This window comes from Hominibacterium faecale (genome assembly GCF_020734085.1).
GTDB classification, from domain to species: domain Bacteria; phylum Bacillota; class Clostridia; order Peptostreptococcales; family Anaerovoracaceae; genus Hominibacterium; species Hominibacterium faecale.
In genome coordinates this window covers 1-57,671 of the sequence record NZ_JAJAGH010000012.1, presented here as the reverse complement: position 1 = coordinate 57,671, position 57,671 = coordinate 1, and the positions used below count along the sequence as shown (strand labels likewise).

The 57,671-nt window shown below is 49.1% G+C and carries 44 protein-coding genes, 1 tRNA gene and 1 riboswitch (1 of these 46 running past the window's edge); of the genes, 42 read left to right on the top strand and 3 right to left on the bottom strand.

Annotation, left to right across the window (positions count from 1 at the left end; all coding sequences use genetic code 11):
- From fabK to LG211_RS15915, 12 genes are all read left to right on the top strand, one after another.
- A protein-coding gene (fabK, locus tag LG211_RS15970) for an enoyl-[acyl-carrier-protein] reductase FabK (protein ID WP_148396807.1) crosses the window boundary here: on the top strand, positions 1–362 show its 3' end. 592 nt of this gene lie to the left of the window's left edge; only the last 362 of its 954 coding nucleotides appear in the window; the start codon falls outside the window, past its left edge; the stop codon is at positions 360–362.
- Complete coding sequence (locus tag LG211_RS15965; RefSeq protein WP_148396806.1) at positions 319–1,308, top strand: ACP S-malonyltransferase; 990 nt, start codon at positions 319–321, stop codon at positions 1,306–1,308. The genes fabK and LG211_RS15965 overlap by 44 nt, the downstream gene beginning before the upstream one ends.
- Positions 1,309–1,310: 2 nt before the next feature.
- Positions 1,311–2,051 carry a 3-oxoacyl-[acyl-carrier-protein] reductase gene (fabG, locus tag LG211_RS15960; RefSeq protein ID WP_269477987.1) on the top strand — a complete coding sequence of 247 codons (741 nt, stop codon included), beginning with the start codon at positions 1,311–1,313 and terminating at the stop codon, positions 2,049–2,051.
- A gap of 19 nt (positions 2,052–2,070) precedes the next feature.
- Complete coding sequence (gene fabF / locus LG211_RS15955; protein WP_269477986.1) at positions 2,071–3,303, top strand: beta-ketoacyl-ACP synthase II; 1,233 nt, start codon at positions 2,071–2,073, stop codon at positions 3,301–3,303.
- A 9-nt stretch (positions 3,304–3,312) separates the two neighbouring features.
- Positions 3,313–3,738, top strand: a complete 426-nt coding sequence (gene fabZ, locus LG211_RS15950) for a 3-hydroxyacyl-ACP dehydratase FabZ (protein WP_148396803.1) — start codon at positions 3,313–3,315, stop codon at positions 3,736–3,738.
- Positions 3,739–3,750: 12 nt separating this feature from the next.
- Entirely contained in the window at positions 3,751–5,205 is a 1,455-nt protein-coding gene (locus LG211_RS15945) for a nitronate monooxygenase (protein WP_148396802.1), read from the top strand.
- Between the two features lie 25 nt (positions 5,206–5,230).
- Complete coding sequence (locus tag LG211_RS15940) at positions 5,231–8,536, top strand: PD-(D/E)XK nuclease family protein (RefSeq protein ID WP_269477985.1); 3,306 nt, start codon at positions 5,231–5,233, stop codon at positions 8,534–8,536.
- Positions 8,537–8,547: 11 nt separating this feature from the next.
- Positions 8,548–9,336: a nitroreductase family protein gene (locus LG211_RS15935; RefSeq protein WP_148396800.1), complete on the top strand. Its 789-nt coding sequence runs from the start codon at positions 8,548–8,550 to the stop codon at positions 9,334–9,336.
- A 177-nt stretch (positions 9,337–9,513) separates the two neighbouring features.
- Positions 9,514–9,636: riboswitch (molybdenum cofactor riboswitch) on the top strand.
- Between the two features lie 209 nt (positions 9,637–9,845).
- Positions 9,846–12,785, top strand: coding sequence for a molybdopterin-dependent oxidoreductase (locus LG211_RS15930; protein WP_148396799.1), 2,940 nt, complete (start codon positions 9,846–9,848; stop codon positions 12,783–12,785).
- Positions 12,786–12,966: 181 nt separating this feature from the next.
- Positions 12,967–15,315 (top strand): pyridine nucleotide-disulfide oxidoreductase/dicluster-binding protein, encoded by a 2,349-nt coding sequence (locus tag LG211_RS15925; RefSeq protein ID WP_269477984.1) that lies wholly within the window; start codon positions 12,967–12,969, stop codon positions 15,313–15,315.
- Positions 15,287–15,481, top strand: coding sequence for a DVU_1557 family redox protein (locus tag LG211_RS15920; protein ID WP_148396797.1), 195 nt, complete (start codon positions 15,287–15,289; stop codon positions 15,479–15,481). Before LG211_RS15925 ends, LG211_RS15920 begins: the two co-directional genes overlap by 29 nt.
- Positions 15,481–15,726, top strand: a complete 246-nt coding sequence (locus LG211_RS15915; protein ID WP_269477983.1) for a DUF2321 domain-containing protein — start codon at positions 15,481–15,483, stop codon at positions 15,724–15,726. The genes LG211_RS15920 and LG211_RS15915 overlap by 1 nt, the downstream gene beginning before the upstream one ends.
- Before the next feature lie 143 nt (positions 15,727–15,869).
- On the opposite strand, the gene LG211_RS15910 is transcribed toward LG211_RS15915, so the two are convergent.
- Positions 15,870–15,945 (bottom strand) — tRNA-Ala (locus tag LG211_RS15910).
- 849 nt (positions 15,946–16,794) lie between these two features.
- Between LG211_RS15910 and LG211_RS15905 the strand changes: the two genes are divergently transcribed.
- Positions 16,795–17,463 (top strand): cyclase family protein, encoded by a 669-nt coding sequence (locus tag LG211_RS15905; RefSeq protein ID WP_269477982.1) that lies wholly within the window; start codon positions 16,795–16,797, stop codon positions 17,461–17,463.
- 438 nt (positions 17,464–17,901) lie between these two features.
- Here the strand turns inward: LG211_RS15905 and LG211_RS15900 are convergent, their stop codons facing one another.
- Positions 17,902–19,464, bottom strand: coding sequence for a C45 family autoproteolytic acyltransferase/hydolase (locus LG211_RS15900; RefSeq protein WP_269477981.1), 1,563 nt, complete (start codon positions 19,462–19,464; stop codon positions 17,902–17,904).
- Between the two features lie 314 nt (positions 19,465–19,778).
- Between LG211_RS15900 and LG211_RS15895 the strand changes: the two genes are divergently transcribed.
- From LG211_RS15895 to LG211_RS15820, 16 genes are all read left to right on the top strand, one after another.
- The gene (locus LG211_RS15895; RefSeq protein ID WP_269477980.1) at positions 19,779–21,086 is read left to right on the top strand and encodes an MFS transporter; all 1,308 of its coding nucleotides are present in this window, start codon (positions 19,779–19,781) and stop codon (positions 21,084–21,086) included.
- Between the two features lie 18 nt (positions 21,087–21,104).
- A complete protein-coding gene (locus LG211_RS15890; protein ID WP_269477979.1) occupies positions 21,105–22,601 on the top strand; it encodes a carboxylesterase/lipase family protein in 1,497 nt (498 codons plus the stop codon).
- Positions 22,602–22,629: 28 nt separating this feature from the next.
- Positions 22,630–23,766 carry a CapA family protein gene (locus LG211_RS15885; RefSeq protein WP_269477978.1) on the top strand — a complete coding sequence of 379 codons (1,137 nt, stop codon included), beginning with the start codon at positions 22,630–22,632 and terminating at the stop codon, positions 23,764–23,766.
- A 3-nt stretch (positions 23,767–23,769) separates the two neighbouring features.
- Positions 23,770–25,101, top strand: coding sequence for an MATE family efflux transporter (locus LG211_RS15880; protein WP_269477977.1), 1,332 nt, complete (start codon positions 23,770–23,772; stop codon positions 25,099–25,101).
- 368 nt (positions 25,102–25,469) lie between these two features.
- A complete protein-coding gene (locus LG211_RS15875) occupies positions 25,470–27,026 on the top strand; it encodes an acyl CoA:acetate/3-ketoacid CoA transferase (protein ID WP_269477976.1) in 1,557 nt (518 codons plus the stop codon).
- Positions 27,027–27,030: 4 nt separating this feature from the next.
- Complete coding sequence (locus LG211_RS15870) at positions 27,031–28,170, top strand: acyl-CoA dehydrogenase family protein (protein ID WP_269477975.1); 1,140 nt, start codon at positions 27,031–27,033, stop codon at positions 28,168–28,170.
- Positions 28,171–28,191: 21 nt separating this feature from the next.
- A complete protein-coding gene (locus LG211_RS15865) occupies positions 28,192–28,983 on the top strand; it encodes an electron transfer flavoprotein subunit beta/FixA family protein (protein WP_148398837.1) in 792 nt (263 codons plus the stop codon).
- Between the two features lie 13 nt (positions 28,984–28,996).
- Complete coding sequence (locus LG211_RS15860) at positions 28,997–30,187, top strand: electron transfer flavoprotein subunit alpha (RefSeq protein ID WP_269477974.1); 1,191 nt, start codon at positions 28,997–28,999, stop codon at positions 30,185–30,187.
- Positions 30,180–31,403, top strand: a complete 1,224-nt coding sequence (locus LG211_RS15855) for an MFS transporter (RefSeq protein WP_269477973.1) — start codon at positions 30,180–30,182, stop codon at positions 31,401–31,403. Before LG211_RS15860 ends, LG211_RS15855 begins: the two co-directional genes overlap by 8 nt.
- Positions 31,404–31,602: 199 nt before the next feature.
- Positions 31,603–32,619: a helix-turn-helix domain-containing protein gene (locus LG211_RS15850; RefSeq protein WP_253020260.1), complete on the top strand. Its 1,017-nt coding sequence runs from the start codon at positions 31,603–31,605 to the stop codon at positions 32,617–32,619.
- A 153-nt stretch (positions 32,620–32,772) separates the two neighbouring features.
- Complete coding sequence (locus LG211_RS15845; RefSeq protein ID WP_148398813.1) at positions 32,773–34,056, top strand: MFS transporter; 1,284 nt, start codon at positions 32,773–32,775, stop codon at positions 34,054–34,056.
- 9 nt (positions 34,057–34,065) lie between these two features.
- Positions 34,066–35,598, top strand: coding sequence for a carboxylesterase/lipase family protein (locus LG211_RS15840; RefSeq protein WP_269477972.1), 1,533 nt, complete (start codon positions 34,066–34,068; stop codon positions 35,596–35,598).
- Between the two features lie 760 nt (positions 35,599–36,358).
- Positions 36,359–38,113 carry a CocE/NonD family hydrolase gene (locus tag LG211_RS15835; RefSeq protein ID WP_269477971.1) on the top strand — a complete coding sequence of 585 codons (1,755 nt, stop codon included), beginning with the start codon at positions 36,359–36,361 and terminating at the stop codon, positions 38,111–38,113.
- Positions 38,110–39,267, top strand: coding sequence for a 2-hydroxyacyl-CoA dehydratase subunit D (locus LG211_RS15830; RefSeq protein WP_253020258.1), 1,158 nt, complete (start codon positions 38,110–38,112; stop codon positions 39,265–39,267). Before LG211_RS15835 ends, LG211_RS15830 begins: the two co-directional genes overlap by 4 nt.
- A 4-nt stretch (positions 39,268–39,271) precedes the next feature.
- Positions 39,272–40,585, top strand: a complete 1,314-nt coding sequence (locus LG211_RS15825) for a 2-hydroxyacyl-CoA dehydratase subunit D (RefSeq protein WP_269477970.1) — start codon at positions 39,272–39,274, stop codon at positions 40,583–40,585.
- Complete coding sequence (locus LG211_RS15820) at positions 40,582–41,799, top strand: CaiB/BaiF CoA transferase family protein (RefSeq protein ID WP_253020256.1); 1,218 nt, start codon at positions 40,582–40,584, stop codon at positions 41,797–41,799. The genes LG211_RS15825 and LG211_RS15820 overlap by 4 nt, the downstream gene beginning before the upstream one ends.
- Before the next feature lie 102 nt (positions 41,800–41,901).
- On the opposite strand, the gene LG211_RS15815 is transcribed toward LG211_RS15820, so the two are convergent.
- Positions 41,902–43,095 carry a PucR family transcriptional regulator gene (locus LG211_RS15815; protein WP_269477969.1) on the bottom strand — a complete coding sequence of 398 codons (1,194 nt, stop codon included), beginning with the start codon at positions 43,093–43,095 and terminating at the stop codon, positions 41,902–41,904.
- A gap of 194 nt (positions 43,096–43,289) precedes the next feature.
- On the opposite strand from LG211_RS15815, the gene LG211_RS15810 reads away from it, so the two are divergent.
- From LG211_RS15810 to LG211_RS15750, 13 genes are all read left to right on the top strand, one after another.
- Positions 43,290–44,537 (top strand): MFS transporter, encoded by a 1,248-nt coding sequence (locus LG211_RS15810; protein WP_269477968.1) that lies wholly within the window; start codon positions 43,290–43,292, stop codon positions 44,535–44,537.
- 96 nt (positions 44,538–44,633) lie between these two features.
- Positions 44,634–45,383 carry a helix-turn-helix transcriptional regulator gene (locus LG211_RS15805; protein WP_269477967.1) on the top strand — a complete coding sequence of 250 codons (750 nt, stop codon included), beginning with the start codon at positions 44,634–44,636 and terminating at the stop codon, positions 45,381–45,383.
- 186 nt (positions 45,384–45,569) lie between these two features.
- Positions 45,570–46,937, top strand: coding sequence for an MATE family efflux transporter (locus LG211_RS15800; protein ID WP_269477966.1), 1,368 nt, complete (start codon positions 45,570–45,572; stop codon positions 46,935–46,937).
- Positions 46,938–46,953: 16 nt separating this feature from the next.
- On the top strand, positions 46,954–48,438 hold the full coding sequence (locus tag LG211_RS15795; protein WP_269477965.1) for a M81 family metallopeptidase: 1,485 nt from the start codon (positions 46,954–46,956) through the stop codon (positions 48,436–48,438).
- Positions 48,439–48,536: 98 nt separating this feature from the next.
- Positions 48,537–49,205 carry a cyclase family protein gene (locus LG211_RS15790; protein ID WP_148398791.1) on the top strand — a complete coding sequence of 223 codons (669 nt, stop codon included), beginning with the start codon at positions 48,537–48,539 and terminating at the stop codon, positions 49,203–49,205.
- Positions 49,206–49,231: 26 nt separating this feature from the next.
- On the top strand, positions 49,232–49,525 hold the full coding sequence (locus tag LG211_RS15785; protein ID WP_253020251.1) for a cupin domain-containing protein: 294 nt from the start codon (positions 49,232–49,234) through the stop codon (positions 49,523–49,525).
- Between the two features lie 392 nt (positions 49,526–49,917).
- Complete coding sequence (locus tag LG211_RS15780) at positions 49,918–51,540, top strand: coiled-coil domain-containing protein (RefSeq protein ID WP_269477964.1); 1,623 nt, start codon at positions 49,918–49,920, stop codon at positions 51,538–51,540.
- The gene (lepB, locus tag LG211_RS15775) at positions 51,533–52,192 is read left to right on the top strand and encodes a signal peptidase I (protein ID WP_269477963.1); all 660 of its coding nucleotides are present in this window, start codon (positions 51,533–51,535) and stop codon (positions 52,190–52,192) included. The genes LG211_RS15780 and lepB overlap by 8 nt, the downstream gene beginning before the upstream one ends.
- A gap of 10 nt (positions 52,193–52,202) precedes the next feature.
- The gene (locus tag LG211_RS15770; RefSeq protein WP_148398783.1) at positions 52,203–52,775 is read left to right on the top strand and encodes a xanthine phosphoribosyltransferase; all 573 of its coding nucleotides are present in this window, start codon (positions 52,203–52,205) and stop codon (positions 52,773–52,775) included.
- 111 nt (positions 52,776–52,886) lie between these two features.
- A complete protein-coding gene (locus LG211_RS15765) occupies positions 52,887–53,999 on the top strand; it encodes a BMP family ABC transporter substrate-binding protein (RefSeq protein ID WP_148398781.1) in 1,113 nt (370 codons plus the stop codon).
- Positions 54,000–54,088: 89 nt separating this feature from the next.
- A complete protein-coding gene (locus LG211_RS15760; protein WP_336246079.1) occupies positions 54,089–55,609 on the top strand; it encodes an ABC transporter ATP-binding protein in 1,521 nt (506 codons plus the stop codon).
- Positions 55,609–56,682, top strand: coding sequence for an ABC transporter permease (locus LG211_RS15755; RefSeq protein WP_148398779.1), 1,074 nt, complete (start codon positions 55,609–55,611; stop codon positions 56,680–56,682). Before LG211_RS15760 ends, LG211_RS15755 begins: the two co-directional genes overlap by 1 nt.
- A 2-nt stretch (positions 56,683–56,684) precedes the next feature.
- Complete coding sequence (locus tag LG211_RS15750; protein WP_148398777.1) at positions 56,685–57,611, top strand: ABC transporter permease; 927 nt, start codon at positions 56,685–56,687, stop codon at positions 57,609–57,611.
- Positions 57,612–57,671 lie beyond the last annotated feature (60 nt).

Here is a 57,671-nt window from a genome sequence, read left to right as displayed (position 1 = left end):
AGTGCATCGTGGCCCAGGGGTATAAGGATGCCATTCTGAAAGCAAAGGACTCATCCACCGTCGCCACCGGCAGGAGCACGGGCCATCCGGTGAGAGTAATTAAAAATAAGCTGGCCAGAGAGATTCTGGCATTGGAAAAGAAAAATGAGGACTTGGAAAAGATCAATGAACTGTGTACAGGAACATTGGCAGCCGCTGTCCGCGATGGAGACGCGGACCACGGCAACATCATGTCCGGGCAGATCGCCGGAATGGTAAAAAAAGAACAGCCGGCGGCAGAGATTATCAAAGAACTATTTAAGGAGGCAGAGGAGATTTATGAAGATCGGAATCACATTTGCAGGGCAGGGCGCTCAATATAGCGGAATGGGAAAGGATCTGTACGATACCTACCCGGCAGCAAAAGCAATCTTTGACATGGCAGGTGAACAGGTGAAGGAATGGTGCTTTGAAGGCGATGAAGAGACCTTAAAGCAGACCCATGTGACCCAGCCGTGCATCTATACCGTAACCATGGCTGCTTATGAAGCATTTTTGCAGGCACTGGAGCAGGCGGGACTGAAGGATGATGTGGAAATCATAGGCTATGCAGGATTCAGCCTGGGCGAGTACGCTGCCCTCACCGCAGCCGGCGTTATCGATGAGATCAAAACAGGCATGGAAATCGTCACCAAGCGGGGAAAACTGATGAATGAAGCCGGAACGGGGGCCGACGGCAAACCCATGGGCGCGATGGCAGCAGCCATGGGAAAACGGGAACCGATCCTGGAGGTGGTGGAAGAAGCCAGAGAAGACGGGGTTCTGGAAGGGGTCAACTTCAACTCTCCGGCACAGACCGTTGTGGCAGGCGATAAAGCAGCGATCGAACGCTTTGTACAGGCGGCCAAGGCCAAGAAGATTCGGGCCATGGTGCTGCCGGTGGGAACAGCCTTCCACAGCCCGATGATGGTTCCGGCGGCAAAAGAATTGAAGAACGTGCTCCGGGAAGCAGGACTTGGTGCTCCTCAGGCAAAGATTTATGCCAACGTAACCGCAGAGGATATGATGAAGGACTTTGACGGCGGCGACGTATGTGAGTATCTGGCTGATATCATGTCCAGACAGGCCATGAGCCCGGTTTACTGGGAAGAGACCATCCGCAATTTTGTCCGCGACGGCGCAGAAGCGCTGATTGAAATCGGACCTGGAAAAACCTTATCCGGGCTGGCCAAAAAGACCGATTCGTCCATCGCCAGGTTTAATATCGAAAATGAGGAGAGCTTGCAGCAGACCATTGAAGGGCTGGCGGCTCTGAAAAAAGGAGAATAGCTATGTTACAGGGAAAATCAGCCATAATTACAGGAGGCGTGCGCGGGATCGGCAAGGCCATTGCCGCTGAATTCTGCAAAAACGGCTCCGATGTGCTCCTCTGCTATCGGAGCAACGATGAGCAGGCGCAGAAAACAGCAGCCGAGCTTTCACAGCACGGAACCAGGGTGGAACTGCTGAAAGGAGATGTGGCGGATCCTAAGACGGCAAAGGAAGCTGTCGCCAGGGCCAAAGACTTGTTCGGAAAAGTGGACATTTTGGTCAACAACGCCGGCATCACCAGAGACAAGCTGCTGATGCGCATGTCAGCCGAAGATTTTACCGATGTGATCAGCGCCAACCTGAACGGTTCCTTTTATTTCCTCAGCGAGGCTTCCAAGGTCATGATCAAACAGAGATCCGGCAGAATTATCAACCTGTCGTCGGTGGCCGGAGTGAAGGGCAATCCGGCCCAGGTCAACTACAGCGCATCAAAAGCCGGTGTCATCGGCATGACCATGTCGGCGGCCAAGGAGCTGGGCAGACGGGGCATTACCGTCAACGCCATCGCTCCTGGATTCATCGATACCGATATGACAGCCGTTATGACTGACGATCAGAAAGCCAAGATTGCAGAGGCCATCAGCCTGGGACGCACGGGAAAACCGGAGGACATTGCAAAGACTGCCCTGTTCCTGGCTTCCGACAGCGCTTCCTATATTACGGGACAGACCATCTGCGTTGACGGCGGATTAACCATGTAAAGAGAAAGGATTTGGATAAATGGAAAAAAGAGTTGTAATTACGGGAAGAGGAGCAGTTACTCCTGTTGGAACTAACGTCGCGGATTCCTGGGCCAGCATCAAAGCAGGCAAACACGGAATCGGAGAGATCACCCGATTTGATATCACCCCCCACAAAGTAAAGATGGGTGCGGAAGTCAAAGATTTTCAGTTCGGAGACAAGCGGGAAGCCAAGCGGCTGGACCTATCATCTCAGCTGGCCCTTACGGCAGCGGAAGAGGCAGTGCAGGATGCGGGGATTGTCAGCGGTGAAAACGTAAAACCCCAGCGGTTCGGCGTATTCGGCGGAACGGGAATCGGCGGAATCACCACTCTGGAAGCAGAAGTAACCAAATGTGTAAAAAAGGATAATGTGACCAGAGCTTCGGCCCTGCTGGTGCCCATGGTCATGCCCAACGCGGTAGCCGGAAACCTGGCCATTAAGTTCAACGCCAAAGCCTCCTGCTTCGGCGTAGTTTCCGCATGTGCCGCAGGAACCCACAGCGTGGGAGAAGCCTTCCGCAATGTCAAGCACGGCTATGCGGACGTTGTGCTGGCAGGCTCAGCCGAATCGGTGTTTACGCCCGTCTGCTTCGCGGGATTTGCCAATATGAAAGCCATGTCCACCAGAACCGACCCGGCAAGGTGCTCCACTCCTTTCGATGTGGAAAGAGACGGCTTTATTCTCGGAGAAGGAGCAGGATTCCTGATTCTGGAAGAGCTGGAGCACGCGCTGGCAAGAGGCGCCAAAATCTATGGTGAAATGGTAGGATACGGAGCAACCTGCGATGCTTACCACATCACAGCGCCATCTCCGGACGGCGAAGGCGCGGCCGACGCCATGGAGCTGGCCATTCAGGAAGCCGGCATCACACCGGACAAAATCGACTACATCAATGCCCATGGTACGGGAACTCCATATAACGACCTCTTTGAGACCAATGCCATTAAAAAGATCTTCGGAGACGATACCAAGGTACCCATCAGCTCCACCAAGAGCATGACCGGCCATCTGCTGGGAGCAGCGGGCGGAATCGAAACCGTATTCTGCGTAGAAGCCATCAACGATGGATTTATACCGGCCACCATCGGCCTTGAAAAGCCAGATCCGGAGCTGACGCTGGACTATGTTCCCAATGAAGGAAGAGACGCGGATTTGACGTATGTCCTCTCCAATTCCCTGGGATTTGGCGGCCATAACGGGTCCATTATTGTTAAGAAATTCGAGAAATAAGGTGATACCATGTTGATGAATCAGGAACAGATCAAAGAAATCATTCCCCATAGAGAACCTTTCCTTCTGGTTGACGAAGTGTTGGAAATGGAAGCGGGAAAATCCATCACAGCCGTCAAATACGTGCGGGAGGACGAATACTATTTTCAGGGACATTTCCCGGAAAGAAAAGTAATGCCCGGCGTGCTGGAAGTGGAAGCCCTGGCCCAGGCGGGAGCAATCGCGGTTTTATCCCTGCCGGAAAACAAGGGCAAGCTGGCTTTCTTCGGCTCCATCAAAGAGGCCAAATTCAAGCACCAGGTGGTTCCGGGGGACACGCTGACCCTCAAGGTTCACTTTGAAAAGCTGAGAAGCAGGGCCGGTACCGGTAAGGCGGAAGCCTATGTGGGCGACAAGCTGGCCTGCAAATGTGAGATCATGTTTATGTTTGAATAAGGAGCATCCAAGGTGGATAACGTTAAAAAAATCAATGATATTTTAGTGAACCTGTTTAATGTCGTCTTAAAGCTGGAAGAAAAGGCGATCCAGGGATCCACCCGCAGAGACCTCTCCATAACGGAGCTCCATACCCTGGCCGCTGTGGGCGAGGGTAAAACCAAAACCATGAGCCAGGTGGCCGCGTCGCTGAAGATCAATGTCAGCACACTTACCGCAGCCATCAACAAGCTGGTGAAAAAGGGTTATGTGGAACGCTTTCGCATTCCTGAGGACCGGCGGATCGTGAAAATCCGCCTGACCGATGAAGGGGCGGCGGCCGTGCGGGAGCACGAGGCCTTTCACACAGCCATGATCAGCGAAGCCATTTCCCAGATTCCGGAGGACCAGGTGGGAAAGTTCATTGAATCCATCGACAACATCAATGAATACCTGTTGATGCGCAAGCATCCTCCTGCAAGGGATCCGGGACCTTTTACCCTAAAGCCCATCAAGCTGGGAAAAATTCTGGTGCCGGTGCCCATTTTCCAGGGAGCCCTGAGCATCGGCCTTTCCATGAGCACGCTTGCCGCAGCCGTGGCAAAGGAAGGCGGAGTGGGGATCATCGCCGCATCCAAGATCGGATTTCGCGAGCCCGATTACAGCAGCGATCCCTTAACTGCCAATAAACGGATTTTAACGCGGGAAGTAAGGCGGGCCCGGGAGCTGGTGAAGGATTGTGAAAATCGGGGACCCATCGGCGTCAACGTTATGTGGTCGTCCCGCCATCTGCAGGACTACGTGGAGACTGCCGCGGCGGCCGGAGCAGAAGTGATCATCTGCGGAGCCGGGGTGCCCACCAACCTGCCCCGCTGCTGCAAGGACAAAAAAATAGCGTTGGTACCCATCGTCTCTTCAAAACGGGCGGCCAACATCATCATTCGCAACTGGGCAAAAAAATACAACCGGACACCGGACGGCTTTATTTTCCAAGGCCCCCTGGCCGGAGGCTATCTGGGTGTGAAAGAATTTCAGATGGAGGCGGCGGCAGAGGACTTTTACAAAAACATCGCCGATATCAAAGGCGAGCTTGAGGCGCTGGACAACTGTCCGCTCATCGTCTGCGGCGGCATCTACGGCCGGGAGGACGCAGAAAAAGCCTATGCCTACGGTGCGGACGGATTCCAGATGGGAACCCGGTTTGTCACCACCAGAGAATGTGATGCCTGCGAAGAATTCAAGAATGCCTATTTGAACTGCAGGGAAAAGGATGTTACAATCATTACAAGCCCTGAAGGATTCCCGGGAAGGGTGATCGAAAGTCCCTATGTAAAGCGGACGGGCGAGGACCCCAGGTGCATTACCAAGGGGCTGATCAACGCGGCCATGGGGGACCTGGAAAACGGCCTCGTATTCTGCGGAAGCAAAGTGTACAAAGCGGATAAAATCGAAAGCGTGGCCGATATCTTTCAAGAATTCACACGGTGACATCATCCAAGGAGGAGAACGGTTAATGCTGCATATCTATTACGGCCGCGAACAGATCAACAAAGACAAATTCATATTCGATTCCATAAAAGGCAAAACCCTGCTGCTTGTACCGGACCAGTTTACCCTGCAAGCGGAACGGGATGCCTTTTTTTATCTGGGAGCACGGGGCCTGATGGACCTGGAAGTGGTGAGCATTTCCAGGCTGGGACTGAAGGTGCTGGCAGAAACCGGCGGCGGACGCACGGCCCTCATCGATAAGTACGGGCGCCACATGCTGCTGACCAAAATCCTCACTGAACGCAGAGAAGAATTGGAGATCTACCGGGGCCTGGAAAAAAAGCAGTCCTTCATCGAAATGGTCAACAACTTTATTTCCGAATTAAAGCAGTACGGAACCACGCCCCAGGAGCTGGAAGCCATTGCCCAGGGACTGGGGGAGGATACCTTTCTGAGGAAAAAGCTCAAGGACATCGGACTGGTCTTTGAAAGCTACGAGGCCTATATAAAAGGAAAGTATCTGGATACGGAAGACTATGTGAGCCTCTATGGGCAGAAGATCACAGACTCCAAGAAGATCGGCCAATCCTCCGTATGGGTTTATGGTTTTGATTCTTTTACACCCAAAAACACGGAAGTGATCGGGCAGCTGATGAGGACGGCCAGGGATGTGAATCTGGTGCTCACCTACGGAGAAGGAGGGCGGGACAGCGAGATCTTCGGCCTTCCCGGGACCATCATCTACAAATTCTGCAAAATGGCGGAGGAAGCTGGAATCCCGTGGGAAAAATCCCCCATCCCAAAGACCTATGCCATTGAAGATAAGGCGCCGTCAATCCTCCATTTGGAGCACGAGCTGTATGCCATACCGTCCAAAGCAGCGGGGGAGCACGATGGGATCACCCTCCTGCGGGCGGCCAATCTCTACAGCGAGGCAGAGTCAGCCGCAGCGGAAGTGCTTTCTTTAGTCCGGGATCAGGGGATGGAATACAAAGATATCATTCTCATCTGCAATGACATGGAAACCAGAGGCGCCATTGTCAAGCGCATCTTTGCCCAGTACGGCATGGAGCTGTTTTTGGATAAAAAACAGAGCATCCTCCATAACCCGGCCTCGGTGTTCATTCTGTCCCTTTTGGACATCAGCAGCAAAGGGTACCGAAGCGAGGATGTGTTCCGGCTGCTGAAAACCGGACTGACGGATCTCGGCTGGGATGAAATCGAGGAGCTGGAAAACTACGCCAGGAAATTCCGCATCCGGGGAAGCAAGTGGAAAAAACCGTTTACCAGAGGCGCAGGAGAATACGGACAGGAAGCCCTTTCCCGGCTGGAGGATTCCCGCATCCGGTTCGTATCGCTGATCGAAACCTTTTCTGAGAAATTCAAACAAGGCTCTACGGTAAAGGAGCGGGTGAGCGCGCTGTATACCTATCTGGCTGAGGACTGCGGCCTGCCGGGAAAACTGGAAGGGATGATTGGAAAACAGGAAGAGCAGGGATTTCTCACAGCCGCGGAGGAAACCGCCCAAGTGTGGGGGCTGGTGATGGATGTATTGGACCAGTTCGTGGAAATCGTGGGCGAGGAAACCATTTTGGCCGGCAGCTTCGGTGATATTTTTAAGGCCGGGCTGGAATCCATCGAGGTGGGCCTGCTGCCGCCTTCGGCTGACGGTTTGATCATGGGAACCATGCAGCGGACTAGGAGCGGACATGTGAAGGCGATGCTGATTCTGGGAGCCAATGAAGGCTTGCTGCCTGCATCGGCGCCTGCGGACAGCATTCTAAGCGAGGACGAAAAACATTATCTGGCCCAGCAGGAAATCGAAATCTGCAAAGTGGATGAGATCCGCCTCCAGGAAGAAAAACTGGCCATCTATAAGAATCTGGCCAGGCCCAAGACACGGCTGTGGATCAGCTATTCGGCCTCGGACGGCGACGGCCGGGAACTGAAACCCTCTCCCATATTTAACAAGCTGCAGAGCATCTATCCGGGGCTTGAGGTGGAAACCGACCTGGTGAGCAGAGGAAAGCCCCTGGAGCTTTTGCAGGCGGAAAAGGCGGCTGTGGAGCATTTGACCGGGGCCCTGCGGCGGACCATGGACAGCGGCGAGCTGGATCCCCAGTGGCAGTCGGCCATCGCCTGGTACCGGGAAAACCGAAATCTGGCTCAGCTGGAAGAAGGACTCTTTTTCACCAATGAGCAGGAGCATATATCAGGAGATTTCGTGGAAGCCCTTTATAAAAAGGAGGTGCCCCAGGAAATGACGGTCAGCCCGTCCCGGCTGGAACAATACAGTCGCTGCCCCTTTGCTCATTTTGTGGGATATGGCCTGCGGCCCCAGGAGCAGCGAATCTATGAAATGGGCGGCCGGGAGATCGGCGATCTGTATCACACCTGCCTGATGGAGATCTCCAGGTGGCTGACCGATGACGGCATCCCGGTGAACGATCCCGCATCCCGCTGGATGACTGTGTCAAAAGAGGAATGCGATAAAAAGATCGGGAGCATCCTTTCGCGGGAGGCGCTTTTGTACCGGGAGGGCATGCTCTCCTCCGGCAGTGAAGAGGCCTATCGAACCAAGCGGCTCCATGAGATTTGCAGTGAAATCAGCTGGGTTCTCATCGACCATGTAAGGCGGGGCAGCATCCGAACCATTGCCTTTGAACAGGCATTCGGCAGAGGAAGGAGCATCCCGCCGGTGATAGTAGAAACCAGCCAGGGAGACGTCTTTATTGAAGGTAAGATCGACCGGGTAGATCTGTTGGATGACGGCCGGGTCAAGGTCATCGATTACAAGACGGGTAATGAAACCTTCCGTGTCCATGAAGCAGAAAAGGGATTTCGCCTCCAGCTGATGCTTTATTTAAAAGCCGCCCAGCAAAAAGAGCGGGAGCCTGCCGGCGTGTTCTACTTTCTCATCAGCGAACCATCTGTGAGCGCAGATGCGATCAAACCCGAGGAGCTTGGGGAGAAGGTGGAGCAGGAAGCAAAGAAAGCGTGCAAGATGGACGGGGTCATGGTGGATGATCCCCAGGTGATCCGGGACATTGCCGGAGATTTTTCCGGGTATTCGGACGTGGTTCCCATTCGCCAGACACAGAAGGGCTTTTCCGGGACCGGGGCCGGAAAACTGCTGGATGAGGAAACCTTTTTACAGCTGCAGGAAAAGGTGGATGAGACAGTGAGCGAGCTGTGCCAGGAGCTGCTTTCGGGGAACATCGCCGTAAAGCCGAAAAAATCCGGTCAGGTGAGCGCCTGCACCTATTGTAAGTACAAGGGCATCTGCCAGTTTGACCTGGCCTTTGAAGGATGCAGATATGAGATTATTTAAATGGAGGTTGAATGATGATAAAATTTGATATGGAAAAGTGTGTTGAATGCCTGAAATGTGTATCCGTATGCCCCTTTACCGTGCTGGGGGAAAAGGATGGAAGGCCCCAGCTGAGAGAGGGAAAGGCTTGTCTCAAATGTATGCACTGCGCGGCTGCATGTCCCCAAAACGCCATTTGCTGGGATGACAAACCGGCTGTACTTGACCGAACTTTGCCCGCACTTTCCCAGGGCTTTGCCGAAGACTTGGATAACCACATCCTGACCAGAAGATCCTATCGCCATTTCAAGCAGACGCCGCCCGACCGGGAGCTGGTGCGCCACGCATTGGAAATGGCAGCCTGGGCGCCCAGCGCCAAAAACCAGCATCCGGCCAAGTGGATGGTCATCGATTCCAAAGAGGTGATTGAAAAAATGATGGGGTACATATTGGACTATGTGAAAGAAACGGGAACATCTCCGGAAATCGCCAGCGAATATGAAGAGGGCAACAATGTGGTTATGGGAACAGCGCCCATACTGATTCTGTGCTATGGAAGAAATAACGCCATTAATTCGCCGGCCGATACGGCCATCGCCATGACCACTGCCGAACTGGTCCTTCAAGCTAGAGGCATCGGAACCTGCTGGGCCGGCTATTTGACAAGAATGTGCAACGCGATCCCCCAGATCCGGGAACTTCTGCCGCCGCTGCCGGACAACAACAGCTTTTACGGCGCTTTTATGGCTGGCTATCCCCAGCAGGAAGAATACTTCCATATCCCGGAACGGTTAAAACGGGAAGACATAAAATGGGTATAAAGTAGTAGAAAAAACTTTCTCAAAACAAATATCCAATTTACAATAAATGAGATTAATTCTCAAGGATTTTAAAATTAGCAACTTGATTTGCAGTAAAATCGCAAAATAGTACAAAAATAATGGTTTCTCCTGTTGACATACAGGAGAACAAACTGATAAAATGTTGTCAATGTAACAGATAAGATAGAGATCCGAGTCCCGAATTCCTTCGCTGCGGAACGCATGGAATCGGGACCAATGGGTTCACTGCGGAAACGCGTGGGCCTCCCGTGTTTGGAAAGGATGGATGATCTGGCAGCCAGGCCGAAACCGTCAGCTTTGCGGCAGTCGTTTATATGCAGCAGCCGAGCTGATTGGAATGTAGGGTTTCTTTAGCTGCGCAGTACATATGTTTTGAGGAGCAGATCGCAACCTAGACCTTTCCGCACAAATGAGCGGAGGGTCTTTATTTTTTCAGATTGTTACCAAGTTAAAACAAGTTTTATTGGAAAAATCGGAGGCAAGCTATTATGAATTTGAAGAAAATGACCCTGAACATCAACGGCGCGGACCGTATGTTCATCTGCGATCCCGAAAAGGACACGCTGGCATCCGTACTGCGTCGTCTGGGCCTGACTGGAACGAAAGTAGGCTGCGGTACCGGCGTATGCGGAGCATGCTCTGTTATTCTGGACGGAAAAGTAATCCGTTCCTGTACCAGAAAGATCAAGAATGTTAAAGAATACAGTTCCGTTATGACGATCGAAGGAATCGGAACAGTACTGAACCCGCATCCGCTCCAGTATGCATGGGTACATCTCGGAGCCGTACAGTGCGGATTCTGCGTACCTGGATTTATTGTATCTGCTTATCAGCTGCTACTGGACAATCCAAACCCGACAAGAGAAGATGTTCGTGATTGGTTCCAGAAACATAGAAATGTCTGCAGATGCACTGGTTACAAGCAGATTGTGGACGCTGTTATGGAAGCGGCTGCGATTATGCGCGGAGAAAAGACATTTGACGATATTACTTATGACTGGTCAAAGGATGTAGGCGATTTCTACGGCAAACCGCTCATCAGACCCAATGCCATGCCTAAGGCCTGCGGTGTATGCGACTACGGTGATGATGTAGAACTGCACATGCCGGAAGAAACACTCAAGGTTGAACTGGTTCAGCCAAGAAAGTACAGCCACGCGAAGATTATCAACATCGATTGCAGCGAAGCGGAAAAAATGCCTGGCGTAGTAAAGATTGTTACTGCTGAAGATGTAAAAGGTGCAAACAGACTGATGACCTATGCTTTCTCAGAAAGAACGGTTGAAATGCAGCAGGCGCATCACGTTTTGGCTGAAGATGAAATCCTTTATTATGGTGATGTTGTTGCGCTGGTATGCGCAGACACAAGAGCGCATGCAAAAGCCGCGGCAGACGCAGTAAAGGTTGAACTTGAGCCGCTGCCTGAATATATGAATTATCTGGAAGCTGTTACTCCGGACGCTGAGAAAATCCATGACTGGATGCCGGATACATACGGTAAAAACATTTACTCCGAGCTTCCTGTACTCAAGGGCGATCATGAGAAGGTTCCGGAAATCATCGGCGATGCTGCATACTCGGTAGAGGGTTCCTTCTATTCATCCAGAGAGCCGCATATGTCCATCGAAGGTGATGTTATGCAGGCATACTATGATGAAGATGACAACCTTTGCATCCACTGCAAGACGATGACCTTATACTTTGACAGAGATGAAATCGCAGAAGCGATCGGAGTTCCGGTTGAAAAACTGAGAGTTATCGAAAATCCGACCGGAGGATCTTTCGGATGGGCTATGAGTGCTCACACTTATTCCATGGTCGGCATGGCTGCCAAGGTTACCGGCATGCCTTGCTCACTGTCGATGGATTACGGTCAGTTCATGGCAGTATCCGGCAAACGTTCTCCGGCTTACTTCAACGCCAAGCTTGCCTGCGATAAGGACGGCATGTTCGTTGCCGGCGAATTTGACGCAGGACTGGACCATGGTCCGTTCTTAGAACTGGGTGACGACAAACTGACTAAGATTTCAAGATTTATGTTCTACCCGTATTACATGCCCAATGTGGTAGGTCTCTCAAGAGTAGCTGCTACAAACCACTCCTTCGGTACTGCATATAGAGGATACGGTGCTCCGCAGGCATTTACATGCTCCGAAGCGCTGGTGGACATGCTGGCTGAAAAAGCGGGAATCGATCCGTTTGAAATCAGATATAAGAATATCGCAAGACCGGGACAGGACAATCTGAACCAGTATCCGTTCCTCCATTATCCAATGGAAGAAATGATGGATAAATTAAAACCGATGTATGAGGAAGCTGTTGCAAAGGCGAAAGCTGAATCAACAGACGAAATCAAGAAGGGTGTCGGTATCGCCTGGGGCGGATATAACGTAGGCCTGGGTGCGGTTGACGAAGCCCATGTTGCCATCGAGCTGATGCCTGGAGACAGACCGAAGTTCAGAAAATACGATACATGGCAGGATCAGGGACAGGGCGGCGACCAGGGTTCCCTCATTTGTACGCTGGAAGCTCTCAAGCCTTACTTCCCGGACGTTACACCGGATGACATCAAGCTGATCCAGACAGACAGCAAATACTGTCCGAACACCGGTGAGTCTGCAGGTTCCAGATCCCATTATGCCAACGGTAAAGCAAGTATCGTAGCTGCTAAGAATATCGCAGATGCAATGAGAAAGCCCGACGGTACTTACAGAACTTATGACGAAATGGTTGCAGAAGGAATTCCGACAAGATACGACGGAGACTGGGCTACAGCTGACGAATACGATTGCTTCTACGACCTTGACCCGAACGATGGAAGCGGTAACCCGACTTACACATATACATATGCGCTGTTCCTGGCAGAGGTTGATGTAGAAACCGCGACAGGAAAGACAACATGTACAGGTATGACCTGCATTTACTGGATCGGTAAACCTGGTAACATACAGGCTGTTGAAGGTCAGGTTAACGGTGGTATTTCCCACGCCATTGGATTCGCTCTCAGCGAAAACTACGATGACCTTAAGAAACATGCCAACATGCTTGGCGCGGGTGTGCCTTACATCAAGGATGTTCCGGATAAGCTTGTATCGGTTGATGTGGGCGGTACTGACCCAAGAGGTCCTTTCGGTTCATCCGGAGCCTCCGAAGCATTCCAGTCATCCGATCACATGGCTGTAATCAATGCCATTAATAATGCGGTAGGCGTAAGAGTGCATGAGCTCCCGGCAACACCGGACAAGATCAAAGCCGGAATGGAGGCTCTTGCTAAGGGAGAACCAAACCCCAACGCACCTGAGCCATACTTCCTGGGATCGGATCTTTACGATGCCATCGAGGAAATCAAAAATAATCCGCTTACTCCTTCAAAACCTGAAAACCTGGAATTCGGTTCACTTGGTAAGGAAGGCGTTCAGTGGAAATAAGGCTACGGTAATCTGAAAACCAAATATTCAACTGCGGAGCGTGCGTGATTTGCACGCTCCGTTCTATAATTTGTCAAAATCTGAGAAGGCGGGCCGCAGGCAGAGTTTTATGGTATAATGTTTTTGCTCAGAGGCTTGGCTAAGATAAGATCGGGCCTATATAAGCTTTAAGGAGAAAAAAATGCAAAATTATTATAAACAATTTGAGACATGCAGAGAGCGGGATATTCCCGCGTGTGCCGATGCATGTCCGTTCAAACTGGATATTCTTACCGTCCAGGATAAAATTGCAACGGGGCGTTTTAATGCAGCCTATAAATCAATTCGGGATCAAGTCGTTTTCCCGGGTATTGTATCAGAAATCTGCCCTGCGTATTGTGAAAATGTATGTATACGCAAGAGCATAGACGCACCGGTGCAGGTAAGACTTATGGAGAAATCGGTGGTTGCAAGCGCAACGCGTAAAACATCGAATAAATATAATCTTCCGGCGAAGAAAAAAAGTGTCGCAGTCATCGGCGCCGGGCTTTCCGGTATGGGCTTTGCTTTCCGCATGGCTTCCAAAAAATATCCGGTAACCGTTTTTGAAAAAGAAGACAGGATTGGCGGACACCTCAAAGAACTGATGGAGGAATCCGTATACATGGCCGAGTTTGATCTGCAATTTGCAAATGAAAACTATGAACTCAGGCTCAATACCCAAATCGATGATATCCATAAACTTTGTAAAAACGGCGGCTCGGAATCCCCGGATGCTTCAGGCGGCGGAGAGACCTTTGATGTTATTTATGTGGCAACGGGAAAAGGAGGAAATACTTTTGGCCTGCCGATGCCGAACCAAAAGACAGAAACCGGCGGCCCCGGCGGTTATATGACGGTGGGCGATACGGCTGTGTTTATCGGCGGCGAGGTATGCGGCAAAGATCTGATGCATGCCCTGGCGGACGGGATCAATATCGCTTCATCCGCAGAAGGGTTTTTGAAAGCAAAAAAACTGGATTATCCAAAGCAGGCCCAACCGACAGGCTGTGTGCCTGATCAAGACAAGCTGACCGATACTCCGGCGGTGATTCCAAAGGATGGAAAGATCCTGGATCAGGAGGAATGTATCGCAGAAGCCAAGCGCTGCATACGCTGCCAATGCGACGCCTGCACCGCTCAGTGCGACCTTGTGGCATACTTTGATAAAATGCCGGTTAAAATGAGAGATGAGATTTTTCTCTCCTGCAAACCCGCAGGCTCTCTTGTTCATAAATCCCCGGCGCGAAAATACGTGGCCGCCTGTACCAGGTGCGATCTGATGACAGAAGGCTGTCCCGAGCATATAGACCTGTGCGGCATGGTGAAATACGCAAGACATAAAATGCATGATGCTGATAAAGTGCCGGCAGCGTACAGGCAGTATTTCATACGCGATATGGCTTTTGCAAACGGAGAGTACGCGGCGCTTAAAAAAACCATGGGCACGGAAGGCAACTATGCCTTTTTCCCAGGATGTAATCTGGGCGCATTGGAGCCGGAATATGTTTTAAGACCGTATAAATGGCTGCTTTCCAAACAGCCGGATACTTCTATTCTGCTGAGGTGCTGCAGCGTGCCGGCGGACTGGGATGGAAACAGCCGGCAGCATGGGGAAGAAATTGAAGCCCTCAGACGCGACTGGATGGATCTGGGAAAACCTACGTTAATCATGGCCTGTATGTCCTGTCAAAAGCATATCCGGCAATATCTTCCGGAGATCGAGACGGTGTCTTTGTATGAAATACTGGAGCAGTGGGGATTTGAACCTGATGAAGCCGCGAAAGAGGACAAGGGGACTTCCTATGCTATTTTTGACCCGTGTTCTGCCCGCAATGAAGAGAACGTACAATCGGCAGTGCGAACGCTTATTTCCGCTTCCGGCATCAGCGCCGGTGAACTGCCCAAGGGCGACCAGCACGGCTGCTGCGGGTTTGGCGGTATGGGAAGCGTTGCCGCGCCTGAATTCGCAGAATACGTTGCCCGCCAGAGGATGGAACTCAGTGAGGCCCCTTATATTGTGTATTGTTCAAATTGTAAAGATATTTTCTGCGACAGGGGAAAAAAGACCGTCCATATACTGGATATCCTCTTTGGTATTGACCCTGACGGAGTAAGATCACAGCCTGACCTGACCCGCAGGAGAATGAACCGTGTCGCCTTAAAAAAGCGATTACTCGAAGAGATCTGGAAAGAAGAACCGAAAATGGAATCATATGAAAATGAATACCCCCTCATCATGGAGGATGAAGTCCGGGAAAAGGTAAACAAACAAAAAATCCTTGAAGAGGATATATGTGCGGTCATTGACAACGCCGAAACGACAGGCAGAAGAACCTTTGACCCGAATACAGGGCATTACAAAGCATATAAGGAGATCGGGCATATCACATGCTGGGTGGAATACACGCCTTTGGAACAGGGCTATGAAGTCCACAACCTGTATACCCATAGAATGAAAATAGAATTGGAGGCTGTCTGGAATGGAAGAAAAACAGAGACTGATTTGTGATAAATGTAAAGTAGAGCTTGCGGAACTGGAAGTACAGTTTTCGTATCTGGGAAAAAGCTTTCGTCATAAAGTCAGCAGGTGTCCCCAGTGCGGGCAGGTATGCCTTCCCGAAGAACTGGTCAGCGGAAGAATGAGCGAAGTGGAATCCATGATGGAGGATAAGTAATGAGTAATTTCTATGCGAGAATATGCGAAAGCGGCCACGTGAATATCACGTATCGAAGAGCCAAAGAAGATGAGCGTTGTCAGGAATGCGGCGCGCCTCTGATCGACTCCTGCCCCCAGTGCGGCAATCTGATCAAGCAATGGCACTATTATGGCATGGTGTATCTGACCCCGAAAAACCTAAAATTTGAACGGCCGGATTCCTGCGCCAAATGCGGGCAGGTATTCCCCTGGGCCGATAAATAGAGCGATATGATCAGGAGGTTGTCCGAAAACTCTTTCGGATAAATAGTGTCCTGGCCTGCCAGGGGGCTGTATGAGGCAAATCGATTTTCCTGCAGCAGGTTCATAAAAAAAAGAATGTTCGTTTTTGAACATTCTTTTTTTCTTGGTGGAGAATACGGGGCTCGAACCCGTGACCTCTTGACTGCCAGTCAAACGCGCTCCCAGCTGCGCTAATCCCCCAAACTGTCAAGAATTATTTTACTATGGAGGGTTTTGAAAGTCAATAGAAAAGTGTCAAATTGAATAGAAAAAACGGTTGGCTTTAAAGCAAAAAGGCACCGCTGCGGGCGCCTTATCTGCTGTTAATATTAAAAAAAGGATGGACCTTCATCAAATCCTTCTTACGGTTTTTATTATAGCACGGGGACTTGTCTATGGATAGCGGTAATATCTGGGTGAGGGGAGCGGTACCTCTTTCGACCCATTTTGTAAACTATTGGAAATAAGAAGCATTTTCATACGCGTTGAGTTTGTCAAGGCTGTTTCAGAGCGGGCCCTTCGGGCCCGGGCTAATAAAGGGTGAAAAGCAAAATAATCGCTCGAGCTTGTTTTGGTCTAGGTTTGCGATGAATTTTCATCGTGGGAAAAGAAAAATAGCTAGAAAAGCGATAATTTCCTGCTGTTTTTAGGCAGATTGGCAGCGAAAAAGGCCTAAAATTATCGTGGAGAAGGCTGCTGGCCGCAGATCACGATGATTTGCTGCCAGCCTCGACTCCTGGCCCCATCCCCCCGGCCCTCCGAGAACGTGACGCTCAAGGATTCAGGGCTGATGACGATCATTATTACTGAGACAGTTTTATAAAGATAATAGAAGGAGGCCCTTCAGTCAACAATGGAAGCATAACCGAGGGAGAAGCTGCAGAACTGGAAAGAAAATATAAAGAATATTGGAAATAGTTCTACGGTATAGAACTTCATGACCATAGACCTACACCATAAAAGGCAAATTCCGGCATAAAATCAAACTCCAGGCCAATTTAAATTATTTTTTCCGTAAGGTATAATATAGCTCAGAGAAGGAGGATGACTATGATCACTTACGATTTAAGCTGCACGCTGAAAGAAGATTTATGGTATTATGGAGAACCATATGTGCCATATGAGATGGAACGGGTAGGAACGGTAGAAGCAAACGGCTATATCACCCATAAACAGGTAATGACATCTCACACAGGTACCCATCTGGAATGCGCCAAACACTGGTGGGACGACTATGATGGCGTAGAGAAACTTTCGCTGGACAAGATTGCCGGAAAAGCTCGTGTTTTAAGATTTGCTTGCGAGGAACAGCCTTTCTACGGAATCGATGTGGATATGCTGAAAGAAGCCGGTGCGGACAAACTGGAAAAGGACGATATCTGCATCATCGCTACTGGCTGGGACAAGCGCATAGCAAAAGAAAATTACACTTGGGAAAGTCCGTTTATCACAGTAGAAGCTGCCAAATATCTGACCGATAAAGGGATCAAAGCTTTTGCGATCGATGCTCCCATGTTCGGCGATCCAAGAGACGGCATGGACTATGTACCTGCTGACTTGGAATTACCAGATTACGTATTCTCCAGAAAGGGAATTCCTTGTATTTTAGGACTTGTGGATGTGGATAAAATTCCTGATGAGGTGTTCTTTATCGCTGCTCCGCTCAAAATGGAAGGAGCCGACGGATCGCCAGTAAGGGCTTTTGCCATTGAATTATAATTGAATCAACTGGACAACACAGACGAAGAAACGGGGCTGACCGCATTGACAATGCGATCAGCCCCGTTTTCACACAAACTTTGCCAAGCGTCGAAACGGGAAGGCGCCGTAAAAAAATTCACCTTCAAGGAATGTTGACTCAATCGGGAAAATTCTGTTGAAAGTTTGCATTTTTTTCGCAAAATTGTGGGCTTGCGGGACCTGATCTTGAGAAGAAGCAGGTTTTGGTGCCTCTGGCTGATATTGAGAGGGCGCAATCGTTGAAAGCTGCGTAAAAACTTAAATTTGTTTTAAGTTTTTTCCCAAGAGCCAATACCCTATGAAATTCAAGAATAAGCATGCGCTGCCGGGAGCACTCCTGCAAACAGGGCTGCTGCTTGAAAACGATTTGTTTCAGCAGGCAGGCCTGGGAGTTTCTATTGGCCGATAAAAGCCGGACTAGATCAGTTCTTCCCAACTTTCTAGATAAAAGGATTCCCGGACAATTCTCTGGGGATCATCCATGGCCTGCTGCGCCATGCACTGACAATAGCTGTAGCGGGTAGCCGCCATTCCATAGAGACGGAGTCTTTCATTTCGGTCCAGGGAACAGTCCGCCAGATTCATATAATTGTGTCCTGCATACAGCGCTGACTTGGCTTTGTTGAGCCGCTCGATTTTGTCCTGGTCGGGCATGGTTTGACCTGTCAGGTCTTTGCCAGCCAGAAACAACTGCACCTGAGCGTGCATCTTGGAATTTTCCAGAACCTCTTTTGGGGAACCCTTCAGTACCAGTCTCGATGCGGTGCCGGCAGCATAAGGCCGCTCCGAAGCCAGGGTATTGCCGCAGCCAGCGATGATATAAAGGGTGCGTTTTTTCAAATCAATCAACCCTCTATTGACACATTTGCAGGTTACGGACACATTCTCCGGCGACCATTCGCCTCTGGATACACCAGCGGTGGGTTCCATGGACCAAATTTCATCCTCCCACCTGCCATCGACGAAGGTGCGGGTGCTTCCCAGGGCCTGGTTAATCGTATCCAGTGTGACCTTCCCATAGTTCTCCTTGATTACCTGCTCTTCCGTGTCATAACGGTACTGGCAGTCGATCCATTCCTGATCACCTGAATAGAGCGAAGGCTTCATTTCCGGCGCAAGAAAATGATTGGTAGCGATCAGATAATCCTGCTCCCCGTAATCGCCGGACTTTCTCATGATATCCATTCTGGCCGTATGCTCCAATATGAAAGCATCTAAAGTCTGGTCCACGATCTGAACGTTGTTTCCAATATTGCAGGCAATGTTTGCGTTCAGTAATGCATCCCGGGCCTCAGCAGCGGTGGCGCACTTTGCAGAAATATAGAGAAAACCCACCATATATTGAAAACCGATATCCTTGTGATCTTTCGGCAGTTTATGCTGGGATCCGGAAGAAAGGACCATGACTCCGGCGTCGTTGATCATGGCATTGGTGGCAATGCCGCTGGCGCTGATAAAAGCGTGGCCATTGTCCGGATAAGCGATTACAGCGGGCTCGTAAACTCTTAGATTTCCCTCATAATCCCAGTTGGCGCCGCCGTAGATTCCACCGTCAGCCGTTGCCTTGCCCCAGGCGGAAACGTGGCTGCAGCTGTGCTCCGAGAGCGGCGTATAGATGGTATGGGTAGCCGCTACATCAAGAAATCCCAGCTTTGCGCCGTCTGCCATACCGTGGAGCAGTTTCACGAACTCGGGAAAAAATTGTTGGTAATGAGCGATATATTCCTTCATATCATCATACAGCTTATCATAAGTTTCGGCCTTGCTTCGATCCAGCTGAAGGAAAAAGGCAACCCTCCGATGGAGCGAATCTCTGGCCTGCTGGCCGTACTGAAGGCCCATTTCATACCAGGACCCCTGCAGAACCGCCACCTCTTTTGTGGGGAAAGGGGGCTGGTCCGGATCAAAGTCAAAGTAATCGAAAATGGAAGAACCTTCTTTTTTCAGGATGTCGCCTAAATTGGGGAATGGTCGATACATACTTAATACCTCCTTCTAAGTACGTCGGGGTTATGAAAATATCAGTGGAATCAATCTTTCCTGTATTATAAAAAGAGTATAGCGCGGCGAACCGGCCATGCAGGAAGTATTTTAGGAAATACACCATTTCCTGTGCAAAACATCTATTTTTGGCTGTGAGAAATGGGTAATCTTCACATAAAACTCAGATGGAATATTTAAAAAATTGAAACAATAATGAAAACCTCCTATAGTGAAACCACTAAGATGTTTCGAAATATCAAGTTGTTATCGTCTCACTAACCTCAATGAGGAAAAAGGAGGTTCTACAGAAAATGCGTTTACAAATGAGCACGAAAAATCTCGATAAAACAAGATGGATCGCGTTGGCGGCAGGGATCGTTTTGATGTCGACCCTTTCCTATGCCAGTACCTGGAGTCTGATGGTCAATCCCATGATTGAAACCAGAGGCGCAACAGATAAAAGCATGGCGATGATCTTTACTTTGGCCACTGCATCGGGCATGCTATTCTCGCTGATTGGAGGTAACCTGCTGGATAAAATCGGCAGCACCAAGGTGATTATTTCGGCTATCTTTTCGCTGGCGGTCTGTCAGTTTATCTGTGCATGGACGACGACGGTTCTGCCCTTTGGTATTGCAGACGTGATCTTCCTTACATGGCAGGGTTCCGTGGTCTATATTGCTGTTTACGCAAATATGGCGAAGCTGTTTCCTGACAAAAAAGGAACGGCCATCGCTATTTCCGGCATGGGCATCACCGGCGGATCGATGATTTTTGTCCCCTTTACCCAATATTTGATCGACACCCTGGGCTTTGGAAACCAGTTTCTGGTAACCGGAATCCTGTTTACCATCATGGGTCTGGCGGCGCTGTTCTTCTTCCCCAAACCAGAAGAAGGCTACGTTCCCAAGGGATATGAACCCGTATTCGATGCCGGTGAAGATGAGGGCGATCAAGATGAGACGCTCAACAGCGGGTTTGTTCAGAAAGACTGGAAGATGATGATCAAGGACCCGGCGTTTTATATTGCCTTTGCCATGCCGCTGCTGGTTAATGTGGCCGGACAGATTTTAAATTACCAGCTTGCCTGGATGGCCCAGGATATCGTGCAGGTGAGCGCCGGCAAAGCGGCCTGGATGCTGAGCGGCGTGTTTCTGATGGGAACCCTGGGCAAGCTCTTTTGGGGCACAGTTGCCGATAAGGTGGGACGCCTGAACATCCTCATTGTTCTGGCGGCGCTTAGCTGCTTGTCCATGGTGGGACTGATGTTTATCGGAGCCGGGCAAGTGGTTCTTTTCACCGTTCTGATCTTCTTAGGGTCCTTTGCTTCAGGTGGAAATTCTTCCACTTATCCGGCCCTGATCGCTGATTTGTTTGGTTCCAAATACTATGGGTTCAATTTCTCCATTTGCTATCAGGCGATTATGCTGGCCTCCATGGTTGCTCCCTGGATTGCTGTTCTTGGACGATCCGGCGACAACGAAGGAAATTACGCCATTACCTTTGGCCTTACTGCAGCTTTATGTTTCATAGGATTTATTCTGGCGATCGTTTTAAGAAAGATGAAAAAGGACAATATCGAAGTGGTGAAGAAGATAAAAAAAGAAGAAGCTGTGTAATACAATTTGGAGGAAAAAATGCGCAAACATACAATTGCCAAAGCAAAGACCGGTCAGTACCGAGGGTTTATCGATCAAAACGACATCATTAATTTTCTGGGGATTCCTTATGCGAAAACACCGCAGAGATGGAAACGAGCCGAGCCTTTAAAGACTTCTGATGAAAGAATCGATGCATTTGAATTCGGCCCGATCTGCTATCAACCCATTCTTCCGGAAGAACACGAGGAAGGCACCCCAATGAGCGAGGACTGTCTCACTTTGAACATCTGGACCGATGATATCGATAAAAAAGGAAAGCCGGTTATGCTGTGGATTCATGGCGGCTGCTATTTGACCGGCAGCAATCGAATCCCTTATTACTGCAACGATAAATTCGCTGCCGACTGCCGGGATCTGGTCTTTGTCAATATCAATTACCGACTGGGAAACTTCGGTTCCATGGATTTGACCATCTTCGACCAAAAGGGAGAATATCGGGATGCTCCCAACCTGCAGACCCTGGATCAGATGGCTGCTGTCAAATGGGTTTATGAAAACATCGAGGCCTTTGGAGGTGATCCGGAAAACATTACCGTTTACGGACAATCGGCCGGCTCCTATTCCACGGCAACCCTGCTTCTCATCCCGGAGGTCAATCAGTATATCAGCAAGGCTATCTGCGAAAGCTCCGGATTTGAAAAGACGCAGAAAACCCTGGACGACAGCCGGAATATGGGAGAAGAATTCGCACGTCTTGCGGGAGCCGAAACCCTGGAAGATTTGCTGCGGCTTCCGGCGGAAAAAGTACTGGAATATTCTCTGGAGATTTTTGAAAATCCCTGCTTCCCCAGGGCCTTTGCTTCTGTGCGGGATGGAAATCTGATTCCAGAGAAGCCTTATCAAGCTTTGCAAAATGGTATTGCCCGACAAGTTACCCTCATGTCGGGAACCGTATCGGGAGAGTACGATACTGCAGCTTTTGGTCTGCCTGATGAGGCGGTGAAACAGAGGATCCTCGATCTGTTCGGCGACCGCATTGATGAAACGCTCATCAATCAATTCGTAGATAACGATAAAGAGCGGCCGCTGAGGGAGGCTTATCTGGACTGCAGGAACGATATGGCGATCCGAATGCCGGTGCTGTCCACCCTGGAGGCCCAATGCGCATCGGGAGCAGACACCTATATGTACTATATCGACTATATTCCCGAGGGCTCCCGGATCCGGGCGCAGCACCTCTTTGAAATTCCTTTTTTCAACGACAAACTGGAAACCCCCGTTCATATGGATCTGCGCTTTGATGAGCCGGTACAAGGCCATCATCCCGACCGTAAGCTGGTAAATGAGATTCAGGGATGCTGGGCCAATTTCGCAAGATCGGGCAACCCCGGCGGCGAGCATATTGCCATGGACTGGCCGCCCTATACGGTGGATCGGAAAACAACGATGATGCTAACCAACAGCGGCTGGCATTTGAAGGATTTCCCAAGAAAGAAGGATACAGAATTACTGCAGCATTTTATGTTTGAATAAGAAATGAAAGAAAGGACAAAATTTACAGATGAAACCATTGACAATGCTGGCCGGAGGTGACATTATTTTAGGAGAAGATTCCGCAGCGTATTTTTCCGGTGTGGCAGAAGCATTAAAGAACGCCGATATTCGGTTAGGTCAGCTGGAAGTCATGTATGGAAACGACATTGCCGCCTATGGCGACCTTCATCGGGAGTTGACCAATCTGGAGCCGCTGAAAGACTTTTTCGATGTACTCACCCTTTCAGGCAATCACATGTTCGACGGGGGAACAGAGAGCATTGCCCAAACTCTTGGATGGCTGGATCAAAATCAAATTCCCCATACAGGGGGCGGAATGAATCAGGAGGAAGCCGAACGCCCGGTTATTATGGTTAAAGAGGGCATTCGCTTTGGTTTTCTTAACTTTAACTGCACGGGGCCGAAGGCTGCCTGGGCAGGACCGGACAAGGCCGGCGGCGCTTATGTGGAAATATTGACCCAATATGATTTGGGCGATGTGGCAAATCCGGGAGGACCGCCGACAAGCATTAAGACCAGCCCGGAGGTAACTTCCTTTTGCAGTATGATCCGACAGATCGAAGCGCTGCGGCTCCGGTGCGATATCCTGACCGTCTATTTTCATAAAGGGCTGGTTCATAAACCGGCTAAGCTGGCGGAATATGAAAAATTAGTATCGTATGCGGCCATTGATGCGGGGGCCGATGTTGTATTTGCTTCTCACGCGCATTTGCTGCGAGGAGTGGAGCTATATAAAGGCAAGGCTATCTATCATGGCCTGAATAACTTCATTGCATGGGTTCCGTCGCTGCGGCCGGATTTTAAGGCCCAAAAGGGTTCCAAAACCGCGGATTTTGATCCTGAAGGCTGGGCGCGCAAACGCATGGAGATGTTCGGATTTGTGCCAGACGGAAACTATCCCACCTATCCATTTCACCCGCAGGCCGTCTATACCATCGCCGCATTATGCCATGTTGAAGAGGGAAAAATCGTCCGAAACGGATTCCTGCCGGCTATCGTAGGCAAAGACGGTATAACCCGTATTGTCAGCCGTAAAGAAGGCGGCCAGGAGGTGCTGGCCTATATGGAGACGATTACCCGGCAGGCGGGCTTAAACGGCGTCTATCAATGGGCGGGGGATGAAATAATCGTAGGAGAAGGCTGATTTATGCAGATAAAATTATCCGATCATTTTACATATGGAAGATTGTTTCGGTTCGTACTGCCGTCTATCATGATGATGGTCTTTATTTCCATCTACGGCGTGGTAGACGGTTTGTTCGTATCCAATTTTGTGGGAAAAACCCAGTTCGCCGCCATCAACCTGATTATGCCGGTACTGATGATTCTTGGCGCCCTCGGATTTATGGTAGGTACTGGGGGCAGCGCTATTGTGGCTAAAACCCTCGGAGAAGGTGAGCATGAGAAAGCCAATCGATATTTTTCGATGCGGGTCTATGTTGTGGTTGGAGGCGGCCTTGCAATTTCTATGTTAGGGTTTGTTTTTATGCCGTCTATCTCCCGATTCCTGGGAGCATCAGGAGACTTGCTGGAAAGCTGTGTTCTGTACGGGAGAATCATGATGGCTTCTTTGACCGGCTTCATGCTGCAAAATGTCTTTCAGGCATTTCTCATTACTGCGGAAAAACCGCGGATGGGCCTGTTGATTACAGTGGCTGCCGGATGTACCAATATCGTACTGGACTTTCTTTTTATTGTTGTGTTTCATTGGGGACTTGCCGGGGCTGCCATAGCTACGGCCATGAGCGAGCTTGTGGCCGGCCTGGTTCCTCTGGGATATTTCCTGCGGGAGAATACCAGTCTCCTCCGATTGGGAAGAACGCGCTTTATGGGAGCGATCCTTTTAAAAACCTGTATCAACGGATCATCGGAATTGATGACCCATATTTCCATGTCCATCGTCACGGTACTCTATAATTTTCAACTGATGCGGCTGGCGGGGGAAAACGGTATTGCGGCCTACGGTGTAATCATGTATGTGCATTTTATCTTTGCCTCCATATATTTGGGATACGGGGTGGGCTGCGCTCCCATCTTCGGATTTCATTACGGTGCGAAGAACAAATGCGAGCTGCAGAATATGTTTAAAAAGAGCTTTCGGATCATAGCGGTTGTTGGACTTCTTCTGGCGATAACGGCTATTTCCTTTGCCGGGCCGCTGGCCAAGCTGTTCGTGGGCTATGACCAGGAGCTTTGGCAAATGACCAGCCATGGACTGCGGGTTTTTTCCATCGCGTTTCTGTTCTCAGGTTTTAATACCTTTGGTTCCGCACTGTTTACTGCATTGAGCAATGGCGTCGTTTCGGCGATTATATCCTTTGTGCGAGTGATGATCTTTGAAGTATCAGCTATTATCTTTCTGCCGATACTGTTCGGTCTCAACGGCATCTGGTGCTCGATCATTGTGGCGGAAGTGCTGGCCCTGGGCGTGACTGGCAGCTTTATTGCCGCCAAAAGGAAACGGTACGGATATCTGTAAAAAGAACTTGTAACTCAGGACATAGCAGGCCAAGCGTGCCAGTGGTGTATCGGCCCGGCACAAAAGTTTTTTGGTTTACCATAATGAAAACGCCTTATTCTTCCAATAACATGTTCCCGATTTTAACCGCTCCGCCGTGAAGGCGGAGTTTTTGCGTATCCTTCTTGTTGTTCAGCGCGCCAGCAATTTGACAGCGGGATTATTCCCAGCAGTAGTCTCAATGCAAAGATGTGTAAATTTTACAATTCGGCCCGTCCAATATATGCAAAGCATACATGTTTTTCCCCAACCCCTGACCAATCCCAAGGTTTATGGTAAGTTAAAGGTACGAATTTTGTTTTGAGGCAGATAGTTGGAAGGAGAAAGTCATGACAAAAGTGATTACAGCCAGAGAAGCCGCGCAGCTGATACCGGACGGGGCGACGATCGGTCTTGCGGGAATGGGATTGTCCGGCTGGGCGGAAGAAATCGCCTGCGCCATTGCAGACCGCTTTCAGGAAACAGGGCATCCCCGAGATTTGAATTTAAAGCAGGGGAGCGCCATGGGAGATTGGAAAGAACGGGGAACAACCAGATTGGGATATGAAGGTCTGGTTACCAAGTGGTCCGCGGCTCACGTAGGTTCTGCCTTTTCCTTGTGCAAACTGGCAGTGGAAAACAAGCTGGAATGTCACTGTCTGCCCCAGGGCGTTATCGTCAATCTTTGGAGAGAAATCGCCGCCGGGAAGCCTGGACTGCTGACCAAGGTCGGACTGGGAACCTTCGTCGACCCCAGGCTGGAAGGGGGAAAAATGAACCAATGTACCAAGACCGAATTGGTAGAGATAAAAGAGCTGGATGGCGAAGAATACCTCTTTTATAAAGGCTTTGATGTGGATGTGGCTTTGCTGCGAGGGTCAATCGCCGATGAACATGGAAATATTTCCTTTGAACGGGAAAGCGTAATAAACGAAGGGTTGTCGGTAGCTACCGCTGCTAAAAATACAGGAGGAATCGTCATCGTTCAGGTAGAATATCTGGCAAAGGCGGGTACCCTTGCGCCAAAGGAGGTCAAGATTCCCGGCGTGCTGGTGGACTATGTGGTTCAGGCCAGTGATCAGAAAGCATGCTGGCAGACAGAAGGCGTTTATTATGAACCGTCTTTTTCCGGGCAAATCAAAAAACCGCTCCGCGCTTTGCCGCCTTTGCCCTTTGATGAACGAAAGGTAATATGCAGAAGATGCGCGATGGAATTGAAGAACGGTGATGTCCTCAATCTGGGTGTGGGAATGCCGGCGGAAATGGGCAAGATTCTCGCAGAAGAGAATCTCTCTGAAGCAGTCGTGATGACAACGGAAAGCGGCATGGTCGGAGGCGTTCCGGCGGCCCTGCCCAATTTCGGCAGCGCTTACAATCCGGAAGCGATTATGGTTCACGGCGATATGTTCGATTTGATCGACGGCGGCGGCCTGGACGTCACGTGCCTGGGAATTGGAGAAGCCGATCGAGAAGGAAATATCAACGTCAGTAAATTTGGCCCGCGCCTGACTGGGCCGGGCGGGTTTATAAACATTACAAAGGCGACGCCCAAAGTGATTTTTTGCGGTACTTTTATGGGAAAAGCCAAATTGAAAACTGGCAATGGAAAAATAACGGTTGTGGAAGAAGGAAGCATTAAAAAATTCAAGGAAAAGGTGGAGCAGGTTACCTTCGCAGGGGCCTATAAAGGCGAGGATCAGCAAGTCTTATACATCACCGAACGATGCGTTTTCAAGCTGATGGACGGCAAGATGACGCTTATGGAAATTGCTCCGGGAATGGATTTGGAAAAGGATATTCTGGCGAACATGGATTTTGTTCCGGCCATTTCCAAGGACTTGAAATCGATGAGTGAAGAGATCTTTCATGAAGAATGGGGAAATTTAAACCAATACTTAGGAGGTTAAAAGCATGTATTTGACGGAAAAGCACCAATTATTCAGAAAGCTGGTGAAACAGTTCGCCCAAACAGAACTGAAGCCGGAGCTGCTGGATGAAATCGAAGAAACCAACCATTATCCGAGAGAAATCCTGGATAAGATGGCAGAGTGCGGATTTTTTGGAGTTAAGATACCGAAAAAATGGGGAGGCGCAGGATTCGATACCAGGGCATATGTAATTCTCAACGAGGAGCTGGCCAGCGTTAGTGCCATATCGGCCATTTATGCCAATACACCCAATTCCCTCGGCGGAGGGCCGCTGCTCTCAGCGGGTACGGAAGAACAGCTGGAAAAATATTTAATCCCGCTAGCAAAAGGGAAGCGGATCATCTCCTTTGCACTGACCGAGCCGGGAGCAGGATCTGATGCGGGCGGCATGCAGACGACGGCTGTCAAGGACGGAGACCATTACATACTCAACGGCAGGAAATGTTTTATTACTCATGCGCCGGAGGCCGATTATGCGATTATCTTCGCCAAAACGGATCCCCAGCGGGGCACCAAAGGAATTTCCGCTTTTATCGTAGATATGACGCTGCCAGGCGTATCCACTGGGCTGCCGGAGGAAAAAATGGGCATTATCGGCGGGCCCACCTCGGATATCATCCTCAAGGATGTGCGGGTTCATAAAAGGGACCGGCTGGGAGAAGAAAACCGTGGCTTTATCAATGCTATGAAAACGCTGGACGGCGGGAGAATCGGCGTAGCGGCCCAATCAATCGGCGTGGCTAAGGGCGCTCTTGAGGAGACGATCAAGTATTCTCAGGAAAGAACCCAATTCGGAAGAAAGATCAAAGATTTTCAGGCGATCAGCTTCACCATCGCAGGTATGGCGACAAAGCTGGAAGCAGCCAGACTCTTGACCTACCAGGCTGCTTATTTGAAGGACACCGGTCAGGATGCGTCCAAAGCGGCATCCATGGCTAAATGGTACGCGTCTGAAGCCTGCAATGAAATATGCGCCAAAGCGATTCAGGTCCATGGAGGATACGGATTTATTAAAGATTATAAAGTGGAACGCTTCTATAGGGATTGCAGAGTCTTTACCATTTATGAAGGAACATCACAGGTGCAGCAGATGGTAATCGCAGGGCAGCTGCTGAAAAAATAACAGGAGGCGAAGGGAATGATGATGAAAATACTGGTCTGCGCGAAACGCGTACTTGATACAACCGATGTTAATTTAAAGATGGATCCGGTAAGAGGTACCTTGATCAAAGAAGGCGTACCATCGATCCTCAACCCAGATGATGCCAATGCGCTGGAAGCCGCGCTTACGATGAAAGATGCCAATCCAGGAACTACCGTAACGATCTTGACCATGGGAGCCCCGGCTGCCAAATTTATGATTCGTGAATGCCTTGCCATGGGCGCGGATGACGCTTACTTTCTTTCGGACCATGCTTTTGGCGGCGCGGACACCTATGCCACATCCGTGACATTGGAATACGGCATTCGAAAAATCGGAGATTTTGATTTGATCCTGGCAGGACGGCAGTCAATTGTAGGCGACACAGCTCAAGTGGGACCTCAGCTTGCCCAGCGGCTGGGACTGCCCTTGGTCACATATGCGCAGGATATCAAGATAAAAGAGGGAAAAGCGATTGTACAGAGGCAGCTGGAGGACGGCTATGAAGTCATTGAAACGCCTCTGCCTTGTCTGATCACTGCGGTAAAGGAATTGAATACGCCACGGTATATGAGCGGGGGAGGTATTGTGGATGCTTACGAGAAAGAAATCATCACGCTGGATCACAATGATATCGATTTGCCGGTGCAGCGATGCGGTCTGGAGGCTTCGCCGACAAGGGTTGTCCGCTCTTTTGCACCTGAATTAAAGGGACAGGGGGAGATGCTGAAAGGTACGCCTCAGGAAATGGCAAGGACGTTGGTCGCTAAATTAGAAGAAAAAAACGTATGGTAGCGGGAGGAAAAACATGGCTGTTAAGATAATAAACGAGAATTGCAAAGGATGTGAATTGTGTGTAAAGGCGTGCCCTTTTGATGCAATTACCATGGAGCATAAGACGGCTGTCATTCAGCCCGGCTGCACCCAGTGCGGAAACTGTATCGAGGTTTGTAAATTCGATGCCATTGAAAAGAGTGAAGAGGCGGCACAGACCTTTGATCGGGAGGCCTATCGCTGCGTATGGGTGTTTGCTGAACAAAGAGAAGGCAAGCTGATGCCGGCGGTTGCCGAGCTTTTAGGTGAGGGGCGTAAGCTGGCCGATGAGCTGAACACAGAGCTTTGCGCGGTGGTGCTGGGACATGAGATATCGGATTTGGCTTCAGAGCTGATCGGGTACGGCGCAGAAAAGGTATATATAGGGGACCACCAAGAGCTTGATACATATAGAACCGATGCCTATACAAAGGTAATCGGAGAGGCGATTTCTGCGTATAAGCCGGAAATCGTTCTTTTGGGAGCGACCCACATTGGAAGGGATTTAGGCCCCTGTCTGGCTGTAAAAGCGGATACGGGGCTGACGGCGGATTGTACCAGGTTGGAAATCGGAGACGAGGAACGGAATCTTCATCAGACAAGACCTGCTTTTGGCGGAAATCTGATGGCTACCATTCTCTGTCCCCACAGCAGGCCGCAGATGGCCACAGTAAGGCCTGGTGTTATGGAGGCGGCTGTTTTTGATCCGCAGCGCCAAGGTACAGTGATTCCCCTTGAGGTGAATTTCCAAAAAGGTGATATTCGGACCAAGGTTTTGGAAACCGTAAAATCCATCAAGGAACAAGTATCCCTTTCCGATGCAGACATTATTGTATCAGGCGGAAGCGGATTGGGAAGTGGAGAAGGATTTGCCCTTTTGGAAGAATTCGCGAAAAAATTAGGCGGCGTGGTGGGCGCTTCCCGGGCGGCCGTCGATGCCGGGTGGATTGACCATTCCCATCTTATCGGTCAGACGGGAAGCACGGTAAGGCCGAGCATCTATTTTGCCTGCGGGATTTCCGGCGCCATTCAGCACTTGGCCGGGATGGACGGATCCGACTATATTGTGGCGATCAATAAGGATGCCCATGCTCCCATTTTTCAAGTGGCGGACTATGGTTTGATCGGCGATTTGTATGAGATCATTCCTTGTATTATGGAAGAATTGGACCGGTCTCATGAATAGAAAAATACCAATGTTTGTCTTTACCTTGATTGCCATGCTTTGTCTAGGTCTGGTATACGGGTGGTCGATTTTTGTTGTTCCTTTGGAAACGGAATTCGGTTGGGAACGATCGCAGACTTCTCTCACCTTTACCATTTCCATGATTGCAATGACCTTGGGAATCATGGCCGGAGGACAATTTAATAAGCGAAAAGACAAAGCCCTCCTTAGTTTACTGATTGCGGCAATTCTCTTGTTCGCGGGTTTTGCCGCAGCCAGTAGAGCACAGGCTTTGATGCATTTTTATATTTTTTACGGGATGTTCTGTGGGTTTGGCGTAGGCTTTGCCTATGTAGAAATGATCGCCATTCCCAGCAAATGGTTTCCCGGAAAACAGGGGCTGTCATCCGGTATGTTGATGATGTGCTTCGGTCTGGGTGCGATGATTTTGGGCACGGTCTGCTCGGCCCTTATGAATGCCATTGGCTGGAGGACGACTTTTTTGATCCTGGGCATTCTCTTTGGCATCCTGATATTGGCAGAAGGCGTTATGCTCCAATCTACAGTGAAACCAAAATCCAATAAACCGGAGAAGAAAAGCGAGTCCGAAGCAGGCAGCCTGACAACTGGTCAAATGACCAGAAGCAGCGATTTTAAAGCTCTGTATGTTTGGCTGATCTTTATCAGCGCGGCAGGGCTGGCTTTGATGGGCCACATCGCTCCCTGCGCGATTCAGATGGGAGCCGGTGGGGAACTGGCGGCTGTAATCGCCGGTATCGTTTCCGTGTCCAACGGCGCGGGGCGGATTGTATATGGGCTCTTGTATGACAAGCTGGGTGTGAAAAAAACATTGCTTCTTATTTGTGCCATATTTCTCATTGCCGCAGTGACCATAGCGGCTGCGGTGACTGTTGAGAGCCTGCCCTTGCTCATTGCCGGCTGCATCTTGGTGGGCTTGAGCTTCGGGGCAGCGCCAACTTCCAGTTCAGCCGTGGTCATTCGTTTTTATGGGCCGCGATACTTTTCCTCCAACTTTGGCATCATCAGCACCCAGCTGATCATCGCGGCTTTGCTTGGACCGATGCTGGCGGGGAAGCTTTATACGATGACTGGAAATTACATTGCCACCTTCTATGGCGTGGTGGGCCTTGGAATCCTTTCCCTGGCGGTGGTTTTCGCTGTTTTGCGGCTGGCCGGGAAAAACGGCAGAAGTTTGGACAAAGACTATTCGAATTAAAATATTGTATTTAAGTTGGAATAGGGCTGAACCAGTTGCAAGAGAAGGTTTGGAACCGCTTTTATTTTCTTTTGAATAGAAGCGGTTTTGCGTCCGTTCTGGGACTTGAAAAACAGAGCATTTTTGTTGGTACGCCCTTTGCAAGAATAATAGGAAACATACAATGGATGCGGATGATTTGATGAAAAAGAGGTGCAACATGAATATCGTAGAGAATGCGGTCCCCAAATACATCGCAAAAACGCCACTGGGCATTTCCATCTATACGGCTGCTGATGAGCCTACTCATTATCACAAAGATACGCTGGAACTGATTTACTGCCTGAAAGGGTCAGCCTCTGTCCTTTCCTCCTATGAAACGATTCCCCTGGCAACCGGGCAGATTCTCTGCATAAATTGCAATGAGGTACACGGCATCGACGGGCAGGGCGATAATCTGATCGTTTCCTTTTATCTGGATTTTTCCCATCCATTCTTTCAAGGACAGAATCTGGGGAATTTTATGTTCAAACTGACACCCGATCTTTCCGGTCCGCACCAGAAGACACATTTGAAAGAGCTGCACGATCTCATTCTCTCCGCGCTCTATATCTTCACCGGTGACTACGAACCGCAGACCAAGACCTTTCAGGCGATTGCAGATCAGATGACGCAGATTTTGATCCAATATTTCAGCGTGTACTGCATCGCAGATTATGATGTGGACATCGCCTGGTCCAAGGAGCGCTTTGACCGCATGCTGCTCTATCTCAATACCCACTACCGGGAAAAACTTACTTTAAAGTCCATGAGCAGCATAGAACATTTAAACCCCAACTACTTGTCTGTATATTTCAACAAAATTTTTGACGATACCTTCAACAATTACCTGGCTCTGCTGCGGGTCTTTCATTCTGAAATCGATTTGCTGGCTACCAGCGATACCATTTCAACCATTTCTTATAACTGCGGATTTTCCGACCCCAAATTTTATTACAAAACCTTTAAACAATGGTACGGTACAACCCCGGCCAATCATCGCAAATGGCATAAAAAGCATAACGAAAAGAGCCGGGCGAACCGGTTTTATCACGTAAACGAAATCCGCCATATTATCCAGCAGTATATCCTCTATTATTTTTCAAAAGCACAACTTGCGGCCCACCAAATTCCCATGCCGTCCATCAATCTTTCCGGGATGAGCCACAAGACTTATGCGGAATGGCGGTCCTATTGAGTTTTTGAAGGGTATATTTCTTATAGTAAAAAAATGATGTAATTGGGGGTTTTTGCAGATGAATGATCCATATAAATATTGAAATTGTAAGAATATAATGAATTCAACGTTAATACTAAACGCAATGATTGTCATGATTCAAAGGAGTTCATTATGAAAATGCAAATGAGTACGAAAAATTTTGACAAGACAAGGTGGGTTGCCCTGGCCGCGGCTCTTTTGTTGATGTCAACACTGGGAATCGGCTATATCTGGAGTTTGCTGGTAGAGCCGATGATTGAGCTGCGAGGAGCGACGGATGCCGGGATGGCGAGTATTTATACGGCATTAACCCTTACGGGAGCGCTTATGACACTGATCGGCGGAAAATGTGTGGATAAATTCGGCGGAACGAAGGTCATCCTATCTGCGATCATCGCATTCGCTGTCGGTGAATTGATGTGCGCTCTCCTGGATGGAGTTGCTGGCTTTGCCGCAGCGGAAGTGATTTTTCTTTCCTGGCAGCAGGCTGTCGTCTATATCGCCGTATATGATAATGTCATCAAGATGTTTCCTGATTGGAAAGGCCTTGCGGTAGCTATTACTTGCACAGGAATTCCCATTGGAGGCGTTTATTTGCCGCCGCTGGTCCAGAAACTGATTGACACCGTAGGCTTTGATATGCAATTTGTATTTGTTGGTTTGATCCTTACTGCAATTGGTGTGATTTCAATTATCTTTTTCCCCAATGCGCCTCAGGACTACATTCCGGCCGGATATGACACTCCAGACTATGGCGAAGACAATGCGGCGGAGGAAGATGGAAAGTTCGTACAAAAGGATTGGAAAGGTATGCTGAAGGATCCGGCCTTTTACGTAGTTTTCATCGCACCGATTTTAGGCTCATCCACCTATATGCTGCTCACATACCAGCTTTCCTGGATCGCCCAGGACATGCTGCCGATTACGGCCATGCAATCGGCGTTTCTTGTAAGCGGAGTCAGCGTTGTCGGCATTATCTGCGGAATCGTAGGACCGATTGGAGACAGGCTCAACCGCTTGCTCGTGAGCGTTGTTCTATTCGGCGTGGGAACGGTTTGCGTAGCAGGACTGATTTTCGCAGGGGATCACGGGGTGATCTGGTTTACAGTCTGCGCCTTTGCCTTTTGTTTCTGCTTCGGCGGTTTTGCGACCATACATCCTGTCGTTGTCAGCGATTTGTTCGGTTCAAAAAACTTTGGATTCAACTATTCCATCTGCTACCAATCCATTTTGATCGCATCGGCCCTTTCCCCATGGCTGGGTGTGCTGGGCGGAACGGATACTGGGGATTACACCAAAACCTTTACCGTTTGCACCATCATGTGTGGGATCGGATTCATTTTGATGGTTGTCCTTTATCTGATGAGAAGGAATAATGTAGAGCCACAGATCAGGAAAGTAAAAAAAGCAGCATAGGAGAATTTTATGAATACGACAGTAACAGCAACAACAGGAACCTATATAGGACATAAATTGGAAAATGGCGTGATCGAATTCCTGGGAATTCCTTATGCCCAGCCCCCGAAGCGCTGGCAGAAAGCCCAGCCGCTGAAATCTAGTAAAGAAATTTTTGAGGCGGCGGAATGCGGGCCTGCATGTTGGCAGGAAGTACAAAAAGAAGAATGGGTGACTGCGCCGCCCATGAGCGAGGATTGTTTGACCTTAAATATTTGGACAGCGGATCCACAGAAAAAAGGCAAACCTGTCCTCGTCTGGATCCACGGCGGATGCTATGCCACCGGCAGCAACCGAAAAGACTGCTATAACGGCGTATATTGCGGTGACCAGTTTGTGGCTGAAAGCCCGGATATCGTCTATGTGAATATCAACTACAGAATTAACATCTTTGGCAGCCTGGATTTGAGTAGGTTTGACCAGGAGGGCATCTATGCGGACAGCACGAACCTGCAGACGCTGGATCAGATCGCTGCGCTGCAATGGATTCATGAAAACATCCAGGCTTTCGGCGGTGATCCTCAGCAGGTGACAATTTCAGGCCAGTCTGCCGGAGGAATGTCAGTGGCAAGTCTAATGGCGATTTCGGAAGCTAGACCGTACTTTCAAAAAGTAATTTGCCAAAGCACCGCATGCTCCGACGCCTTTTTAAAAACAAAGGAGGATGCGCGCATGCTGGCGGATCGTTTTTACCAGATTGCCGGAGCGCAGTCTCTGGAGGATTTATTAAAAATGCCTGCAGACCAGCTGTGTCAGGCAGGGCAGGAATTGGCCAAAGGCCTGGGAACCGGAGACGCAGGGGCGTTTGAACAGGTCTGGGGCCAGGGGATTTTTCCGGAAAATCCCTGTCAGGAACTGAGAGAGGGGAAAGCCGCTGATATTCCGCTGATGATCGGTACCGTGGCAGGTGAATTTGATACCGTAGGTTTTTATATGACAGAAGAAGAGCTTCGACAAGCGGCGGCAGGCGTTTTCCCTCAGACCCTCACGCCGGATTTGATCGAAGAATTTGTATCCCACGATCCAAAAAGAGACCGGAAAACCGCATACCAGGATTTATGGAATGACGCGCTTCTCAGGCTGGGTGCTGTGGTAACGGCAGTTGCACAGACTCAGGGAGGCGGAAAGGCTTACTTGTATTACATATCCTTCCTTCCCCAGGGGGCGAAGATTCGGCCGCAGCATTGCTTTGAGATCCCTTACACCAATATGAAAAAGGATCATCTGGTATATATGGATTTGCAGACGGGTGAACCGGTGCAGGGAAATCAGCCTTGCGGCAAGCTGGAAAAAGAGCTTCACGGCTGCTGGGCCAACTTTGTCCGCAATGGCAATCCCAACGGAAACCATATTGATGTAGAGTGGCCCCTTTATACACCCGAGAAGAGACTGACCGCCGTAATCGACCACGCCTGGTCCATTGAGGCGGGTGTCCGCAATCAAGATACGGATTTATTGCTGCCGCTGCACTCGAAGCAGAAAACCACGGGAGCAGAAAAATGAAAGTAAGAGCAAGAACAGGGATTTATCAGGAGCACCGGCCGCCAGGAAATATTCGACCATATCAAACAAATGTCCGACGACAGCAATCTGAACACGAAGTTCTCTTGGTCAGAGGACGGAAGCTGGGTCCGATGTAAAGCATAATAACACCGGCACCGGCCGCTTGGCAGCAAGCGGCTGGTGCCGGATCTTTTTTTGCAAACGTTCATGCGGCCGCCCCAGCCAGGGCGTTATAATCCGATTTTAAGTTTTTTTGCAAAAACCTATTCGAAATGGGCAAATTCAGAACCCTTGTCCATATAAAACTGATGAATTTTTTACAGATAATTCTAAAAATAAGACTAATTTGATCTACATCACGCATTCAATTCTAAAAGTTTGCGCTAACTGGCTCTCTGACGCCCGGAGCTTCCCCGCATTTTGCGAAAAAAGGCGGAAAACTGCCGGATTTCTATGGACATTGATGCCAAATCATCGTGTTTCAAATAGAAATGGAAATAAAATACAAATATAAAGAGCCAAACTTGCGTGGCGAGGCTGTCCAAGACGGTCCAACGCTGGCAACCACTTTCCGCATCTTTCCTTTCTATACTAACTTCATGCAAAGGCATGTGCAACATGAACAAATTGCCGGAAAAAAATGTGACAGAATTACAGTTTTGCGCTTACAAAAAGCAATCTGCTAGGTGGCGGTAAAGACCTGTGGTATTCTGAATTTACAAAGAAAACAAAGCCCAATGGATGGGGAAAGGAGACCACCATGGAAAAAATATCAAAGCCGGGCGTTTACAGCGGATACAGCGAAGCAAGCTATGACGGCTGGAAACGATTTTCTGAATATGCAAAGATGCGGGACGGCGTGAAAATCGCAGTCGATTACTACCGTCCCACCAGACAGGGCGTATTAGAAGAAGAACCCCTGCCGGTGGTATGGATTTTCACACCTTATGATTACCGCACCGTGTTTGCTACAGGGAAGTTCACCGATGGGACAGAGTATGCGCCGGACCTGGAGGAAGACACACTGGGGCAGGCAAAGCTGCTGGTGTCCCACGGCTATGTGTTTGCAGCGGCGGAAGTCAGAGGCACAGGCGCTTCTTTTGGATTCCGGCAATCTGTTAACAGCGACCAGGAAGCATGGGACGGATACGAAATGTGCGCATGGCTGGCCCGGCAGAGCTGGTCCAATGGCAAGGTGGGTACATTCGGTTACTCGTATTACGGAGCCACTCAGATGGAGATGCTGCGAAAAAGACCGCCGGCCTTGAAAGCTGCCTTTATCGGTATGACCGATCTGGATAAATACGACGGCTGGGTTCGGGGCGGAAGCCTGAGAGCATTTGGTACCCAGCCCGATGCCGCTTATTTGGACGATCTGCGCAATGTCCCGGTGGGTGAGCTGGAAAGTGAGGCTGCAAAAGCAGAATTGGAAAAGGCGGTCATGCAGCATAGATTCAGTACCCGGCAGGCCGAGAACATGAAGGCTTGCCCTTATCGGGATTCTTGGTGCGAGGATACGGATACCAGGTTGTGGGAGGATATCAGCCATGTAACGTATCTGGCGGACATCAATCAGGCACAGACAGCACTCTATCTGTACGGCGGATGGAGAGATGTCTTTCGAAGAGATACGATGATGATGTACTGCAACCTGAAGCAACCCAAGAAGCTGCTGTTTGGGCCCTGGTGGCACATGGACCACCGCCCTGGATTCGATATGGCCGCCGAAAAACTGCGATTCTTTGATTACTGGCTGAAGGATATTGAAAACGGTCTGATGGAAGAACCTCCTATCTACTACAGCACAGGAAATGCCAGAGAAGGCGGGGAATGGTCCTTTGCCGGCAGTTGGCCTCTGCCCAATACAGAAAGACAAAGCTTTTTCCTGAGAGGAGAAAGGTCGACAACCGCCCCTTCGATCAATGATGGCAGCCTAAGCAAGACTGCGCCGGAAAAAGAGTCGGGACAGGATGAATACCGGGTCTTTTACGACATCCGGGAAAACATCGATAACCACACCCAAACCGAAGATCGGGACAAAAAAGGCCTCACCTATACCAGCCAGCCTTTGGAACAGGATTTGACGGTGACGGGTCATCCGACAATGGACTTATGGATTTCCTCTTCATCCGACGACGGGGATTTCTTTGTACACTTGATCGATGTGGACGAAGAAGGGAAAGGCACTTATCTTTCCGACGGCAAGCTGCGGGCTTCTCTTCGTGCAGTTTCCCAGCCGCCCTACGATTTTCTGGGATTGCCGTGGCACAGATGCTGTCAAGAAGATGAACACAAGCTTACACCGGGAAAGCCTTACCGCCTGCAGATGGATCTTCAGCCCCTTTCCCACCTCTTTTGCAAGGGCCATCGCATCCGTGTCACCATCACATGTGCCTGTCAGAAAGTCTATTTTATACAGGAAGCAGAGCCGCCTGCGGTAACCATTTATCGAGACGCAGTACATACATCCTACATTTCGCTTCCCGTTGTCAAGCAGCAAGGAGGGATAAAATGACCATTCGAAAAGAAGCATTAAACAGCAAAGCGTTTCAAAAGTTAAAGGAAATTTACGACAATCGGGAGAGCATAGCCAGGGATTGGAAAGCCCAAGGGAAAAAGGTAGCAGGCATCCTGGGGTGGGACGTGCCGGAGGAGCTTTTGATGGCGGCGGATATACTGCCCTACCGGATTTACGGAACACCTGACATATCCATGAAGGAGGCGGATCAATATCTGGAATTTGCCTTTCCGCCGGTCCTCAGGTCCCAGTTCGAAAAGATTATTGACGGCGCAAATGCCGATTTGATGGACTGCCTGATCATTTCCAATTCAACGGATGCGCTGGTTCGAATCTACTATTATATTCGGGAGGTGGCAGCATTAGAACCGGAAAAACCGATCCCCGAGCTGTATTTCATTGATTGGCTCTTTACCAGATTCAGAATGCACCAGGTCCGCAATGAAAAGATCGTGGGACAGTTCCGGGAAAAGCTGGAGGCCTGGTCTGGGAAGAAACTGGATGACCAGGAAATTTTGAAAGCCGCCGATCAGTGCAATCGAAACCGGGAGCTGCTGGAGAAGATGGCAGCTCTGAGACGGGAAGGCAGAATCAACGGCTCCGAAGCGTTAGTCATCATAGGTTCCTCCTTCTATATGGAAAAGGACGCCCATTCGGTGCTTTTGGAAGACTTGCTGCAGGAAGCAGCTGCATGGCAAACCGTTTCCGGCGTCAAACTCTTTCTCACCGGCAGCGGTCAGGAACAGAGCGGATTTTATCAGCTGCTGGAAGAGCATGGAATGGTGGTCGTTGGTGAGGACCACGATTGGGGAGACCGTCACTGGAACAAAAAGATCGATACCAGCCTGGAGCCCATAAAGGGTATCGTGGACCGCTACATGCTCCGAAGCCCGGGAACTAAACGGGCCTTCGTGTCGGAGCGGGTAGAGGCGATTTGCCGCAGCGCCCGGGCCTGCGGAGCGGAGGGTGTAATTGCCTATACGTATCTCTACGACGATGCTCCGTCATGGGATTTCCCCGAGCAGAAAAAGGCTTTAAAGGAGATGGGAATCCCCATGCTCCAGCTGACAGGCCGGCCCTATGGAGTGGAAGAGGGCGAATCGTTAAAGACAAAATTAGAAGAGTTTGCAAGCAGCATCAAGGAGGTGTAAGGGTATGTCGGAAGAAAAAAAGCCGATGAAAGGACAGAGATCCGTTAAAAGTATGGAGGCTGCAAAAACAGCCAGCAAATATCAGAAAGAATGGTTTTTCGGACTGCAGGATCGTGTCGCCGGCGGAGAACCCTTTGCTTACATCAATGCGGATGTGCCGCTGGAAATTCTAAGGGCTATGGATATACCATTTGTTGTTAATCAATGGTGGGCGGCCATTTGCTCCGCCAAACAGATGTCTCCGCGTTACTTTAACTTCCTTCGGGAAAACGGTTACCGGGACGACTTGTGCAGCTATTGCGCCACCGCTTTTGCTGGAAGCATGGACCCGGTACCGGAGCAGGGACCGTGGGGAGGGCTTCCAAGGCCCACCCTGGCCATCACTCGTCTGACCTGCGACAGCCAGGGAAGAATCTTCGAGCTGCTGGCCCAAAAATACGGCGCCAAGTTTTATCCCATCGAAAATACCATCCCCACCATTGCCCCGGACCGTTGGTGGGAAAAAGCTCCGGACAACTGGGAAGAGCTTTATGAGAGCGAGCGCCTGGATGCGGCTGTGGAGGAGCTGAAAGGATTCATTCGCTTTCTGGAAATGGAAACCGGACGAATGTTTGATGAAAATCAGCTGATTAAAGTCATGAATTTGATTAATGAGCAGGAAGGTTATTATAAAAAGGCGCGGGATTTAATTGCTGATACAGTGCCGGCCCCGGTTACCATTGCCGATACGGTGAATGCAGTGATGCAGGCCCAGTGGCAGCGGGGAACCCAATGGGCTGCCGATCATGCCCGAAAATTTTACGAAGAAATCAAGGCCATGGTGGATACCGGTCACAAAGCATGCCCCAATGAAAAAATACGGCTGATGTGGATCGGCAGAGGGCTCTGGTTTAATTTGGGCTTTTATCAATATTTTGAAAAAAAATACGGCGCCGCGTTCATTTGGTCCATGTATCTGGCTATGGGGGCAGACGCATATATCCGAAACCACGTGGAAGATGATCCGCTGCGGGCCCTTGCAGCCAGGTTTATCGGCATGGAGGACTTTCTCCATATGCCGCCCTGGAATGCCCAATGGTTTGTCTCAGAGGCCAGGCATAATAAAATTGACGGTGTTGTTTATCTGGTTCCGGAAAACTGCATGCAGGCGGTAGAAGGCTCTTACTTCATTACCAAACGGCTGGAGGATGCGGGAATCCCCGTGCTCCAGCTGAGAGCGGATCCAGTGGATGCGAGAAAATGGAACCAGGAAACAATGACCGAAGCAGTGGAAACATTCTTACAGGATCGAATCATCGGGAAGGGAGAAAAAAGATGACAGAAACAGGACCTTTAACAGGATATAAGATATTGGATTTGACACAATTTGAATCGGGCACGGTTTGTACGGAAACGCTGGCCTGGATGGGCGCGGAAGTCTGGAAGGTAGAGCGTCCGGGAACCGGCGAGCTGGGGCGGTACTCCATTGCAGAGCCGGATCAGGATTCGGTGGGGTTTATCCTTGTTAACATGAATAAAAAATCCATTACATGTAATCTCAAGAGCGCGGAAGGGCTGGACTTGATCTACCAACTGCTGAAAGAAGCCGATGCCATTGTCGAGAACATGGGACCGGGCTCCATCGAGAAGCTGGGGCTGGGATATGATAAGTGCAAGGAGATCAACCCGAAGATCATCTATGCCCAGATCAAAGGTTTTGGCATGGATGGCCCCTATAAGGATTATCCTGCCTTCAACCCCATTGCTACGGCAGTGGGAGGAATGCCTGCTATTACCGGATTTCCGGGAGGAAAGCCTCTCCAATCCGGATTGAATCTGGCGGACTCGGGAGCCGGTTATATGTGCGCCATGTCCATGATCGCGGCCTTGCTGCAAAGAGAACGGACCGGAGTCGGACAGAGAATTGAAGTGGCCATGCAGGATGTGGTCATCGCATTCGGACGTTCCAGCTGGGAGCCCTATTACCGGGAAGGCAGACCGCCGAAAAGAGTGGGCAACGGCATGCCGCTGGAGGATGTGGGACCGGCCGGTATGTATCCGTGCAAACCGTTCGGCGAAAACGATTATGTACATATCTACTGCTCCAGACACCCGGGCAGCAAGCATTTTTCCAATCTGTGCCGGATCATCGGCAGACCGGATCTGCTGGAAGACGAACGATTTGCCACGCCGCGCTCCAGATTCCAATATAAAGATGTGCTTGATCCAATTATTGAAGAATGGACCGGCCAGCACACCAAACAGGAGGCGATGGATATTCTCTGCAAAGCGGATATCCCGGCTGGAGCAGTGCTTGACTGTGATGACATTACCAAGGATCCGTACCTGCGAAAACGGGGTATGATGGTGGAGCTGGAGACCAAAGACAGAGGCAAACTGGTGGTCCCCGGCTTTGCGTCCAGGATGTCGGAAAACCATGTTCCCTATAAACCTTCTCCGGGACTGGGAGAAAGCAACCAGGAAGTGTATCAAGGGATCCTGGGACTTTCCGATGAGGAACTGCAGGCCTTAAAGGAGAAAAAAGTTATATAGAAGAAAAAAGAGGCTGAAAAGTGTCAGTCTCTTTTGTTATTATTCAGGAAATATCGATAAAATTCATATTGACAGACATGCATACGTTTTTTCTTCCAGGCGTTATGGTGTTTTGTTCCCGTCCGTTTCCAGTACAGGCAGCAGTTTAAAGGATTTCTGCTTATACTTTTCATAATAGTCATAGAGCATGCAGGAAAAGAGCAGGCGCTGCCGGATTAAAGGATCTTCAAGATCATCCTCCACGATTTCTACAATTCGATTGATCTTATTCATGGTGGTGTTGCGGTGCATAAAGAGAATTTGCGATGTTTTGGTCAAATTGCGATCGTGCAGGAGATAGCACAGCAAAATTTCCCGCAGATTGGTGTTATGCTCCGTATCATAACGAATCAAAGCTGCAAGACCCGGATGGGTTAAATAGAGGACATTATCATGGTGGCAGATCTGCTCGTACTGGCGGTAGCACAAATCTAAAATAAAGTAGGTTCCATACTCTTCCTGGGTAAAAATCCGTTTTCCCGAATCCGGGAACATTTTTCTGGCAATGGACAAAATTCGTTTAGCAATCAGATATTCCGTGCGAATCATTTCAAAGTTGCGGGTATGGTTGCTGATCCCGGCATAAGCGTCGTATTTTTCCAAAATGGATTGCAGCGCTTCCTGTCTTTCCACCGCCAGGTGGATCGATCGACCGGGGCTGTGATACATGACGACCGCCCGGTTGGAAAACAACGTCACATTGGAAGTCGGAAAAGCGTTCCTAAGATCAGCTTTGATTTCTTCGGGAGCACTTTGAAAACGGCCTGGGTCTGAGGCTTCAATGACAAATAGATTATACGCTTCTGCCGATTGGAAGGGCAGCTCGTACAAACCGGATTTGATTTCATCTTCATAGGAAAGCTCCCTGGAGACGATATTGCGGAAAAAGACATCAAAGGATGATTCCAGTGAGCCTCCTTGGGGAAAAGCCTTTCGCAGGGAAAGCAATGCCTGGTTCAGTTTATTGTATAGAGGAATCAAATTCAGCGTGGTTTCGACTAAGCTGACCGCCGGTGCGGCAGCGGACTGAGCCTGTTCCTCCAAAGGCGCAAAAAAAACCACACTCTTGGGAATCTCATAATGTTTCATGACAGCGGCGATTTCATTAATGGTTCCTATGCAAATGCTGTCTGCGGGTATCGGCGTATTTCTGTCCAGGAGCACAATCTGGACCGGGATTGTACGCAGATCGTTTTTTATATGGATGTTTTTTACCGTGCTCCCCAGCGTTTGCAATAAATAGTTGATGATTTTCATAAGATTACCTCTGATAAAGAATTGGGTAAAACGTTACTTACCCTGTTCTGTTTATTTTATAATAGAATCACCGGGGAAGCAAATAAAATCGGGACTATACGGATGTGCAACCTGACTATTTTATCTTTTCCAATTAGTGAAGGATCTATATTTCAGGGAAAAGTATTTGCCATCCTGACCAAGAAGCGTGCATAATGGAAGACAGGAAGGAAGTTGTTTATAAAATGGAAGAAGAAAAAATATTTAACAAAAACTATATATTGCTGATGATCATCAACACGCTTTTGTTTACCAGCTTCAATATGATCAATCCGGTGCTCCCCAAATATGTGACCGGTTTGGGGATGAGCGTTACGCTGGCCGGTGTCCTGTCAGGGTGCTTCTCCATCACGGCGCTGATTTTCAGGCCCCTGAGCGGCATTGCGGCGGATAAGATGAATCAAAAGAGACTATATCTGGCAGCGGGCGCCATCATCACCGCTGCCTGCTGCGGATATGCCGTGTTCAGCAGTTTTTCAGGGTTGTTTTTCGTAAGAGTGGTGCACGGAATTTTCTTTGCCGTTGATACGACGGTTTCTTTGGTGCTGGTAACCCGATATATACCGAAGGGGAAGATGGGCCAGGGAATCGGATTCTTCGGTATCGGGCCTATTATTGCCATAGCCTTTGCCCCCGGAATGGGACTGAAAATCGGAACAACCTACGGATACATAAACAGTTTTTTCATTGCTGCAGTCATGTCCGCCGCGGCAACACTGCTGATCCTGTTTGTTGCCAATCAAGAACAAAGGGAAACGCCAGATGCTGAATCAGAGAAAATCCAGGAGAGCAAAGCTCTGCCGCAGCCGGCGGGCCGCAGACTTTCTTTAAAACAGTTTATAGCCACAGAAGTGATCGTCTTTGCTTTTCTTGCAGGACTCTTTTCCTTTGCCAATAGTATCGAATACACATTTATCGCACTTTACAGCGAGACGAAAGGAATCGACGACATTTCCATCTACTTTACCGTGAGCGCGGCTTTCATTCTGCTGTCCAGGCTCTTTGCGGGAAGGATTTATGATAAAAAGGGCTTGGCGGTCATTCTCTATCCGGCGTATCTGGTCGGGGCTGTCAGCATGTTCATCCTGGGAAATGCCGGGTGTATGGCCATGTTCCTGGCTGCGGCGGCGCTAAAAGCACTGGGGCAGGGCGCCGGGCAGCCCTCTCTTCAGTCCCAGTGCATGACTTCCGTTTCCCAGGATCGGGTCGGCGTGGCAAGCAGCACCTATTATCTGGGGCCGGACATTATGCAGGGCATTGGCCCAATTGTTGGCGGGGCAGTCATTGACCGGGCAGGCTATGCGGCAGCGTACGATTTGTGCGGCATCCTGATGTTGGCCGGAATTGTCTTCTATGCCGGTTATATGAGATACAAAAAAGGAAAGGCGGCCATGCAGGCCTGATAAACCAGCCAAGGGGTAATTTTTGATACGGAACTTGGATAAGAAACCGGTAAAGCGTGATATAATAAAACAATCACATTTTGGGAGGTTGTATACATGCTGACAGAAAAAGAATGGCTGCTGATCAACGACATTATAAAAGAGATTTATGCGGCGAAAAATCTCAAGCAGTTTGGAGAGACCTTTCTGCTGCTGATTCGCAAATTGATACCGTTTCGTTCTGCTGCGTTCACCATAATCGATAATGGTTTTACCGTGCGGGAGCAGCAATATGCAGGCATCAATTTACCGGCCAGCAGTATCAGGGAATATAATGAAAAATATGCGGATCAGGACTATACCAATGAAATTCTCAGCTTTCCCAAATCGACTTCTTACCGCGATACCGATCTCATCAATGAAGAGCAGAAACAGAAAACAACGATCTATCGGGAATGGCTGGCCCCCCAGGGGAAAAAGTACGGCGGCGGCCTGACTATTAAATTGGAAAACCGGCTTATAAGCTGTATAACTTTGTTTCGGGATGAAATGAACGGGCCCTTGTCGGATCGGGAACTCTACATTTTAGATTTGTTCATCGGCCATATGGAAAGTATCATCGGCTATCTGCTCATTGAACAGCAAAATCGCTTTATGGATTTCAAGACTATGCAGGCTTACCAAAAACTCTCCGGACGGGAGAAGGAAATCATACCCTATGTGCTAAAAGGCTATTCCAACGATGATCTAAGCGAAATCTTTTACATTTCAAGCTCAACGGCCAAAAAGCATGTTTACAGCATTCTCTCTAAATTCCAGGTGTCCAGCCGGGGTGAGTTGATCAAACTTATCGCTTCGCAGGAATAATGGTCTTTTTCGCCAAGTGAAAAGTAGCAAAAAAGACCATTGACCTATCTAAAAGGAGCATGGATCGGGAAATTTCGATTCTTTTAGACAATTTATAAAATATTCAGATAAAGATATACTTTTAAGTGTAAAAGGTATATCTTTTTTAGCTTCTAATCCTTCATAAATTTAAAGGAGATAATGAAAATGTCTGAAACTGTATTAAAAAATGAAAACAGTGAACTGCTGACAGGCCATGTGCCTAAACTATTTTGGAAGTATGCGCTGCTTTCGGTGGCAGGTGTTATGTTCTCCTGTCTGGCCGTCATTATCGACGGGTACTTTATGGGCAACGCTGTAGGGGAATTGGCTCTGGGAGCAATTGCGGTCTGTATTACACTGATGTATTTCTGCATGGGACTGTGCGCCATGTTCGGCGTGGGAGCATCGACCCTGGCCGGTATCAAACTGGGGCAGGGGAAACGGGATGAAGCAAGAAACGTCTATGGCAGCACCCTTTTATTCGCCTTAATTCTGACAGTGGTAATCGGAATTCTGTCCATCCTTTTCCTCAATCCGCTGTTGAGATTCTTAGGCGCGACAGATGCCATTCTGCCATACGCCCGGGCTTATGGGCTGGTGTTTTTCTCATTTCTGCCTCTGAGCGTTCTCGGCCAGATTGGCTACTATTTCTGCCGGCTGGCGGAAAAGCCCCGTATGGCGGCGATCATCTTTGTTGCTTCCGGCTTGGCGGCCATCCTTGTGGAATACATCATGGTCTTTAAGCTGCATATTGAAACCGCAGCTTCGGCTACTGATTTTATAATCGGCGTTGCCGGTACGGTTCTGTTGATTCCTTATTTGCAGGGGACCGCCAATCCTTTCAAGTTAAGAAAACGGGATTTGAAAATCAGATTTGATTACATTTGGGAATCAATCAAGATCGGTTTTCCCATGTTCCTCTTCAACCTTTGTCCGCTTATTACAACGGTCATCATCAATAGGCAGCTGATCGCTTATGGCGGCAATGACCTGCATATCGCGGCCTTCGGTATTTTTAACGCATATATCGTTTACGTCATGAACTGTCTGACCACCGGGCTGACAGCCGGTATCCAGCCCATTGCCAGCGTCAACTACGGGGCCAATGAAAACGGAAGAATCAAACAGCTGTTAAAGACCGGCGTCGGCCAGAGTTTTCTCGTGCTGCTGGCCCTGCAGGTGATCATTCTCATAGCAGCCCGGCCGTGCGTAAGCTTCTTCGCAGGAGATGCGGGTGAACTGACCGACATCACCGTCAGCGCCATGAGAATTTATATCCTAATGTTTGCCTTCGGCAATGTTTCCACATTGGTTGGCGGCTACTATATCGGGATCGAAAACAACAAGCTGGCTATCCTCAATTCAACAACCAGAGTGCTGATTTTTGCAGTGCCGATGCTGTTTGTGATTCCAAAGCTGTTCGGCCTCAATGGCGTTTGGATGGCACAGCCCTTCGCGGATGCACTAGCATGCATCATCGCAGTCATCTGCCTGGCACACGAATTTAAGAGATTATCAAAAACGGAAAAGTAAAGAAGGGAGATTTATTATGAAAATTGCAATTGGTGGATTTATCCATGAAGGTAACAGCTTTAGTGTGGAAACCATTGGCCTGGAAAAATTCAAGGAAATGATTTATACCGAAAGCGGAAATCTAATTGAGAGGCACCGCCATGATCGCCGGATTCTCGGAGGATTTATCGATTATGCCGAAGATCAGAAGTGGGAAATCCTGCCGTTGGTAGCAGCGATGGCAGTACCGGCAGGCCCGGTAAAAAAAGAAACCTATGAACATATAAAAGCGCAATTTTGCGAGCCGTTAAAAAGAGAAAAGGTGGATGGAATTCTGCTCCATTTACACGGGGCGATTGTTTCGGAAGAAGTTCCGGATTGCGAAGGCGCTATTCTGACCGCCGTCAGGGAGATTGTGGGCAATGAGATCCCAATGATGACCGTGCACGACTTGCATGCTAATGTATCGCCGGCAATGATCCAGACGGTAAATGGACTGTTCGGCTACAATACTCAGCCACATGCCGATATGTATGAGCGGGAACAGGAAGCAGCCGCACTGATGGGACGCACCTTAAAAGGAGAAGTAAAAACTTATTGTACTTATGCCCAGCCGCCGCTTTTGCTTCCGGCCATATCCACGGACACGGCCATCGGAGCGATGAAGCCGGTGATCGAAAAAGCATTCCAATATGAAGAGGAAAACGGCATCATCAACGTTTCGCCTTTTGCCGGCTATTATGGGTCGGACACGGTAAATACGGGAGCTTCGGCAGTTGTCGTGGCGCAGGCGGATAAGGAACAGCGGGCAAATGAAATCGCAGCTGAAATGGCAGATTACTTCTGGCAGCAAAAGGAAACCTTTTTCGTGGAAACGGTTTCGGTCAAAGATGCTCTGAAAATAGCCGAACAGACTGAGAAGCTGTGCTTTTTCGTCGATGAAGCCGACGATCCGATGGGCGGAGGCCCGGCTGACGGTACCTACATACTGAGCCGGCTGCTTGAGGAAGGCGCTGATTCGGCAGCGGTTATGACCATTTTCGATCCTGAATTTGTTGCGCTGGCGTTCCAGGCTGGAGAAGGAAATGCCGTTTCCGGCCTGCTGGGCGGAAAGATTGACAACAAGCACGGTGATCCCATCCAAGTGGAAGGAACGGTTGTTAAATTATATGAAGGCAAAATCCCCCTTGTATGCTGGAATGAAGAGGACCTGCAGAACCCGGGCAGAATCGCGGTGGTAGACTTTAAGGGTATTCATATTGTGGTGACCCAGCATAAAACATCCACAGAAAGCATCAATGTTTTCAAGTATCTGAATATGGACGCAACGGCTTACAAAGTCCTTGTCGGAAAAGGGCTGGGAGAAGCTTATCAAATGGTTTTCAAAGAGATGGCCGATAAATTTATCACCATCGACAGTATCGGCGTGACCAATCCGGATGTGACAAAGATCGGAGACTTTAAGAACATCAGAAGGCCGGTTTATCCGCTGGACCCGGGCACAGAAATGAGGTATGAATAAACAATCAGTTTATTTCTATACATAGACCTTTTATGCGGCAGGCTTCTTGTTTCCCGGAGCCTGCTGCGAAATTTTGAGAATAAAGGAGAGCAATAAAGATGAAAATCTATGATTTGTCAGCCACAGTCAATGAAGAGCTGTGGTATTACGGAACGCCCTATGTTCCCTATCGGACAAAATACCTGGCTACGGTCAAAGGCAATGGATATATCACCAAAGAACATATCTTAACATCCCACACCGGAACCCATCTGGAGTGTGGCAAGCACTGGTGGGATGATGGGGAATGCGCAGATCAGGTGGCACTGGAGAAAATAGCGGGTCATGCCAGAGTATTGCGGTTTGCGTGCAAGGAGCAGCCTTTTTACGGGATTACACCGGAAATGCTGGAAGCCGCAGGAGCTGACCGGCTGGAAGAAGGCGACATCTGCATCATCGCCACTGGATGGGATAAACGGATTAAGGAGGCTAATTATACCTGGGAAAGCCCATTTATTACGGTAGAATCGGCCAATTATCTAAAAGAAAAAAAGATCAAGGCCTTTGCCATCGATGCTCCCATGTTCGGTGATCCCCGGGATGGGATGGATGTGGTTCCGGAAGGCCTGGAGCTGCCGGACTATGTATTCCAGAAGGCGGGAATTCCGTGCATCCTCGGCCTGGTCCATGCGGCGCAGCTGCCGGATGAGGTGTTTTTTATCGGCGCGCCGTTAAAGCTGGAAGGAGCGGACGGCTCCCCGGTCAGGGCCATGGCCATGGAGTTATAATAGCAAGCAAGAAAGGAGAAAGAGAATTGACAATTAAAGATATCAAAGTGAAAAAAATTACAGCTGAGGAAGCGGTTCGGATCGGCGCCGATCAGTGGGAAGTTCTGATTGATGAGGAACCTCTGGAAGAAGAGTGGCTGGTGGAAGAGCAAGAAGCCAGCTATATCGTAGAGGGTGAGGCCATTGTTACTGTAAATGGTGAAGAACTGATGCTGACACCCGGCACCCTCGTTTCGTTTCCCAAAGGGCTTTCGTGTATCTGGAAAACGCCGAAATATATGAAGAAAACCTTTAAAGAAGGTTTTGACTTTGAGGTGTAATTATACATTCAAATATAGACGAAGAAAAGGGGCTGCCGCATCAAAGGATGAATGGGATCAGCCTCTTTTTTTCGCACAATATCACGAAGTGTTAATTGGTTTACCATAATAAAAATGCCCTATTTTTGCGCAAATTAGTGTAAGCGGCGGCCAGCCAGCCTGATGAAACAAGGAGACGGCCGCACTAAATATAAAGTCAGAAGGAGGCGATAAGCGTAAAAGCGGTTGACTTTCATGGCAGAATCCTTATAATTTAAAGGGTATAAATTATGTGGAGACAAATAGAAAATAAAATGTTATAATAAATCTGTCTGAACCATTTTCAGGACACTGCGGACCTGAATGGATACAAATGAGAAAATCTATAACTGAAAATCAGAAAGAGGCTAGGTATGGATAGAAACGAAATCGCAAGCAAGAGAAAAGAAGAAGTTATCAAGTTGCTTCAGAATATGAACATAAAAAAAGACGCCGACGGAGGCTTCGCAAAAGAGGCGGTCTATGCGAGCATGCAGGACCTCTGCAACTTATATGAATCGAATATCGCTCAGCTGGAGCAGACATTCGATTCAGAAATACAGGTTTTACAGAAACAGATGCAGGCGGAAAAGACCTCCATGGAACAGCGGATTGCCGAAAGTAAGCGTCAGGCTGAGCAGGAAGCTGAAATCAAAATGAAAGAAATTCAGCAGAGACTGCAAAAATATGAAGCCAACAACGATGTTTATATCAACATGATGATGGAAGCGAAGAAAAACAGCAACGAGATTGTTTCTAGAGCTAGGGCGGAAGTTACCCAGATGTTGGAAGAGGGCAGAGCGCAGCTGGCTGAAGAAGAAAAGAAGCAGGAAGAAGAGAGGCTGCAGCTCCAAGCTGAAAAGGTACGGACACAGACAGAACTGCAGCAGGAACGGGAAGAGTTTGAAAAAGAGGCGCAAGCGTCCAGAAGCCGTTTTGAAATGGAAATGAAGGCGCTGCGTGACAAAATAGAGGCCGATAAAGCAGAGAGCGAAATTCTGCTCAAAGCGCAGAAAGAACAGGCCGAAGAAGATATGCAGATGGCAAAGGCCAAGTCTCAGATGCAGATCGAAGCTGCGTGGGCTGAGGCAGAAAGACAGATCAATGAGAAGCGGGCTCAGGTTAACGCAGAATTGGAAGCTGAACAAAAGCGCATCCGGGTTCAGCTGGAATCGGAACAAAAGCGCATTACCGAACAACTGGAAGCGAGACAGCAAAAAGTTCAGGCAGACCTGGAAGCAAGAGAAAAGAAGATTAACGAAGAACTAGAAACAAAACAGAGTAAAGTCAATGCACAGCTGGAGGCAGACCAGAATCGGGTTCGGGAAGAGCTGGAAGCAGAAAAGAAAAAAGTACGCGAAGAACTGGCTGCTGAAAAGAATCGTGTTCGGGAAGAATTGGCCGCTGAACAAAATAAAGTCAACGCGCAGCTTAAGGCAAAGGAAGAGCGCGTCAATCATGAGCTGGAAAGAAAACAGCAGAGAGTCAGACAAGAACTGGAAGCGGAGCAGCAGGCTGTCCGCAAGGAAGTTCAGGAAGCCCGTGCCAAGAGCCAGGCTGAAGTCAAAGCTGTTCAGGAAAGCCTGGCCAAAAATGTCCAGCAGGCCAGAGAAAACTTTAATTCTGAAGTACAGACCATGCGCGCCAATCTGGAAATCGAAATGCAGAACGAAAAATCCATGGCTAGAGCGGAGATCAATCGCATGAAGGCTGAAATGGAAGAACAGAAAAAAGCTCTTGAAAGCCGGATGGAGCAGGAGCGGAGAAACCTGGAGCTGGAAGAAAAGAAACTGCAGCAGCAGAAATATAAATATAGTACATATATTGAAACCATAGAAGGCGAATTCGGGAAAGTCAAGTCCGATATTGGCAGTGTAACAGAAGCTTTGGAAGGAATTAGAAGTAAGCTGTATTTCCAGGATAAGGACGAGATCACCAGGAGCTATACGGATACAAGTACAGATATAGAGGATGTTCTGGTAGAGTCGGATGATTGATCTGAAGAAAGATTTGCAGCAAACTCCCAAAATAAATCTTGAGATGAATGAGAGCCTGTCTTCCGATAAATGGGTAAGGGAGGCTCTTGATGCAGCTTTTAAAGACGAAGAACCAAAGAAACCGAAAAAAAAAGAACCCGAGGATTCAAAAGAAAACCTTTTCAAGCGAAACTGGAAGTGGCTCGCCCTCGAAGCGGGGGCAGCGCTCCTTGTGGTTTTGCTTGTTTTTAATTTGATTATAGGCGTGCCGCGGATTACAGGAAATTCCATGGAGCCCAATTTCTGCAGCGGCGACCGGATCGTTATTTTTCGTTTGGCCAGAAACATAGAAAAAGGGGATATTATCGTCTTTAAAACGAAAAAAGGGGAAAAGCTGATCAAGCGAGTGGTCGCTACTGCCGGGGATACGGTGGATGTCAGCAGACAGGACGGGCTGTACATCAACGGAACCAAGGTAGAAGAAGACTATGTTTACACGGCTACGGCCATCACCGATGAGACGATGGAATATCCGGTGACCGTTCGGGAGGATTGCTATTTTGTCCTCGGTGACAACCGGGTCAACTCCAAAGACTCCAGAAGCAAAGAGGTAGGACTGGTTGAGAAAAAAGATATTGTTGGACGAGTTGTTTTGGATATAAAAAAAGTTTAGGAGACAGAGCATGGAAGCATTAAAGGATAAAATCATCCGAGAAGGACAAGCTGTCGGAACCGGGATCGTGAAAGTGGACGGGTTCCTCAACCACCAGATCGATGTTAAATTTATGGATGAGATCGGCAAAGAATTCCGCCGCCGTTTTGCAGATATCGAAGTGGATAAAATTTTGACCGTGGAAGCCAGCGGTATCGGCATCGCCTGTATGACGGCTCCGTATTTCGGCTATCCACCTGTGGTTTTCGCAAAAAAAACCACGCCCAGCACCATGACGGAAGACTTTTACGGTGCTGAAGCCAAGTCCTTTACCAAGGGAACCGTCTCTATCATTCGGGTCGCTAAAAAATATCTTCATGAAGGGGATCGGGTGCTGATTCTGGACGATTTTCTCGCCCACGGCCAAGCAGCGCTGGCAATGACACAGCTGGTACAGCAGGCGGGCGCAAAAGTCCTGGGGATCGGCGCAGTGATCGAAAAAGGCTTTCAGGGCGGCGGTCAAAAACTGCGGCAGGCAGGGTTCCGCCTGGAATCGCTGGCAGTCATCGAAAAGATTGATGACGGAACGATTGCTTTTGTGTAAAAAATTGTGATTTTCTGGACAAAATAACTTTACAAGCCAATTATGAAGTGGCTATAATGGAGTGTATCTTATTTCATTTACTTATATTTACGCAAAGGAGAGAAAAAGAACATGAAAAAAGTACTAGCAGTATTACTGGCGCTTGTTATGGTCTTCAGCTTCGCGGCATGCGGCGGCGGAAGCAGCGATGAAGGCGATAAGGACGCGGTAAAAGTTGGATGTATCTTTATCGGATCCATCAATGACGGCGGCTTTACTCAGTGCATGAACGAAGGTCTGGAAAAGGCAGCCAAAGAAAACGGAATGGAACTGGTTAAGAAAGAAAACGTAAGCGACAGTGATACGCAGGGAGCAAAAACCACTGCCACCAACCTGATCGACCAGGGATGCAAGATCATTGTAGGGTGTTCCTTCGGATACGGAGATGCTCTCAACGAGCTGGCCAATTCCGGCGACTATGATGATGTTACCTTCTTACACTTCTCAGGCCCTTACCAGAATGAAAAGAACATGGAAAACTTCTTCGGTTCCATGGAAGAAGCAAGATATCTTTCCGGCATGGCAGCAGCAGCGGCAAGCAAGAAAAACGTTCTGGGTTATGTAGCGGCTCATCCTTACACAGAAGTGCAGATTGGCATCAATGCCTTTACACTGGGCGCACAGGCAGTCAATCCGGATGTTGAAGTAAAAGTCGTTTACATCAACACTTGGGGCGATGCTGAAATCGAAAAAGCAGCGGCAGAACAGCTGATCAGCGCCGGATGCGATGTGCTGACCTATCATGCTGACTCAACAGCAACCCAGCTGGCTGCAAAAGAAGCAGGCATTTACACCACCGGCTGGAACTACAACAACAATGTTGCAGGCGAAAATTACCTGACAGCTCCTTACTGGGATATGTCCGCTTACTTCACACCGACCTTTAAGGCGATCAAAGACGGAAGCTTTAAACCGACCGGAACAAAGCCTTTCAGCAGCTACGGCTCCATCGAAAGCGGTCTGATCTGTCTGGACAAGCTGGGTGCAGCAGTACCGGAAGATGCTCAGAAGCAGATCAACGAAGTAAAGGATAAGATGGCAAAAGGCGAATTCAAAGTATTCTCCGGCGAAATCAAATACAATAACGGAAAGACTTTGTGCAAAGAAGGCCAGACCTTAACTGATGAAGAAGTATGGAAGATTCAGGGCGAGGTTGAAGGCGTGAAAGCGACTTCCAACAAATAATCATCGATGAGAAACAAATAAACTTATTGTATTGAGGGGAACCGTCAGGTCCCCCTTATACTATTTTACCATTATTTTGGAGGCGAACAGTGCAGCAAGAACTGGCAATCGAAATGAAGAACATCAGCAAATCATTCGGAACCCTCAAGGCCAATGACAATATCAATTTGTCCGTGCGGCACGGAGAGGTCCATGCTTTGCTTGGAGAAAACGGCGCAGGCAAGTCGACTCTGATGAACATGCTCTCGGGAATCTACACCCCTGATTCGGGTATCATCAAGATCAACGGGGAAGAAGTGCATTTTTCTTCGCCTAAGGAATCTATTCGCATGGGAATCGGCATGATTCATCAGCATTTCAAACTGGTCGACGTTATGACTGCAAAAGAGAACATCATCATCGGACAGCCGACTAATGTTTTTCTCCGCGGAAAAGCCCTGTCTAAAAAAGTGAAGGACCTTTCCGATCAATACGGGCTGGATATCGATCCTGATAAAAAGGTATACGATATGTCCGTGGGAGAAAAACAGACTTTGGAAATCATCAAAGTTTTATACAGGGGCGCCAAAATCCTGATCATGGATGAGCCTACTGCTGTCCTGACCCCGCAGGAAATTAAAAAACTTTTTCGGGTTATCCGCAATATGAAGGAACAGGGATGTTCGGTGGTCATCATTACCCATAAGCTCAATGAGGTTATGGAGATTTCCGACCGGGTTACGGTTCTCAGGAAAGGACAGTCCATCGAGACCGTGGTGACAGAAACGGTCAAAGTCGCCAATCTGATTGAGATGATGGTAGGCAAAAAAGTGGATTTGTCCATTGAAAAGAAAAGCTTTGATAAAAAACGTCCGCTGTTGAACATGGACGAGGTGACCGTTTTGGACAGCGAAGGGAAAAACGCCCTCTCAGATGTGAGCTTTACCTTGAATTCCCACGAGATCGTCGGTGTGGCAGGAGTGGCCAACAGCGGACAGAAGGAATTGTGCGAGGTGATTGCCGGCCTGGCCAAAGCGGAAAAAGGCAGGATCTACTTCGAAGGCGAAAATCTGGTGGGAAAAACGCCGCGGGATATTATCCGTTTGGGGATCCGCATGGGATTTATTCCGGAGGACCGGTTGGGCATGGGACTGGTGGGCTCCATGGATATCGTTCATAATATGATTCTAAAAGATTATCAGAATCAGCCGGGGATTATCCTTCAGCGGGGCCCGTGCGTAAAGAAGGCGAAAAAAATCGTCAAAGAACTGGATATCCAGACACCTAATATTTATACGCCGGTTAAAAAGCTTTCGGGCGGCAATGTACAGAAGGTGCTCCTTGGCAGGGAGATCGATTCTGCGCCCAAGGTCCTGATTACGGCATATGCGGTCCGAGGATTGGATATCGGAGCTTCTTACAAGATCTACGATCTGCTCAACGAACAGAAGGAGAGAGGCGTAGGCGTCCTCTTTGTCGGTGAAGATTTGGACGTGCTGATGGATCTGTGCGACCGGGTGATCGTGCTTTGTCATGGAGAAATTACAGGCATTGTCAAGCCGTCGGAAGTGACAAAAGAAGATATTGGTCTTTTGATGACAGGAAAACAAGATGGGGAGGCTTTGGCGTAATGGATTTTATAAGAGTGACAAAACGTGATGACCTGCCTAGAAAAAAAGAGATTATCATCACTGCCTTGGCGGTGGTGCTGTCAATTGTCTTTGCAGGCATCATTTTATTGATTTTCGGGCTTAACCCGTTTAATATTTTCAAGGAGATCGTATTGGGATCGGTTGGAACTTCTCTTCGGATCAAGCAGACGATCATTAAGGCGATCCCACTGATCATCGCGTCCATGGGAATTATCGTCGCCTTTAAAATGAAATTCTGGAATATCGGCGGTGAGGGCCAGATCACGATGGGAGCTCTCGGAGCCGGATGGGTAGCCCTTAATCTGGGCGAAAGCGTGCCTCAGCCGGTCATGATCCTGCTCATGGTGATCGCGGCTGCCATCTGCGGCGGAATTTGGGCGTTCATACCGGCGATCTTCAAGGCCAAGCTGGGAACCAATGAAACCATCTTTACCTTGATGATGAACTATGTGGCGATTAAATTCGTTACATACCTTCAGTACGGTCCCTGGATGGATCCTGCAGCCAACGGATTTCCCAAAATCGCAACGTTCTCCTCCAATGCGGTGTTGCCTTCTTTGGGCGGCGTGCATATCGGCTGGATTTTCGCGCTGATCGCGACGGCGTTTGTATATTTCTTCATTAATCATACTAAAGTCGGATACGAAATTACAGTTGTTGGAGAAAGCGTTGAAACAGCCCGCTATGCGGGTATGAATATCAGCAAGGTTATCGTCATTGCCATGCTGGTTTCCGGCGGTCTTTGCGGCATCGTCGGCATGGTGCAGGCATCGGCCATCGAAAAAACGCTGGTTGCGGCGATTGCCAACAATTATGGATTTACCGCCATCATTACCGCATGGCTTTCCAAGCTTCATGCGGGATACGCCCTGCTGGTATGCGTGGTCTTTGCCATGCTGATTCAGGGCGGCGAATACATCCAAATAGCTCTGGGCATTCCGAGCGCTGTATCGGATATTGTGCAGGGATTGGTCTTGTTCTTTGTTCTGGGAAGTGAATTTTTCATGCGGTACCGAGTTCGTTTCGGCAGAGCGTCCAAGGAGGTGGCTTAATTATGATTGAATTTCTGGCTGCGTGCGTGGTAGCGGGAACACCTCTGGTATTTGCGACGGTGGGTGAACTGATTACGGAAAAAACGGGAAACATGAATCTGGGTGTGGAAGGTATGATGCTCATGGGAGCAGTTATGGGCTTTTACACGGGGCTGAACACAGCCAATCCTGGAGCCGCGCTGCTTTCGGCGGCCCTTGCGGGAGCCGGCGGCGCCATGATTTATGCATTCGTGACGGTAACCTTGAAGGCCAATCAGGTTGTTACCGGACTGACGCTGACCATCTTCGGCACTGGCTTTGCTCAATTCGTAGGCGAACCGCTGCTGGGCTCCATGGCTCCATCTGCGATCACTTCCTTTTTCAGCAAAGTGACGATTCCTGTGCTGGGTCAGATTCCGGTTATAGGGCCGATTTTCTTCCAGCAGGATATGTTCGTGTATTTGAGCTATGTGGTCTGCGCAGTAGCAGCGGTGTACATGTATAAGACCCGCATGGGTATGAACCTGAAAGCGATGGGGGAAAACACGGCGGCAGCGGATGCTTCCGGTATCAACATCACCTTGTATAAATATGTGCACATCCTCATCGGCGGCGCGCTTTGCGGGCTGGGCGGCGCGTACCTTTCTCTGGTGCGTATTCCCATCTGGCAGGAAGACGTTGTCAACGGCAGAGGCTGGATCGCGGTGGCTCTGGTAATCTTTGTGGCATGGAATCCGATCAAAGGTTTCTTCGGCGGCGTGCTCTTCGGCGGACTGTCCATCCTGGGTCTGAAATTCCAGGCTATGGGACTTGGGATTTCCCAATACTTGGTGGATATGATTCCATATATTGCGACGATTTTGATTGTAATTATCAGTACGCATAAAAAGAGAAAAGAAAGCCAGCCTCCGGGAGATTTGGGCAACAATTACTTCCGAGAGGAGCGGTAGGGGCAAAAAACGTTTTGCTGCGGCGAGGTCCTCGGGCGGGGTTATATCGTTTGGGCGATA

What these genes read in the sequence shown, in the direction of transcription:
- LG211_RS15790 (WP_148398791.1), top strand. Translation starts at nt 48,537, where the DNA reads ATGAAAATCTATGATTTGTCAGCCACAGTCAATGAAGAGCTGTGGTAT.
- LG211_RS15965 (WP_148396806.1), top strand. Translation starts at nt 319, where the DNA reads ATGAAGATCGGAATCACATTTGCAGGGCAGGGCGCTCAATATAGCGGA.
- LG211_RS15935 (WP_148396800.1), top strand. Translation starts at nt 8,548, where the DNA reads ATGATGATAAAATTTGATATGGAAAAGTGTGTTGAATGCCTGAAATGT.
- LG211_RS15920 (WP_148396797.1), top strand. Translation starts at nt 15,287, where the DNA reads ATGGAAGAAAAACAGAGACTGATTTGTGATAAATGTAAAGTAGAGCTT.
- LG211_RS15840 (WP_269477972.1), top strand. Translation starts at nt 34,066, where the DNA reads ATGAATACGACAGTAACAGCAACAACAGGAACCTATATAGGACATAAA.
- LG211_RS15835 (WP_269477971.1), top strand. Translation starts at nt 36,359, where the DNA reads ATGGAAAAAATATCAAAGCCGGGCGTTTACAGCGGATACAGCGAAGCA.
- fabG (WP_269477987.1), top strand. Translation starts at nt 1,311, where the DNA reads ATGTTACAGGGAAAATCAGCCATAATTACAGGAGGCGTGCGCGGGATC.
- fabF (WP_269477986.1), top strand. Translation starts at nt 2,071, where the DNA reads ATGGAAAAAAGAGTTGTAATTACGGGAAGAGGAGCAGTTACTCCTGTT.
- LG211_RS15805 (WP_269477967.1), top strand. Translation starts at nt 44,634, where the DNA reads ATGCTGACAGAAAAAGAATGGCTGCTGATCAACGACATTATAAAAGAG.
- LG211_RS15820 (WP_253020256.1), top strand. Translation starts at nt 40,582, where the DNA reads ATGACAGAAACAGGACCTTTAACAGGATATAAGATATTGGATTTGACA.
- LG211_RS15865 (WP_148398837.1), top strand. Translation starts at nt 28,192, where the DNA reads ATGAAAATACTGGTCTGCGCGAAACGCGTACTTGATACAACCGATGTT.
- LG211_RS15895 (WP_269477980.1), top strand. Translation starts at nt 19,779, where the DNA reads ATGCGTTTACAAATGAGCACGAAAAATCTCGATAAAACAAGATGGATC.
- LG211_RS15890 (WP_269477979.1), top strand. Translation starts at nt 21,105, where the DNA reads ATGCGCAAACATACAATTGCCAAAGCAAAGACCGGTCAGTACCGAGGG.
- LG211_RS15860 (WP_269477974.1), top strand. Translation starts at nt 28,997, where the DNA reads ATGGCTGTTAAGATAATAAACGAGAATTGCAAAGGATGTGAATTGTGT.
- LG211_RS15880 (WP_269477977.1), top strand. Translation starts at nt 23,770, where the DNA reads ATGCAGATAAAATTATCCGATCATTTTACATATGGAAGATTGTTTCGG.
- lepB (WP_269477963.1), top strand. Translation starts at nt 51,533, where the DNA reads ATGATTGATCTGAAGAAAGATTTGCAGCAAACTCCCAAAATAAATCTT.
- LG211_RS15855 (WP_269477973.1), top strand. Translation starts at nt 30,180, where the DNA reads ATGAATAGAAAAATACCAATGTTTGTCTTTACCTTGATTGCCATGCTT.
- LG211_RS15830 (WP_253020258.1), top strand. Translation starts at nt 38,110, where the DNA reads ATGACCATTCGAAAAGAAGCATTAAACAGCAAAGCGTTTCAAAAGTTA.
- LG211_RS15940 (WP_269477985.1), top strand. Translation starts at nt 5,231, where the DNA reads ATGCTGCATATCTATTACGGCCGCGAACAGATCAACAAAGACAAATTC.
- LG211_RS15875 (WP_269477976.1), top strand. Translation starts at nt 25,470, where the DNA reads ATGACAAAAGTGATTACAGCCAGAGAAGCCGCGCAGCTGATACCGGAC.
- LG211_RS15755 (WP_148398779.1), top strand. Translation starts at nt 55,609, where the DNA reads ATGGATTTTATAAGAGTGACAAAACGTGATGACCTGCCTAGAAAAAAA.
- LG211_RS15905 (WP_269477982.1), top strand. Translation starts at nt 16,795, where the DNA reads ATGATCACTTACGATTTAAGCTGCACGCTGAAAGAAGATTTATGGTAT.
- LG211_RS15800 (WP_269477966.1), top strand. Translation starts at nt 45,570, where the DNA reads ATGTCTGAAACTGTATTAAAAAATGAAAACAGTGAACTGCTGACAGGC.
- LG211_RS15795 (WP_269477965.1), top strand. Translation starts at nt 46,954, where the DNA reads ATGAAAATTGCAATTGGTGGATTTATCCATGAAGGTAACAGCTTTAGT.
- LG211_RS15810 (WP_269477968.1), top strand. Translation starts at nt 43,290, where the DNA reads ATGGAAGACAGGAAGGAAGTTGTTTATAAAATGGAAGAAGAAAAAATA.
- LG211_RS15780 (WP_269477964.1), top strand. Translation starts at nt 49,918, where the DNA reads ATGGATAGAAACGAAATCGCAAGCAAGAGAAAAGAAGAAGTTATCAAG.
- LG211_RS15930 (WP_148396799.1), top strand. Translation starts at nt 9,846, where the DNA reads ATGAATTTGAAGAAAATGACCCTGAACATCAACGGCGCGGACCGTATG.
- LG211_RS15825 (WP_269477970.1), top strand. Translation starts at nt 39,272, where the DNA reads ATGTCGGAAGAAAAAAAGCCGATGAAAGGACAGAGATCCGTTAAAAGT.
- LG211_RS15845 (WP_148398813.1), top strand. Translation starts at nt 32,773, where the DNA reads ATGAAAATGCAAATGAGTACGAAAAATTTTGACAAGACAAGGTGGGTT.
- LG211_RS15850 (WP_253020260.1), top strand. Translation starts at nt 31,603, where the DNA reads ATGAATATCGTAGAGAATGCGGTCCCCAAATACATCGCAAAAACGCCA.
- fabZ (WP_148396803.1), top strand. Translation starts at nt 3,313, where the DNA reads ATGTTGATGAATCAGGAACAGATCAAAGAAATCATTCCCCATAGAGAA.
- LG211_RS15915 (WP_269477983.1), top strand. Translation starts at nt 15,481, where the DNA reads ATGAGTAATTTCTATGCGAGAATATGCGAAAGCGGCCACGTGAATATC.
- LG211_RS15770 (WP_148398783.1), top strand. Translation starts at nt 52,203, where the DNA reads ATGGAAGCATTAAAGGATAAAATCATCCGAGAAGGACAAGCTGTCGGA.
- LG211_RS15815 (WP_269477969.1), bottom strand. Translation starts at nt 43,095, where the DNA reads ATGAAAATCATCAACTATTTATTGCAAACGCTGGGGAGCACGGTAAAA.
- LG211_RS15870 (WP_269477975.1), top strand. Translation starts at nt 27,031, where the DNA reads ATGTATTTGACGGAAAAGCACCAATTATTCAGAAAGCTGGTGAAACAG.
- LG211_RS15885 (WP_269477978.1), top strand. Translation starts at nt 22,630, where the DNA reads ATGAAACCATTGACAATGCTGGCCGGAGGTGACATTATTTTAGGAGAA.
- LG211_RS15765 (WP_148398781.1), top strand. Translation starts at nt 52,887, where the DNA reads ATGAAAAAAGTACTAGCAGTATTACTGGCGCTTGTTATGGTCTTCAGC.
- LG211_RS15900 (WP_269477981.1), bottom strand. Translation starts at nt 19,464, where the DNA reads ATGTATCGACCATTCCCCAATTTAGGCGACATCCTGAAAAAAGAAGGT.
- LG211_RS15750 (WP_148398777.1), top strand. Translation starts at nt 56,685, where the DNA reads ATGATTGAATTTCTGGCTGCGTGCGTGGTAGCGGGAACACCTCTGGTA.
- LG211_RS15925 (WP_269477984.1), top strand. Translation starts at nt 12,967, where the DNA reads ATGCAAAATTATTATAAACAATTTGAGACATGCAGAGAGCGGGATATT.